The organism is Niastella sp. sgz303648, assembly GCF_059587045.1.
Map to the genome: position 1 here is coordinate 1 of NZ_JCAPSW010000027.1, position 57,671 is coordinate 57,671.

The following is a 57,671-nucleotide window of genomic DNA, read 5'->3' on the forward strand; positions in this document are numbered from 1 at the left end:
GTCAATTCCGTTTAACGCAAACGACTTTGCATTAAATGAAAAGGCAATTCCGTTTAATCCAAAACACTTTTCGTTAAACGCAAAGTCAATTCCGTTTAATGCAAACGACTTTGCATTAAATGAAAAGGCAAATCCGTTTAATTGTTATGCCAATTAGCTGATCCGGCCAACTTTATCTTTTTATCTGTATCTCTTCAATTACGTAGGCAACGGCGTCTTTGTCGTAATAACTGTAGTATTGTGCAGTACCAATGGCAAACTGGTTAGTGGCTTTTGCCCTGGAATCTGCATTTTGAATATAACTTTCTATTTGCTTTGGAACTGAAGGCGGCACAGTTCCTTTTGCATATTTATAATTGCTGCCATCCAGCAAAAGTTTAAAGTTGGTGCTGTTATAATTGGCGTTGCTAACTGTGGTGAAGGATGAAGATCCGGGGCGATAGTACATATGTGGGTTGTAAGTCATAACGCCGCTATAGGTGGCTCCATGATTGGTTATACCTGGCGTTACTGCCATGGAAGAAGTCTGGTAGCCACCAACATAACCACCGCTACTACCGCCGCTTGACGTGCGTATGAGGTCATGTGTTCCGATGGTAACTATATACTGGCCTTTTTCATTTTGACTAACTATTATCGCTTCTGCCCCATGGCTGAGGTCGGCAATCGCGTTTATTACATGCTTTAATTCCTTTTCATTTGCCAGCTTTCCGTAATGGCCTTCCTCCTTTGGAGGTTCTGCAAACAAGCTTTTATCGGTTTCTTTCGTGATCTCTTGTTTTGCCAGCAGTTCACCCGTGGCTATATTATGAATTGCTACCTGAATGGTCTTATTAGCTGAATTACTATTTATGATAAGCGTAAACAACTGGTTGTCTTTTTTAAAGGAATTAACCTTTAACCGTTCTTTTTCTTCTTTTTGAAAATTTTGCAACTCAATAAGGCGCTCTTTAGCGCTAAAGTCGGGTAGCTGAACGGTAAATACATGAACCGGTTTCTGTATTTGGTTTACTACAAATGTGAGATCATGAGGTGAACTGAATAACTTGGCATGTGTAGCGGCGTTGCCAAGATCGGGTTCTTCACTGCTTTTAAAGATATGCAGTTCTGAAAAATATTCGGTGATCTTGCGGCGGCTTCCGTTAACTTCCGGTACTGTAAAACCGAGATGTTTTTGCTGTACAAGGCCGGCTTCGTTTACAACGTAGAAAACAAGCTCGCTGGCTTTATTATCGGCAGTGATCGTATAAAAAGTATTGTTGTCGGAAAATGAGGCGATCACTGATTCTGTTTTAGGGATCTCAAAAAGAGAACGCTGCGTTACTTTTTTGGTATCGAAATTCACTGATTCCAATAGGAAATTGGTAACGTTTTTCTTTTCTTTTTCCTCATAAATGAAGTTGAATACCCGGCCGTTTGCCGTGCCGCCACGATAATCTGTAATATCTTCTTTAAATACAGTGCCGTCAATATCAAGGTCTATTTTGGATACTATGGCGAGGTTCTTATCAAGCTGAATGTATTCAGCTTTAACATTGTCTTTTAAAACGATCGATGCGATCGAATTAGCCTGATTGTCGAGAAAATACGCATCATAGGCGGATTTTTTCTTTTCAAACTCAAAGGGAATACTTAATATTTTTTTTTGTGCGGTTACAACAAACGGAACCAGGGAGAAGGCCAAACCGGCAAAGATTTTCATAACAGGAATCAATTGTTAAGGGGTATTCAATTGATTAAAAATAAGGATAATAATAATATTATTAATTCTACTTTGTCACATTTAGCTCTTTGATTTTATTAGGGCCTTTTAAATGTTAAAAAAACACTAATATTGGTAAATTTGTATATTTAGCCCCTTAAAGTGATGCCATTTGTATGCTTGCCGTTGCTATGAGATATTTTGCCTTTTGTTGCCTGTTCTTCTTCCTTGTATGCAAGCAAGTCGTTGGTTATCCTTTTCCCATCCGGCACCTGGGCATTGACCAGGGGCTTTCGAATAATTCGGTACGATGCATTTACCAGGATCATAATGGTTTTATCTGGATTGGAACTTTTGACGGATTGAACCGGTATGATGGTTATGATTTTAAAGTGTTTCGGAAAACAGATACCAATTCTTTACCGCATAATTATGTAACAGCTATTGGTGAAGACCATCAAAGTAATATATGGATTGGTACCAGCCAGGGGGCCGGCTTTTATAATAACCTTACGGGAAATATTTCAAAGGGAACTTTTGTTCCATCCGGCAGCAAACAAAAGCAAAGAATTTCTTTCTATATAAATGATATTAAACCAGATAGCGCCGGCAACCTTTTTCTGGGCTCCAATATTACCGGACTGCTGCTATTACATAATAATAGTACCGTTGCCATTCAGATACCTGGCCCCGGGCAGGGCCCGGGGAATGCAAAAGGCAATGTCAACTACGACGTACTGAGTATTGTTATCGATAGGCAACAAAGGGTTTGGTTGTTTGTACGGGATGTGGGTTTATGCTTTTACAACAGGGCTACCAATTCGGTACAGGTGGTAAACACCAACCTTATAGCTGCTAACTGTATGGAGGCCGACGATCAGGATAATATCTGGATAGGTACAAATACCGGACTGTATAAATATAATATCGCCGGCCATGCATTGAACGAGGTTTCTATAAAGCTTACCTCCGGTGTTGTCAACTGTATGAAGTTCGACCGGCAGCGAAACCTGTGTATTGGAACGGCAGTGGGTGTAAATATTCTTAATACTGCAACAGGAAAGCTTGATTATATTTTATCGGGGGAAAACAAAAACGGATTGACAGGAGATGATGTATACAGCATTTTAGAAGATAATGAATCACGCAAATGGATAGGGATCTCGAAAGGCGGCGTTGATATAATAGATCCACAAAATAACGGTTTTGCAACCATAGCACATGAACCGCTAACTCCCAATAGCCTGGCTTATGATTTTGTTTCTGCTTTTTATGAAGATGAGGAGCAAAACCTGTGGATCGGTACTGATAATGGTAGCATCAGTATTTGGAACCGGGAGCAAAATATGTTCAAAAATTACCGGCAAATACCGGGTATTAATGATTCCGCAAGTAATTATGCTGTTCCATCTTTTGTGAAAGACAGGATGGGTGATTTTTGGATTGCATCTTTTGGAAGCGGCATTTACAAGCTCAACAGATTTACGAAACGATTTGAACATTATAAGTGCATCAACTACAAAACCGGAGCAGAAAATAAAAATGTATGGTTGCTGTATGAAGACAGGGAAGGTAATTTGTGGGCAGCTACCTATCAAAGGGGCCTGCTGTACCTGCTGAACCGGCAAACAAATCGCTTCGAGCCCTATAACCAGGGTATAATCGACATTTTTAGTCTGGCCGAAGACCATACAGGTACTTTATGGGCCGGAACATCCTATGGCCTTTCTGTAGTTGATAAAAAAAACAGAGGATTCTTTTTTTACGAAACAGGAAAGCCGGTAAGGGCTATACTGGAAGATAAAAAAGGCAGGTTATGGTTAGGCACCGAAGGCAATGGTATCCTACTGTTCGACAAGGCAAAAGGTACCATCGCAAAAGGGTTTACCGAACAGGATGGTTTATGCAACAATTCTGTTTTAAATATATTGGAAGATGGTAGTGGCCGGTTATGGCTCAGCACTTTTCATGGCCTTTCAATGTTTAACCCCGAAGAAAAATCGTTTAGAAATTATTATCAGGAAGATGGTTTGCAAAGCAACCAGTTTGCCTATAATGCAGCACGGCGTCTTCGCTCAGGTGAATTGGTTTTTGGTGGTATCAAAGGGTTCAATATTTTCAATCCCGCCGGTTTAAAAACACGAAACTATTTTCCGCCTGTGTTTATTACAGGGTTACGAATCAATAATACACCGGTTGCTGAAGGCAGTAAATACATTACATCTGTTAAAGAAGATAAAATTGAATCGCTTAAAATTCCTTTTTCCGAAGCCGTGCTTTCAGTAGATTTTGCTGCGCTGGAATTTTCGGCTCCCGGTAAAATTTTATATTCCTATTATCTGGAGGGATGGGATAAAGGGTGGAATAACAATGGCACTATAAGAACAATCAATTACACCCGGCTTAGTGAAGGCCGGTATACACTGCATATCAGGGCAACCAACGCCGGGGAAATGTGGAACCCCAGGGAAGTTAGCCTGAATATTGTGGTTTTACCTCCCTGGTACAGAAGCTGGTGGGCTTATACCTTTTACATTATGTTGCTTGCCGGCGCCATTGTGATTTATCAGCGGTACAGGGTTAACCAAACAAAACTGGCATTCGAAATAAAGCTTGCCAAATTAAATGCTGAAAAAGAAAGAGCTGAAAGAGAAACCCAAAAGATGATAAATGATAATGAAAAAGAGATGAATGAAAAAAGACTGACATTCTTCACAAATATCTCCCATGAATTTCGCACACCAATAACATTAATAATAAATCCGATAAAAGATATTTTGAACAGGCAGGCTAAGGAAAATAAGGCCGGCTACGATGAGCTTAACATCGTTTACCGCAATTCGCACCGTTTATTGAGCCTTGTTGACCAGCTTTTGCTTTTTCGAAAAACTGAAACCAATGCCGATCAGCTAAAAATTACAAAATTTAATTTCAGTCGTTTATGTGGTGAGGTTTACCTGGCTTTTGTTCAACAGGCAAAGGCGTTAAAAATTGAATATAAATTTGAATGTGATAATGACGACCTGGAAATATATGGTGACCGCGTGAAAATGGAGATCATTTTATATAACCTGCTTTCCAATGCATTCAAATATACACCCGAAGCCGGCAAAGTGACGATAACTGTAACCTTCAATGAAAATAATATTGATCTGGTGGTTGCCGACAGTGGCTATGGTATACCAAAGGATGTAGGTGATAAATTATTTGAAAGGTTTTACCAGGTGCAGGTGGCAGGGATTCCTTCCAAACCGGGGTTTGGAATTGGTCTTTACCTGGTAAAACATTTTGTTGAGCGTCACAATGCCAACATATCCTATCAAAGTGAACCGGGAAAAGGCACTCGTTTTTTGGTGGAGTTCCAAAAAGGGAAAGTTCATTTCGGCGAACAAATTGTTTTTGATGAGAGCGCGCTCGCGATGGACGAAGAAACAATGCTTTCCCCGGAATTAAGTACACAGGAACCGGAATTTGACAATAACCTGCCTGGCCGTAATGGAGAGCAGGATGTTTTAATAAGCGAAAAAAGCGCTGTTTTATTAGTAGACGACGATAAACAGATGCGGGCTTATCTATACCAGATATTTTCCGACAAATACACCGTTTACCAGGCCGAAAACGGGGAAATGGGCGTGGAGCTTGCCTATAAATATTTGCCTGATATTATTATAAGTGATGTAAAAATGCCTGGTTTAAGTGGTATTGATTTCTGCAAAAAGGTAAAAAATGATCCTTCGATAAGCCATATTCCTGTGATATTATTAACGGCAGAATCTTCGGTTGAAAAAAAGCTCGAGGGAATGGAAGGCGGTGCGGATGATTATATTGTTAAGCCATTTGAGAAAGACCTGTTGATAGCAAAAGTTGCCAGCCTTTTAAAAAACCGTACAAACCTTCAACATTACTTCTACAATGAAATTACCCTTCGTGAAACCCACTATAAAATTTCTGAGGAATACAAGGTGTTTCTGGATAAATGCATCGCTGTAGTTGAAAAGCACCTCGACGACGAAGATTTTGGGGTTAAAACCCTGGCCGAAGAGTTAAGCATAAGTCATTCTAACTTATATAAAAAAGTAAAATCTATTTCAGGACAAACGGTAAATGCCTTTATTCGCTTTATCAGGCTCCGAAAAGCGGCCGAACTCCTCATTAATACCAACGTAAATGTAAACGAAGCAGCTTCCCGGGTTGGTTTTGCCAGTCCAAAATATTTCAGGGAACAGTTTGCAAAGCTGTTTGGAATGAACCCATCGGAATACATCAGAAAATTCAGGAAACCTTTTGGAAAGAGCTACCATGTTGATTAATGTCTTTTTTACATTTTTACGAAAATCCGTCCCTTTTGTATGATTTCAGGGACCATTCATTTTCCTCTGTCTGAGTATTTTGCATACGGTAAGCAACGATTGGCTTATCGGTAATAAGGCCAACCTTCAGGCTTAAAAATTACACTCCTAACCGAACTAATTTGCGTATGAAAAAAAATTGTACACTGAAAAACAGTGCAAAGCGACTTATTGTCCCGCTTTTTCTACTCTTCCTCTCATTTAATGCGTTTTCCCAAAAAAATGAAATTACTGTAACCGGTAAAGTAAGTTCCGACTCTGCCGTTTTGCAAGGCGCTAACGTGCAGTTAAGAGGGGATGGTAAAATAGCCGTAAGTACCGACCGAAACGGTAATTACACCATTAAGGTACCTGCCAGCGGCATCCTTGTATTCTCGATGATGAGCTACGAACAGCAGGAAGTGCCCATTAATGGCCGCAGTACGGTGAATGTGCTGATGAAATCAGCCAGCAGTCTGCTGAACGATGTGGTGGTTATTGGTTTTGGCGGCACACAAAAGAAAGCCAGCGCAGTAAGCTCCATCACTACCATTAATGTGAAAGAGCTGAAAGGGCCAACCGGCAACCTCACCAACGCACTGGCCGGCCGCATACCCGGTATGATATCATTTCAGCGAAGCGGCGAACCGGGTTTGGGTTCTGATAATTCTGCCTTTTACATCAGGGGCTTAAGTACATTCGGCTCGGGCAAGCAGGACCCGCTAATACTTATAGATGGCGTTGAATCATCTAACACTGATCTGGCCCGGTTACAGCCCGATGATATATCCGACTTTTCGGTGCTGAAAGACGCGGCCGCCGCTTCGGTATACGGCGCCCGTGGAGCCAACGGTGTGGTATTGGTAAATACCCGTACCGGCAAAGAGGGCCCGGCAAAATTTTATTTCAGGGCCGAAAACAGGGTTTCTACCAATACCAAAAATTTTAAACTGGCTGATAATATTACTTACATGACCCTGGCGAATGAAGCCGCGCTCACCCGTTCGCCACTCGCTGTTCAGCCTTACTCGCAAAATAAAATTGAACATACCAGGGCCGGCGACGATCCTTACCTGTATCCCAACAACAACTGGATAGACCAGTTGATAAAAAAGTACACGAATAACCAGAGCTATAATATGAATATTACCGGTGGTACCAATCGTGCCCGGTACTATGTAGCGGGAACGTACAACCAGGATAATGGGGTACTAAAGGTGGATCCCATTAATAATTTCAACAGCAATATCAAGCTGAAGAACTATTCCATTCGAACAAATATCAATCTAAACCTTACCAATACAACCGAACTGATTATAAGAATGTATGGCCAGTTCGATGATTATAATGGTCCTGTTGGGGGAGGTTACAAAACCTTTAATAATGCATTATGGAGTAACCCGGTTATGTTCCCCGCCGTTTACCCGCAATCACAACTCCCGTATATTACGCATCCCCTGTTTGGTTCAGGTCAAATGATGTATTCAGGCGGACTTTCCAGCACTCTTTATTTAAACCCGTATGCCGAAATGGTAAAAGGATATACGGTGTACAAAACGTCGAATGTTCAACCCCAGATCGAGTTCAAACAAAACCTGAATTTCATTACACCCGGTTTGAATTTTCGTACCATGGGTTACCTGAGAAGGTATTCTTTTTATACTGTTGACAGAAGTTATAACCCGTTTTACTATACAGCCAACATCGATCCATCTACCAAAGCATACAGCCTGCAGGCATTGAACGATGGCGGACCAACTTCTATTGGAACTACAGGTACCGAATACCTGGGATATTCAGAAGGCACCAAAGTGGTAGACTCCCGTTTTTGGCTCGAAGGCTCAATGACGTATAATCATAATTTTTACAGGCATACGGTTGGCGGATCATTGATAGCTGTTGTATCAAACTACGAAACCGGTAATGGCGGTAGTGTTACGGCTTCGCTGCCACAGCGTAACCAAACTTTTTCGGGAAGGTTTACCTACGGGTACGACAACCGTTACCTTGCCGAATTTAATTTTGGCTATAACGGCTCTGAACGTTTTGCCAAAAACAACCGTTTTGGATTCTTCCCGTCGGCCGGTATCGGATATCGCATTTCAAATGAAAGATTCTTTGAGCCGCTGAGAAAATACATAGACGACCTGAAATTCAGGGCTACCTACGGACTTGTAGGTAATGATCAAATTGGTAATATCAACGACCGGTTCTTTTACCTGTCGAATGTAAACCTCAATGACGGTGCATACGGAACTTCATTTGGGCGTAATGATGGTGTTTCGACCTATTACCGGAATGGGGTTTCTATTTCGCGATATGCCAACAATGATATTACCTGGGAACAATCCCGATCACTGAACCTGGGTATGGACCTGAAAATGTTACGGGATTTTAGTCTTACAGTAGATGTATATAAGCAATGGAGGTCAAAAATACTACAGGCCAAATCAGCTATTGGAACTACGGTAGGTTTTTCGGGAAATCCTGCTTCCAACTATGGAAAAGCAGAAACACAGGGCATAGACCTGGCTGTAAACTATCAGCATACAATTTCCAAAAATGCCTGGATAAACATGCGCGGTACATTTACCTATGCTACCAGTAAAGTAAAGGTTACAGATGAAATACAATATCCTGCCGGCATTGCATATTTGTCGAAGGTAAACCACTCTATCAATCAGGCATGGGGGTTGGTTGCAGAACGCCTGTTTGTTGATCAGAAAGAAGTAAACTACTCGCCTGTACAATATGGCGATAATACCCTGATGGCAGGTGATATCAAATACAAGGATGTAAACGGTGATGGTGTAATAAACGACGATGATATGGTGCCGATCGGCTATCCAACGCAACCTGAGATCATTTTTGGTTTTGGCGCGTCGATGGGTTATAAGCGTTTCGACTTCAGCTTTTATTTTCAGGGAGCGGCCCGTTCTTCATTCTTTATCAATCCTTACAACATACAACCATTTTATATCAACGGCTCCTATCAGAATAACCTGCTGCAGGCAATTGCCAATAATCACTGGTCAGAAGATAACCAGAATTTGTACGCTTTATGGCCCCGGCTCAGTACCGGAAGGGTTAACTCAAACAATGTATCCAGTACCTGGTGGATGCGCAGCGGCGATTTCCTGCGACTGAAAAGTGTTGATATGGGATATACCATTCCCAATATAAATGCGCTGCGATTAAGGGGTACCCGTTTTTACATTTCTGCTACCAACCTTTTTATTATCAGCAGCTTCAAATTATGGGATGTTGAAATGGGAGGTAACGGCCTCAATTATCCTGTTCAGTCTGTGTACAGCGTAGGAGCACAGCTTAATTTCTGATTATTCTCTAATTTTTTAACGATCGCTCATACAAATGAACAATTCAATAAAAAAATTGCAAAATAGCAGCTTTAACCTCGTTATACTGCTATTGGTATTGGCAGGGTGCTTACACTCCTGCAAAAAATACCTCGATGTAGTGCCCGATAATGTATCTACCATTGATAATGTTTTCAAACTGCGTATTGAAGCAGAAAAATACCTGTTCACCTGCTATTCATACCTGCCTAAAAACGGAGATGGATGGTATAATGCATCTCTTACTGCAGCTGATGAAATCTGGTACCCGCAAAACGATCAAACGCACTGGCACCCTGCTTTCAGAATAGCATTGGGACAGCAAACCGTTTCCGACCCTTATTTTAACGAATGGCAGGGTAATCTCAAAGGCAACAGCGGCACCTACAATTACCTGAAAATATGGAATGCTGTTAGTAGTTGTAATATTCTGCTTGAAAATCTGAACGACCCCACGAAAGTGCCCGACATTTCATCAACAGAACGATCACGCTGGATAGGGGAAGGATTGTTTTTGAAAGCCTTTTATCACTATTATATGCTGCGTATGTACGGTCCGATACCGATTATGAATGAAAACATACCGGTAAACGCCGACCTCACCAGTTCTTATGTAAAAAGGGCGCCTGTTGATGACTGTGTAAATGCAATTGCCGGCTGGCTCGACAGCGCTGTAACGTTGCTGCCTGAACGTATTGTTAATCAAAATACCGAACTGGGACGTGCCACCAAATCCATTGCTTTAGCCATTAAGGCAAAATTATTGGTAATGGCTGCCAGTCCGCTATTCAATGGCAATAGTGATTTTGCAAATTTCAGAGATAAAGATGGTGTGGCGCTTTTTAATTCCCAGTTCGATCAAAACAAATGGGTGAAAGCAAGAGATGCTGTTAAAGCAGCCATTGAATCGGCTGAATCGAATGGATTTTCTTTATATAAGTATACAAATGATGTATTAGGACTGAGCGATGTTACTAAAACGCAATTGAATATCCGAAATGCAATAACACAGCGCTGGGGGCCTGAATGTATTTGGGGAAATGCCCAATCTTACTTTGTAAATGAAAGTTTGTGTATGCCTCCCACCGAAAGAGGTACCAATACGAATCATGGCGCCCAGTTGCAGGGCGTTTGGGCGCCACCGATGAAAATGGTTAAGATGTTCTATACCTCCAATGGTGTTCCCATCGATGAAGATAAAACTTTAAGCTTTAACAGTTACGATCAGTTGCGAACTGCTACCACTGCCGAACAGTATAATATAGAACCAGGTTTTGTAACCGCCCGTATCAATTACGACCGCGAGCCCCGCTTTTATGCCGACCTGGGCTTCGATGGCAGCATTTGGTATATGAAAGATGGAAATGCCACCGGAAGTGATGTTGGCACATTTTACCTGAAGGCCAAGAATGGCCAGAGTGCCGGTTTTGGAGATTTCAGAAACTGGAGCGAAACCGGATATTTTGTAAAAAAACTGGTGAGCTGGGAATCTACCACACGAGGCACATCGGCGCCCGTATGGCGTCAGTTTCCCTGGCCCGAAGTACGCCTGGCCGATCTGTATTTGCTATACGCCGAAGCCGAAAATGAAGTGAATGGAGGTTCTTTATTGGCCATCAGCTACCTCGATAAAATAAGAGATCGTGCAGGTCTTAAAGGCGTTGTTGAATCCTGGACCAATTATTCCAACAACCCTTCAAAATATACCACCAAAGCAGGCCTGCGCACAATCATTCACCGGGAACGCACAATCGAAATGATGTTTGAAGGGCAACGGTTGTGGGATCTGAAACGCTGGAAGGAAGCTGCCGATGAATTGAATAAAGATATCAGCGGCTGGAGCATAACGGGTTCAACAGATAATACCTACTACAAGGAACGGTTTATCTATAACCAGAAATTTATTGCCCCAAGAGATTATTTCTGGCCTATCGGAAACTACGAAACCCGCCGCAATCCTAGCCTGGTCGAAAACCAGGGCTGGTAATTCTAATTTATAATGATGTAAACGCCATATAATGAAACCTGTTTTAAAATTATTTGTGCTGTTAATTATTGCCGTACTTATTGATGTTTCGTGCAATAAAAAACTGGAATCACACCAGCCTGTGAGCGATGATCCTACTGTACCGCCGCCCGTAACCAATATAACAGTTGTGAACGGCAATGGTAATGCAACCATCAGCTATGCCGTACCAAAAGATTCCATTCTGTCGTATGTGAAAGCTGTATTTACGATTACTACCGGAACGCAATATGAAACAAAAGCCTCCTACTATAATAATTCGCTGTTGGTAGATGGTTTTGCCGACACGCTGGAGCATGAAGTGAAATTGTATTCCGTAAGCAGGTCAGAGGTAATGTCGGAACCCGTGATTGTAAAAATCAAACCACTGATTGCACCCATCTGGCAGGCATACCGCAGCTTGCAGGTAATAAATGCATTCGGAGGTTACAACCTTACTGCAAAAAATGCATCCAAAGCCAATATCTCTATCATTGTAACAAAAAAGAATGTATTCGGCGAGTACGAAGCCGACAATGATAAAAGTGTTTTTACAAATGCAGACAGCATATTAAGTAAAGTGCGCGGCCTCGACACAATGGAATACCGTTTTGGCTTTTTCGTAAAAGACCACTGGGGTAATAAAACCGATACCATATACAAACTGGTTAAGCCGATATACGAAACAGAGCTGCCCAATACAAACTTTTCTGAATTTACATTGCCCGGAGATGCTCCGCAATGGAACAACAACGAAACAGCTGTGCGTTATACCTGGGATGCAAAGTATGGCTGGCCCTGGACCAGTTTCACCAGCCAAACAGCCGGTGGGTCGGGCCCTCACATGATTACATTTAATACAGGAATGCTTGCCAGGGTAAGCAGGGTGTGGATTCGCCCTTACCCTGAGGGAACCCGTTATTATTATCTCACTACTATGAAACGCTTTGAAATTTATGGCGCTGCCAATCCATCGCTCAGCGGGGCATTGGATAATACCTGGACGCTGCTGGGATCTTATACAGTAACAAAACCTTCGGGCCTTCCTTATGGCACAGATGATGCCACCGACCAGGCAACTGCAATCGCCGGATTTAGCTGGGAGGCAGATGTAACAGCGCCTAAAGTAAAGTACATCCGCATCCGTTGCCTCGAAAACTTCGCGGGTGGCACTGCCCAAAGCATCAATGAATTGAAAGTATACGGAGATCCCCGTTAACCCCAAAATGATAGCATATGAAAAAAATAAATATCGTTTTAATCCTGTTTGTGATAGCTGTAACAACTGTGTGTTGTTCCAAATGGGATGACTATAAAAAATATACAGCCGGTGGCGAAACGACCTATACCGGCAAAATGGATTCGGTTAAAATATATCCCGGCAGATTACGGGTGAAGTTGACCGGGTTGTTGCCGGCCGATCCTAACATAACCAGGTGTAAAATAACCTGGAACGGAGGCAATGATTCCATTGAATACAGCATCAGCAAAAGCACAGGTGTTGATTCATTTAATAAAATAATTAATGTACCTGAAGGCGTAAACAGTTTCACCATTCAAACCTTTGATGCAAGAGGTAATGGTTCATTGATTACAAACGCTGTAGGTACCGCTTACGGTCCTAAATATGAAAGCGGACTTACCAACCGGCCTGTTGCCCGTGCTGAACTGCTCACCACCGGAAATGCTGAAATAACCTGGGATAATTTTGACACAACATCCGGAGCGAAAAATACGGTGATCACCTATACAACTAATAGCAATACTACTGCTACGGTATTGGTACCGTTTAGTCAGTCAGTAACTTCGCTGCCAAATTTTAAAGGCGGCACTTCTGTCAGCCTTGTTACAAAATATTTACCGGTTCCAACTGCCATCGACACATTCTACAGCGCAGCGCAAACAGTAGGGGTGATGTATGATGTAACGTCGCTTTATATAAATAATGCCGGAATCAACTTTACGAACTCCGATGGTGGTACAGGCAGATGGCGTACTCCGGCCATATGGACTACTACAGCTGATGTAAGGAACGGCGGTAACGATATCGGTGGGCTGGATGCAGGAGGGTGGCTGCCTTCTATTGCACTTTCTATTGAAGCATGGTGGGGAATGACAGCGATACCCAATGGAAAAATTTATCAAACCATTACATTGCCTGCCGGAAAATATACATTTATCGCTACTGCAGGCGATTGTTCATCGGGCGGTACCAAATACGTAACAGTAGCAGCGGGCAGTATGTTGCCCGATATTGGAAATGTGCCGGCTAACGCCATTGTTTATAAAACCATTGAAAAGTATACTGATAATAAACTCAACTTTACATTAGCGAGCCCTACCCAGGTTGCTGTTGGCATACAGGCGGGCATGGCTGCCGAAGGAAACTATATGAAAGTATTCAAGGTCAGGTTGTATGGAACTCCGTGATCACTGAATAAACAAACAATCTCAATAAATAAAGGATCGCTTAAACGCGGTCCTTTGTGCTTTTATAACAGCAATCAAATCTCAAATACTATTCACCGATTGGTGCTGTTTGCGATAGCCATCGGGTGTTAAACCGAGATTCGTTGAAGAAAAAAATGCACCGTTTGCGGGAAGTTTGGCAGTTAAAAATAAATGTGTAATTTACATATATCATTTTTGGGCCGCTTTGATTAACCGCGAATTTGCCTTTATGGATTACGGACTGCTTGCCGATGACGTATTGCTTAAGCTTTTGAAAATAAGTGACGAACTTGCTTATAAAGAAATTTATTTACGTTATTGGAGAAGATTGTATCGTTCTGCCGTAAGCAAAACAAATAGTAAAGAAGTTGCTGAAGATATTATTCAAAGTGTATTTGCCGACCTCTGGGAAAGGAGAGAGCGTCACCAGATTAACAGTATCACGGCTTATCTTGAAACTGCAGTGAAATACCAGATTATCAATTACATTAAAACAGCAATTTCCAAACGGGCTCAATATTCAGGTTTCAGTGAGTTGCAAAAAACAGAGGAAAATCCGGCTGACATGCCGTTGTTGGTTCAGGAGCTTAATATGGCTATTGATAAAGCGATTAGCCAATTACCACAAAAAACACAAACGATTTTCCGCTTAAGTCGTTTTGAAAAACAATCCAATAAAGACATTTCCCGGATCATGGATCTGTCGGAGAAAACTGTTGAATATCATATTACACAATCCTTGAAATCACTGCGCTTTTTCCTGAAAGACTTTATTCTCGTTGATTTTATACTCTTATTGTTTGAAAAATTCCATAATTGATGCCGCAGCCGGCTTAATAAAACGTTTTGCCTGGTGATTTTTACTGTTCCCCGATTGATTAAATGGCAAAAAATGGTTTAACTAATACAACCTGATTGCAGACTTGTTGTAAAGAATTTCCTGAAAATTTTATTATTGGTTTAGGGTAAAGTGGGTTTGTGTTGACTATTATATTATAAGTGCCTCAAATTGTTCAAATGATGAACCATAAAGCATTCCGTCAGTTACTTAAAAGGTACCTGGATAATTCCTGTACAGATGATGAAAGAAAAATTATTGATCAATGGTATGAACTGTTGGACAGTGGAAATGTGGACTTATCTGAGAGGGAGATGAATGAAGTTGAAAACCGTCTTTGGAATAAATTACAATCCACTGCGAGTGAAAAAGTTACCGTATTATCTGTTGTGAAGCGGAAAAAATTTTCATGGAAATATGCCGCTGCTGCATGTTTCCTGGGATTGGTTTTGCTAACTGGTATTTTATGGTTCAGGAGTAATGGAAAAGCGCCGGCTACCAATGCATTGGTTGCCGCAAAGGCGACCGGGGGATTTTTGGAACAATCCAATACCGGCAATGCCCCCAAAAGCCTGCAATTGGAAGATGGCAGTTCTGTTATTATTTATCCTGGTTCCAAACTGGCTTTCCCAAAACATTTTGCTGCCGGTAAAAGGGAAGTTTATCTCGAAGGAGAAGCCTTTTTTAAAGTCAGCAAAAACCCTAACCGCCCCTTTTTTGTTTATAATAATAATATAGTTACGCAGGTGCTGGGCACCAGTTTTAACATTCGTGGAAAGAATGGACAGGTGGAAGTGGCGGTAAAAACAGGCAGGGTAGCTGTGTATGAAAATAAAGAGCAGCTTACGCCTGATGAAGTGCAGCAAAAATCGAACGGAGTTATTATTACCCCCAATCAGAAAGTTACCTATTACCAGCAGGAAAGACATTTTGTTACTTCAATAGTAGATCAGCCGGTTCCTGTTCCTAAAGAATCCAAAAATAAGGAGGCTCGTTTTATATATAATGAAACACCGCTTTATAAGGTGTTGAACGATCTTGAAAACACGTATGAACTGGAGATCGTTCTTGAGAACGATAAAATCAGGAATTGCCTTTTTACGGGTGACCTCACCGGACAAACCCTGTTCAATAAACTGGAAGGTATTTGCCTTGTTTTTAACGCAACTTATGAGATCAGGGGCACCAAGATCTTATTAAAAGCGGCAAAAGAATGCCCTTAAAAATGATTGCTTATTAATAACCTCAAAAAAAACTGCCATATGAGAAAGAATCCAACATAAAAATCTACAAAAAATAAAAGCCGGCAATATTCGGAGTATTGCCAGCCTTCAACATCCGCGCCAAAGGCGACGAATGGGTTTTGCCCGCTCAGATTATTCACGTCCAAAACCATCACAATTTATGGAAAATAAGTTACTTATTGCTTTAACCCGGTTGGCAATGAGATTAATGATTATTCAAATACTAATTGCTTTTACTGTTTTTTCATCTTACGCTACTCCTGCAAACGGGCAGGATGCGCTCAATAGAAAAATTTCCATTGCTGTTAACAATTCCGAATTAAAAGCGGTATTGGAGAAAGTACAAACAGCAGTGGATGCAAAGTTTGTATTTAGCTCAACCATCATAAACGTAAAAAGAAAATTGAGTTTTTCAGTTCAGGATAAAACGCTGGCTGAATTTCTACAAACGATCATAGCGCCTTTGGGCATCAAATATAGAGCCGTTGGCAATCTGATCATTTTGTATGATGCAAGAGAAAAGGAACAGGATAATAATAGTGTAGCCGTTAATAGTACTTCTGCAACTGAAGAAAAAAAGCCGGTAAACCGGGATATTTCGGGAGTGGTATTGAGTGAAAAACAAGAACCGGTACCAGGGGCTTCTGTATTCATTCAGGGTACTTCCATCGGTACAGTTACCGACATGAGTGGAAAATTTCATTTATCAGTTCCTGATAATGAAACTGTGATCCTGGAAATTTCTTCAGTAGGTTTCCAAACCCAAACGGTGGAAGTTAACGCGAATACATCCGCTGTGAATGTTACCATGAGTACCAGTGCAGGAAGCATGAACGAGGTAATTGTAATAGGGTACGGTACCCAGAAAAGGGGCGATGTTACCAGTTCTGTGGCGTCGGTAAAAGCGCAAAATTTTATAAAGGGTTCTGTAAGAGATGCCGGTCAGTTAATTCAGGGAAAAGTGGCAGGGTTAACGGTTATAAACCCAAGCGGCGATCCTACCGGTTCTTCACAGATCATATTAAGAGGCCAGTCTACATTAATGGGGGTGAATCAAAATCCGTTGGTATTGATAGATGGTGTTCCCGGAGATCTGCGAATGATAACTCCGCAGGATATTGAATCCATTGATGTGTTAAAAGACGGTTCTGCAGCCGCTATTTACGGTACCCGTGGTACGAACGGTGTTATATTTATCACAACAAAAAGAGCAAACGCGAATAATAGAACATCGGTCGATTACGGCACGTTTGCCAGCGTTCAAACCATTGCACGAAAGCTGGATATGTCTACCGCAGGCGATATGCGGGCACAAATAGCTGCGGGGCAGCGTCAAAACCAGTTGATCGATCAGGGCGCCAGCACAGATTGGCTGAAAGAAATTACAAGAACGCCGTTTTCGCAGGATCACAATCTCACCATTCGCGGCGGTAATGCTACCACCAATTACCTGGCGAGCCTGAACTATGACAATGCACAAGGCTTGTTCTTAAAATCATACAACCAGATATTTTCAGGGCGGTTCGATATGAACCATAGCATGTTCAACAACCGGCTCAAAGTAAACGTAAATGCCTTTAGCTCTTCCCGGAAATTAAATGGATTTAATACCGGCGAATATTTGCAGGCCCTGCGGCAAAACCCCACAGCACCTGTGAAGAACCCTGACGGTACGTGGTTCCAGGAATTAAGCAAATTTGAATACCAAAGCCCTGTTTCGGATCTCATGGAAAGTGATGGGCAAACCAATGAAGTACTTACCAGGTTTAACGGTTCGTTGGCCTACACACTTGTTAAGGGATTAAAATTATCTGCCTTGTTCTCGTACTCAAAATGGATGCAGGAATATGGCTATGCCGAAACCAAACAACACGCCTCAACACTGCGGGATAACAGGAATGGATATGCCAGGGAAGGCGGCGCCGAATCAATTGACCGTTTAACTGAAATAACCGCTGAATATTCAAAGTCTTTATCAAGCCACAATTTCTCTTTATTGGGTGGGTATAGTTACCAGGAGAATGATTACAACAATCATTATATGGAGAACTGGGATTTCCCTACAGATATATTCAGCTGGCACAACATAGCACTGGGAAGGGCCATCAGCAGTGGTGATTATGTAAATCTTGCCCGGAACTATCAGTCCGAAACCAATCTGATCGGTCTCTTTGGAAGGCTTACTTATAACTATGATCAGAAGTATTTGTTTATGGCAAGCTTTCGCAGGGAAGAAGCCAGCCAGCTTTGGGGTACCAATAATAAATGGGGAACATTCCCGGCGGTATCTGCCGGCTGGCGGATAAGCCGCGAATCATTTATGAATGGTCAAAGTATCATCAATGACCTGAAATTAAGAGCAGGGTATGGTGTTACCGGTTCTCAGCCATCTGACTTATTCCGTGGGGTTGCCTTGCTCGGTTATAGCGGTTATGTTTTATCAAATGGTACCTGGGTACAAACCCTGGTGCCTACGCAAAATGCCAATCCTGATCTGAAATGGGAAGAAAAGCGTGAAACGAATATTGGTCTCGACTTCAGCTTATTGAACAACAGGATCAGCGGTAGTGTTGATCTATACGATCGTCAGATCCATAACCTGCTTTACCTGTTCGAAGTGCCCAGTCCGCCAAATTTATACAACCGAACACTTGCAAACGTTGGTACACTGGAAAATAAGGGATTGGAAGTATCGCTGAATTTTGTTCCCGTATCAAAAAGAGATTTCCAATGGAACTCCACGCTTAATTTCTCTACCAACTCCAATAAGCTGAAAAGTCTTTCCAACGACCTGTATAAAACGTCAACTGATTATATCCGGGTGGGAGCAATATTTCCTCCCATTCAAACCTTCTCGCATCTGTTAAAAGTTGGCGGACCGGTTGGTGATTTTTATGGCTACAAAGTGGTGGATATTGGTAATGATCCATCAGATTTAGCCAACTATGGTCAATGGATCTATGAAGGAAAGGATGGCAAGCCGGTGAATTATTCTTCATTTAGTCACTCATTTGAAGACAAAAAAGTAATTGGGAATGGTTTGCCCAAATACTACCTGTCGTGGAATAATAACTTTCAGTATAAGAACTGGGATCTGGCAATTACGCAAAGAGGCGCTTTCAAATTTCAGGTGGCAAACCTGCAGCGGATGATGTTTGAGAATCCAACACAGGCGCAATACAATCTTTTAAAGAATGCGTTTGATCCGGTATACGGAAAAACCCAGCTGAAATCGCCTGTGGAATTCAATAGTTATTATATTGAAAAAGGTGATTTCTGGAAGATCGACAACATAACACTGGGTTATAATTTAAAAAGTACCGGTTTAAAATATATTAAGTCTGCAAGAGTCTATATAGCCACTCTCAATACATTTATTATTACAGGTTACAAGGGTATAGATCCCGAGGTTAGTTTACGCAATGGAACTTCTACTGCCCAATCGGGTGTAGTACAGGTTCCCACTTCAGGTCTTGATCCCGGAATGGATTCACCGTTCAAATATCCAACCACCCGTTCCTTTAGCGTTGGACTTAACGTAACGTTCTAACCTTTAATTAATTCAGCAATGAAAAAGACAAATCATTATATAGTGGCTGGCATATTAATGCTGATCGTTGGTTCGATGTTGTTTTCTGCCTGCACAAAATTGAAAAATACCTCTTCTAACCAGATCATTTCAAGTGAATTTGTGCCTTCGGCCTCCGATTTGCCGGCATTAGCAGGTGCTGCCTACGTTGACTGGCGTGGCCTTCTGTTGCAATGGAATACGGTTTACCGGGCACAGGAAGTTTCAGGTGATGAAATGCTTACCCCTGCACGCCCGAATGGGTGGGTAGATGGTGGTGTTTACCGGCGTATCCATGAACATAAATGGACATCGGACGACGATATTGTGATCAATATCTGGACAAGGGCTTACCAGGGAATCACCAATTGCAACCGTATCATTTACCAGGTTCAATCAGGAGCAATACCTGTTGCTGCAAAGGATACCGCTGCATTGGTTTCAGAAATGAAATTGTTGCGGGCCTCTTACTATTGGGTATTATGCGACATCTATGGTAATGTTCCTATTGTTGACAGGTTCGATGTGCCCGCAGGTTATTTACCTAATCAAAATACAAGGAAGGAAGTATATGACTTTATTGTAAATGATCTTGTTGCCAACATTCCAAAAGTGACCGCTGATGTAAGCACAAGCACATATGGCAAGTTCAATAAATGGGCCGGGTTGGCGCTGTTGGCGAAGATGTATTTGAATGCAGAAGTTTACACGGGTACGTCACAATGGGACAAGTGCAAAGCTGTTTGTGATACCATCATCAACTTTGCAACAAGTACTGGTAAGATTGCTCTGGAAGCCAGCCAAAAAAGTGTGTTTGTAACAAATAACGAAAATTCGAAAGAGATCATTTTTGCATTGCCTTTCGATTCAAAATATGTAAATGATTGGAATTCCTTTGATATCCATATGCAAACCCTGGAGCCGGAGAATCAAAAAACATACAATCTGCAATTTTCTCCCTGGGGTGGTGTATGCGCAGTGCCCCAGTTTATAAACACCTTTGATCCGGAAGACAGTCGCTTGCTGGATAATTATATCAGGGGACAACAATTCACGGCAACAGGCGATAGTATTTTTGGAACTATGGGCGCTTATGTAGGAAAGCCGCTGGCCTATCGCAATTATTTACCGGGGGTTGATGTATCGGATGAAGTGGATGGTTTCAGGCTGGGAAAATTTGAAATAGCTATGTCAGCTACCAATCGCCTGAGCAACGACTGGCCTCTGTTCAGGTATGCTGATATTTTAATGATGAAAGCGGAGAGTTTGTTAAGATTGGGAAGCGCTGATGCGGCTGCAACCATAGTAACGCAGGTGCGCACACGCGCTTTTAAATTAAATCCGGCGAAGGCTGTTGTAACAGGCGCGCAATTATCAGGAGGAAGCAGTTATGATTATGGCCTTCGAAATCATTTGATGTCAACTTCCGAAGGTGGCGCTGATATTAAATATGGCAGGTTCCTCGACGAATTGGGTTGGGAGTTTAATCAGGAAGCCCGCAGAAGAACAGATATGATCAGATTTAACGTGTTTACCAAAAAATCATGGTTATCTCATTCTCCAAATGGTGATTACAGAGCCTTATATCCTATTCCGAAAACGGAGATGGATAAGAATGGAAATTTGCACCCGAATCCCGGGTATTAAATCAATCACAAGACAGTAATCTAAAATTTAAAACCCATTTCGATGGGTTTTAAATTTTACCTGAATAAAACTATTCGCCAATGAGGAATTGTTAGTAAAATTATCTAAGTATTTATTCTTAGTGAATGGTATAAGAGAACTGGTTAACAGAATAATAGAAGAAGATGAGAAAAACAGGCGTATTTATTAAATGTATAAATACGAGTGTAGAATTGACTTTTATAGTGGTTAAAATAATTTTCATGATAAAAGTTTATCAAAAAAAGCAATTACAAAACGTAAAGCGTTTCCACCTATCATTGTAAACGAGTGCTTGACTTAAATCTAAATTTTTAAAAAATTATTGATATGAATATTTCAGGCACCATGTTTGTTAAGAAACCGTGACATACTCTTTTTGAAAAACGAAATATCCCTATGATGAGCACCACTCTATTGAAATTCCTCCGGAATGCGCTAATTGCAACCGGAGCCTGGTTAAAGGCCCGACAAGGAGCCCCAAAAAAAGAAATCCGTGCCTTCACAGTAAAACGAGCGCTGAAACACTCTTTCGCGCTATCAGGAAATATCCATCTACACAGTCCGCAAATAGTCAAATCCCGCTACATCGGCAGACGTTTAAGGATTTATCATTCACCAACAGAAGAATTTTGGACCTAATTACGACGTGAAAAATTGATCTTCATTTTTCACCGGAAAGACATTTTTCAATCTCAACCAATATTGCAGCTTTTTTAAAAGTATGCAATGGAGGCTGCAGATGTGAGATGGTTGTTTTTTGCACCATAATCAAAAAGAGTATCAGAATGGAATGCATGGACAAAAGAAGGGAAGACGAATTAATGTCAGCGTAAACGAAGCAGTCGTAACCTTATGGAAGAACCTTACCTACAGCGTTAGCTATTTTCCTCATTCGGCCGTTTATCCTATGTAAGATGCTTTTCCGGCTAACCGGAAAAGACGGAGACCATACTATATCACGCGCAGTAACAATTGTGCCTGTTAGTTAGTGTTTCGCCCGCGCGAAATCACTGGTAAAAGCTGCATTAGTTTGTGGCGTGGGAGAAGTATGCACCACTCATAAAAGGTAAACTGAAAAAGTTAAAAGTGCCTTTGTGGTTAACGTATCGCAGGTTTTAAAACATACCTGTGGTGCGAACAGGAAAGCCCTATGCATGAACGATAGTGACCCGACCACTTAAAAACTGTATTTAAATTTTAATTAATAACCTCAAATGAAAACATCAATGCGTAAAACAGGTAATTTCTTTCGTAAAAACCAGCGTGTGCTGGCCGTGGCCCTTGTGTTAGCTTCACTAAGTGCTTGTAGAAAAGAGAAAAGTGTTGATCCGAACGTTGATCAGAATGAATTGAACGCTTCAGTTTCAACCCAGGCAATTGGTAATCTTTTGTATCATGAAACTGCTGATGGCACTTTAAGTACCTATCCATCATATCAGGCAGCAGCTTCCTATTCAATCACAGCTTCAACAAATCAGTTTTACAACGGTACCAAATCGATGCGTTTTGAATTAAGGGATACTGATCCTGAGGTGTCGAACGGTACAAGAGCTGAGTTATCTTTTCCGGTAACTACAAACAAAAACCGCTGGTATTCTTATGCTTTGTATATTCCGGCTGCTCAGTATAAAGACGATCCTCAGGATGAAGTGATCAGCCAGTGGCATCAGGGCGGTGGCGCTACTCCGGCTCTTTGTTTGCGTACAAAATCAGGCCACATTTATCTGAGAATCCTGGGAACTATATGGATCGATCTGGGTGCTATTGATAAAGACCACTGGCATGCATATGTAATGCATGTGATCCATTCATCAGGATCTGATGGATTGGTTCAGATATGGCGTGATGGGCAAAAACTTGTTGATCGTCAGGGCCCCTGCGCTTATGATATGTCGACTGGTACTTATCATATGCCATTCTGGAAAATGGGTGTTTACAAGTCTGACTGGAATGGTACCAGCACTACAACCACCAACCTGCGCGTGCTTTATTTCGATGACATAAAGATGGGTAACGAAAACGCTACCTATAATGATATGGTGCCTGTGCCAAGTGGTAGTGTAACTCCAACTCCTACACCGACACCTACACCTACACCAACGCCGACTCCAACACCCACTCCCACAACTTCAGGGCAGAGTATTGCGAGCTTTACTTTGGTTAACTCGGCCACAGAAAAAGATGTGCTGACTATTGCTAATGGACAAACCATTAGCCTGAGTGCACTGGGTCTTACTAAAATGAACATCCGCGCAAATACCAGTCCTTCAACAGTGGGAAGCGTAAAGTTTGAATTAAGCGGACCTCAAAGCAAATCTACTTTTGATAACAAGGCGCCTTATGCGTTGATGGGCGATGATGGAAATGGTAATTACTTTTATGGTATCTGGGGTCCTCCGGCTGTGGGCATCTATACGCTGAAAGCTACACCTTACACATTGGCTGATGTAACCGGTACAGCGGGTACTTCAAAAACCATCACTTTTACTGTAGCAAAATAGAGCGATTTAATGTTAATGGAAATAAAAAAGGCGATCCTGCTATTTGCAGGACCGCCTTTTTGCATACAACCCGTTTAAATATTTGGTATCTTTATAATTGAAATCCCTCAAAGTGATTCCAAACAAGCAAACAATACTATTGTTAGTGTTATTATCAGGAACAATGCTATACAGTCGTAAAGAAATGGTTCCGAATACACATATTTTATACCAGGTAGATTTTGAAGAGAGTAATCCCTTTCCATCATTTTTAAGCACACAAACAGCAACTCCCTATGGCTTGCAAATAGTAGAGAAACCGGTTTATGAGGGAAAGAAGGCCGCGCGTTTTGAGTTAAGAGACAGTGATCCTGAAATTAACAACGGAACAAGAGCCGAAATATCATTTCCCGATCTGAATAATACAACCAACCCCGAACGATGGTATGCATTTGCCATATTTTTCCCCAACGAAGATTATGATATCGATAGCAGCGATGAGGTGATCACCCAATGGCACCAGGGAGGGAAGGCTACGCCTTCATTATGTATCAGAACAAAGGCTAATCGCATTAGTCTGCGTATAAAACCCGACATCGACAAAAAGGAAAAGATAGATCTGGGACCAATTGAAAGAAATGTATGGCACTATTATGTGATTCATATAAAACATGCTTCCACAGCCGATGGCCTGATTGAGCTATGGCGCGATGGTGTGCAATTGGTTAATCATTCAGGCGCCAATATGTATGATATCAGTTCCGGTGTTTTCCATACACCAAACTGGAAACTGGGTATTTATAAATCGGTATGGAACGGTTCATCAGTTACGAATACCCAAAAAAGAGTTTTATATTTTGATGACGTGAAAATGGGTGATGAGCATGCTGCCTATGCCGACATGAAATAAGTCAGTAAAGTCAAACTTTCTGACTTCCAAACTTTTCTATGGCCTTACAAATTACAGGGTCATCTGCCTGAAAATAAATACTTCTTCTTTCTTTATTAACTGCAGCTTCTATTATACTATTTAAAAAAGAAGGTAACCGGTTCTTTGCTTTAGCATTACAATAGAAACTTTGCAATACAATCGTATTATCGGTTACCGGCGTGTTATTCACTTCTGATGCAAAAGTATCCGGAATGCTGAGCCAGGCACAGCACAACAACCGGCCGGCTTCGCTCCATGTAAAACAATGTTGTTTATTATCAAAACGGCGCATGGCATCAGCCAGGAACTGCCATCTTGTTAAGCCGGTTTCTTTGCCGGGTTTATATTGCAGTAAATCATTAAGATTGTTCTGGTGAAGTGCTGTTTTTTCACCTAATTGTATAGTGCATGTTTGAATTAAATAAAGTTGTTGCTTTCTTTTTTTCTGCAGGTGTTTTGCCAGTTGTTTTAGTACCCGCTTTATATTCAGGTGCCGTGCCTGATAGAGGTACTTTTTAAGTGTAAGCTCTGCCGACATAGGTCTGATACCTGCAGCAATGAGGCGGCCATGTATCCATTTTTTTATTTGCCTTTTTATACGGAACGGCACTTTGTTGCTGATCACCAGCTCATTTACTTCATCGTGCCCGTTGGCCAGTTCTTCTTTGTAAGAATCGTACCCCGGCGTGAGATCGAAATATTGAACGCCTTCTTCGGCCAGCTGTTTAAATAATAATATAAAGTGCATAAAACCCGGTGAATAGTATCTTGAGTTAAACGGCGCATGGCAGTTGATTCCTGCCAGATATACCCAACCATTTTTTCCTGTTACCGCAATTACTGCTGCCATTATTTTTTCATCAACTTTCAACACGGTTGTATGGAGCACATTCAGGCGAAATAATTCAAGCAGAAAGGCTTTTTTTGCCGGATCATCCCTGAAGTGGCTTTTGTTAAACAGGGCGCCTTGCCTGAAATCAAACATAACGGCCATTTCATTCAAACTGCTTTCAAAAGTTTCCCGATCGCTGATACTTTCAAAACGAATCTGCCCTAATCTTTTCAAGCGGTTCAGCTTGTATTTGAAATGTTTTCTCTGAAATAATTTTTCATGTTCAGGATCGCTGAAATTTATAAATGGCCTGGTATAAGATTGCATTATACAGCATCTGCGCCACTTTGTATCAGTCTTTATCCAATTCAAAGGAGTTCCGGGCGGAAGAAACCGGAACGATATGGGATGCCCCGGAAATTGTTTCATAAGTTCGCCCAATGCGTTCTTAATGAAAATATCCCCATATGAAGGCGCCGCCAGCCATGTTTGGTATTGTGCATCATAATGTCCTGCTCCTGTAATTTTGCCACCTTTACTGCCATTTAATAAAACCATCGGCAGCATTCCTTTAAGCTGTCCTTTTTCAACAGCCCTGATAATTATGGGAAGATGTTGGTCGCGGTGAACCTGATACCAGGCAGCAATAAATTGCCGGCTTTGAAAGATGGTAGCCCATGGGCAGGATTCAAAAAGTGTATCCCAGCTTTTCTGAAATGCAGAATCGTTGAAAAGAAGTTCAATTACCTGTTCACCGGCTATCAACTCAATTAAGTAGTCATTGGGCCTGGTTTCGAAATCGGGTGTTGTTTTATTTTTTAATTCCGAAACGGGGTCAGCATATAAATTGTTTTCCGGGTTAACTGCGATATTCATAAAGTATTTTTAAATTATTTTTCTTTAAGATTTCTCTCTTTTTGGTCCTGCAAAGCGGGACCTCTTTTTAGCTAAGAGTGTATAGGAGTAAAAAGAGAAAAAAAAGAGAACCTTGTTTTTTAAATCAAATGTTAATACAGGCAGTCGACAATTTAAAATAATATGAACCCTCTTTTTTCTCTTTTGCTCTTTTAGCTCTTAGTGCAACTGCAGCCGGGCGCTTGCGCCCTTTAAGGAGTCGCCGATTCAATCAGGGTGAAACCTGCTTTTTCAAAGGCGCTGTAATCATCAAAGTCGGTAACTATATATAATCTGCTATGGTTGATGGCAAGGGCCATTGCTACCGCTACTGATTGTAAAAAAACGGAGAATTGTTTCCTCACTTTTGGATGACAGTAAAGCCCCGACATCGAAATAATCCACCCTTCTGTTTTAAGGTTTGTTACCCATGCACAGCCCAATAACAAATCATCTTCGGCCCAGCTATAACAATGCGCGCCTTCTTCGAACCGTTGCATGGCATCTGCCAGAAATTCCTGTTGACTATACCTGATATCCCGCCGGTCAAAATCAAGCAGGTTGTTTAAATTATCTTTTTGAATATTTAATAAACCGGAAGCTGAACCTGTAAAAGCTTTATGAACGACCCAGCATTTCGTTGGTTTTTTTCGCCATTTTAATTTGTCAATAAAAAAGGCAAACAATGAGTTGAATCCCTGCCCGGTAACACGCACTAATTTTTCCCTGCGCAGTGTGAAATTCCGTTTGAGTTTTTTTAGGTGATCAGGTTTTATACCTGCAATGGTTGCTGCTTTTTTGAAATAATCGTTACACCCGGTTTTTAAATGGTTGGAAAGGCTGTGAAAATTATTGCCAATACTGAGTGTATAGGCTACCGCGTGATCAGTTGCAAGCGTTTCTTTATAGGCATCAGCTCCGGGGGTAAGATCAAAAACATCCACCCCTTCTTCTGCCATCAATTTTCCAAGCATTAAAAAATGAATAATGCCGGGCGAATACCTGGCGTATGCCGCAGCAAAGGAGTTGATGCCCTGCAGGTGAAGCTGGTTGTTTCCCTGGATACTAACGTTGCAGGCAATTATGTCGTTGTTGAGTTTTAAAACAGTTGCATGTATTTTGTTTTGCTCAAACAAAGCCAGTAAAAATTTTTTTCGTAAGGGATCGGTTTTAAAAACTACTTTATTATACATGGCTCCTTTTCTGAAATCGCTCTGAGCCGCCAGCTCATCAAATACCGAAGCGAATTGTTTGTAGTCGATGATGCGATCAAATTTCAATGTGCCCAATCTTTTGAGCCGGTTGATTTTTTCTTTCCTGTTTTTCTTTTTGAGTTCGCTCGTGAGATGCGAATCGTCAACGATCATTACCGGTTGCGGATGTGTTTTTATAAAGCAGCGGTTATGCCATACCGGATCTTTTTTTGCGAAGTTTAATGGAGTGCCGGTGGGTATATATTTGAGCAGGATCTTATTTCGCGGGAAAAACCGGTGAATTATGGCCAATGCACGCCTGATAAATGACTCATCATTTTCATTTGCCGTAAGCCATACCTGGTATTCGGCCTGGTTTGCTCCGGCCCCGGTGATCAGGCCATTTTTGTCTTTTGTAAGTGTAAGCAGTGCTGTAAGTTTACCTGCATTTTCGGTTTTGATCAAAACCGGAAGAAACGTAGCTCCGTAAATACGGTACCATGTAGCTACAAAAGAAGGACTCTGAAAAACAGTAGCCCGGGAGCAGTTTTTGTACAGATGATTCCACCCGTTCATAAATTGGGTATTTTCAAGCAGGTTTAATACTGCTTCACCTGTGAGCAGTTCTGTTGAACCGTGACCCGGTGAAAAAAACGGTGCGACTGTTTTTGTTTTTTCGGCTGAAGCTATCATTAACTTATGTAATTGTTTGTTTTCAGTTCGGTGTATTAGTTTCTCGCAAAGGCGCTAAGTCGCAAATATGATCGCTTATCAGGCTTAAATCGTCACAAAACAGGACATTAAAATATCTTAATCAGAACAAGAACGCAAAGAGTCGCTTCGCGCCTTAGCGCCTTTGCGCGACAAATTCCTGTGCTTCGATTAACTCAGATGTATAGGTAGCTTTAATCAACGCATTGGCAATTTGCTGCAGATCAGAATGAGTCAGTTCCTGGTGAACCGGTATGCCAATGACCCGCTCCCGTAATGCCATACTCAGGGGAAAGTCCTGAACAGGTAAAGAGGGGTGAGGGTTACGCCAGAAAAGTAGTCCTTCAACACCATAGCGACGCAATTTTGTAAGCACTTCCTGTGCATTGTTTACTTCTATAGGAAAACAAAAAGGGCAGGCCCCTTCGGGCAGCGATAAAAAAGGACGGGGTACCAGGTCCCGGAAATGGCTCAATAGAAATTTGTAATTTTCTCTTCGCCGTTCAGCAGTTGTTTTATCTGCTATTCTCGAAAGCAGGCGCATCGTCATAGCCGATGGGGGAGAAGATGGGTCGCCCATTTCAAACTCTTTATACGGGTCATGATTTTTTTTCTTCTTCTTCAACAACTTCATCAGGGGTTTTATAAAAAGATGAATTGAACCTATAGCAGCCCAACGTTGGGCTAACCAGTTAACATGACGCTTAAAAACACGCCATCTGCCCGATTGAATCACAGATGCCGGAGGTTCGACAGGCGCTATCGAAATCAAAGCGCCGCCGTCGGGAATGCCGTAAGTTTTATACAAACAAAAAACGCCTGCATGGCCAAATGATCCAACAGGCCTGTTATTAATTTCAGCAGGAAATGCCTGGGCGGCATCTTCAAAAAGCAACAGACCCCGTTCGTCGCACCATTGCCGCCAGCGTAATGCATCCTGGGGAAATCCGAGATAATGAATAAGGTACAGTACGCGTACGTTCGGCGTGAGCAGCGATTGCAAACTTGCAGCATCAGGTTCAAGCATTTCGGTAAGTTCATAATAACTGATTTGAACACCTGCCTGAAGTATTGCTTCTATCTCGCTGCCGTGATGAAAAGCCGGTACCAGCATTACATCATTATTTCCCAGCCCCAGTTTACGACAGGCATTATAAATTGCATGTCGTGCTTTGGAAAATACACGACACCCGGCTTCACTCAGCGGATAAGGAAGCTGTGGTGATTTACTTCGGAAATAAACGTTGAGCGGTAATGTTGGCCAGATAGCAAAACGACGTGCCCACATAAATGATAAATGAAAAATGAAGAATGAGAAATGAAGAATGAAAAATGAAAAAGTCAGGGATTTCGACTTTCTTATTTTTCATTTTTAATTTATAATTTCTAATTTTCGATGTTGTTTTTCTTTTGCCTCTTCATCAAATTGCGGCAGGTACGCCCAATACCAGCCTGCTGATTTTATCAGGCCATTCCGCAATGAATAACGTGGCTCATAGCCCAGTAGCTCCTTTGCTTTTTCGGCAAATGCAACTGAAGGCGGCATGTGTACAGCATGATCCTCCGGGGAAATTTCTATGCCTGCAATGCGTTCGTCAAATACAGTAAGAAATTCTTTCAGGTACTCTGCTAACTGATGTAAAGAAGTTGTTTCATCAACAGCTATATTATATACCTGGTTTATTGCCTCGTGGTTTGTTGTAAGAACAGCTAAAATATTTGCCTGTACTACATTTTCAACATAATTGAAATCGTAGAAATATTCGCCCTCTCCGTTAATCACCGGCGATTCGTGCCTGACCATCTGCATCACAAATTGTGGAATAACCGCTGCAAATTCGCTTTGCGGGTCCTGCCGCTGACCAAACACATTGAAGCACCGCAGGCCGATGGTTTCCATACCATAGAGCTTTGTAAACACATCGGCATACAGCTCATCAATATATTTGGTAACAGTATAAGGCGATACATTTTTTTCTGCTTTAGGCAGCTGGTTGTTTTCTGTGTAAATGGGGGCGCCCGAAGCATAAACAAAGCGCTTTACGTTGGCTTCATGGGCAACTACCAGCATGTTTAAAAAGCCGGTTGCATTAACGCTGTTGGTGATCAGGGGATCTTTTATTGATGCAGGAACTGATCCTAAAGCGGCCTGGTGAAACACATAATCCATTCCCTGGCAGGCTGCTTTACAAACGTCTACATCGCGTATGTCGCCATTTATAAATTCAAACCTGGGATGATTGGCAAATGGTGCTACATTGCGAAAATGGCCTGTTGACAGGTTGTCCAATACGCGCACTTTGCGGGCGCCGGCATTCAATAAAAATTCAGCTATATGCGATCCTATAAAACCGGCCCCTCCTGTGATCAGAAATGTGGCGTTGGAAATAATTTCAATTTGCGGGGTTGTTAATTGCATAAAAAACATATTTATAAGTTTCGTGCAAAGGCAAAGCAGTTTATAGTTTGTAGTTTGTGGTTCGTTCGGTAAATCCTGCCGTGCAATTTTGATCCTCTTAAACAGTTAATGTGTTTGATTTTAATAATGAAACTCCAAAGCGCGGCAGCAACCACAAACTTCAAACCTCAAACCCCGTCCGACCGGGTCATCCGGGCGGGCACAAACAAACATATTACCCTTTACATCTTTAATATTTTCAGTATTTGTGTTTGTCCGCCCGCCTGAATATTTACGTGGTAGAGCCCTTTGGGCAGATGGGAGCCGTCGATACTAACAGCATTGTGTATCCCGGCTTCGGCCCATCCCTGTTTGAGTACTTTGAGCTTTCTTCCCAAATTATCATATAGTGTAACACTATACCGGCCAGGGTGGGAAAGGCTAAAATCTACCGTAGTGTTGGTCGTAAACGGATTTGGGCGAACAAGCCATTTGCCTTTGTCGCTGTTCTCTATAATCGGATGTTGCAACGGATCGCCCAGCAAAGTGGTGGATGTTGAGGCCCTTGCAAGCAATGGATTCGACGCCGCATCAGTGGCCAATATACCCAATGCTTTCAGGGGGCTAACGCTTTCATTCGTTGCCAAAATCACGATGGCCGGACTGTATGGTTGATGTGTGCTGACGGTGTATTCAATGCTATAGTTTCCGTTTCCGCTGAATAACGTTACCGGAGGACCGAACGAAATGGCAGCCGTGGAAGATTCCCTGTATAGTATATCTCCGCTGCGGGTGCCATTGAAATTGTCGACGTGAGTTGAATACATCACCTTTATTTTACCTGCTGTTTCATTCAGTACAACAATCGGCCTGTTTCCTTCCTTTGATGATGTAACAGGGTAAAGATCATCCCAGGTATTATTCGGGCGGCGTACCAATAAAGCGAGGGTAGGCAGGCCTGATTTATCATAACCTGTTTTTACCGCACAGTACAGGGTTCCATCGCTGGCTGCCAGCACATTCAGGTAATTATCAGCCATTCCGTGACCTGCATTCAGGGCCGATTGTGACGCAGGCACCTCGTCGGCCGTCCATACTGTGGGATTGGCGCCATCATTATGCGTTTTAAAGCCATACCGCTGAGCGTTCTGATTTCCCCAAAATACCCCAATCTTTCCGGGTAAAGCAGTGATCGCACAGATGTCTTCGGCTATAGCCCCTGATGCAAGAGTTATTGGTGAACTCCAGGTTGAGTAAGGAGGATCACTCCAGCGCACCAGCATATTGCCGGAACTGTTGGATGCTATCCAGATCCTTCCTGTACCATCATTAGCCAGCGTAGCAGTAACGGTTCCCGCTTCAAAAACGATGTTTACATTCGATGTTCTTTGAGTCCAGCGTTTATAGGTATTTAATGCAGGGTCATATTCCAGGGAAGCGAAATAGGAAGTACTCGAAGCTCCCCTGAACAGCAGTATATGCACCAGGTTACCCACCACTCTGCAATCGGCCCTCGAATTGGTAGCAGTGGCGATGGTCAATACATCCGTCCATGTGGTATTATCCAAACGTAAAATTTTTGTGCCTGCCGAAGTAGGTAGTACCGCCCACCATTTGCCGGCATAGTTCCATACTTTAGCCTGTGGTATTTCCCTGGTTTGACTTGATATTGATATCGGGTCAAGATCCAGAAAAGAATTAAAGCCCTGTGATAGGTTAGCATTAATGGTATAGGTTTGGCCATTGGTAAATCCTCCGCTAAGTGCATGTCCGCCTGCGTCGGTAATGCCTGTATTGTTGTCTTTAACGTCTAACCGAAGCACACCGCTTCCGGCTATAGCCCTGACCGTAACATCATAGGTGGAGCTGTCGGTACCATTAACTTTTACTGCATCAGTAAGCGACGCAGATGCCGCCGCCTGCGCTATTTTAGTCAGCGTGCCCCTGACATTGCCACCCGAGGTGGTGATGATGAAATCTGCTGCATCTACTCCTCTCACTTTTTTTGAAAAAGTAACCCGGAAAGTTACCGCAGTGGTATCTGTGTTTTGGGTGGCCGGCAATTGCCGGTTAATGCTCTCTACTACCGGTGCCGCCTGCTGCTGTTGAATAATATAGGTGTCGCCATTGGTAAAGCCGGTGTTGATAGCATTGCCGGGGGTATCTGTGATGCCGGTTCCGCTACCGTTCAGGTCTAATCGCAATGTTCCGTTGCCCTCTACAGCGCTTACCGTTACATCATAAGTAGTACCATTAGTGCCAACCGGAACAACAGCCCCGGTTGCCAGTACGCCATCGACGTTTCCGGAAACAGTGGTCACAGTAAAATCAGCACTATCAACCCCTGTTACATTCTCTGAAAAAGTAGTTCTGAATGTCAGGGATGAAGCGTTGGTTTGCTGGGACGCCGGGGATTGCCGCAGAATGCTTACTGCAAACGGCAACGTGTAATCGGTAATATAGGTATCGCCATTGGTAAAGCCGCCGCTGATGGCATTGCCGGCGGTATCTGTGATGCCGGTTCCGCTACTGTTCAGGTCCAGGCGCAATGTTCCGTCGCCCTGTACAGCGCTTACCGTTACATCATACATACTGCTATCGGTGTCAACAGGAGCTACAGCTCCATTTGCCAGTACGCCGCTTGCCGTTCCGGAAACCGTTGTTACCGTAAAATCAGTATTATCCACACCAGTTACTTTCTTCGAAAAAGTGGTTCTGAATATTAAGTTTGATGCATTGGTTAACTGGGTTGCAGGGAGCTGCCGTTGGATAGCCGTCGCTACCGGCGGTGACACCTGCTGAATAATATAGGTATCGCCATTGGTAAAACCGCCGCTGATGGCATTGCCGGCGGTATCTGTGATGCCGGTTCCGCTACTGTTCAGGTCTAATCGCAACGTACCGTCACCCTGTACAGTGCTTACCGTTACATCGTAAGTAGTGCCATTTGCGTCAACCGGAACAACAGCCCCGGTGGCCAGCACGCCATTGGCTGTTCCGGAAACCGTTGTCACCGTGAAATCAGCATTATCAACCCCTGTTACTTTCTCAGAAAACGTAGTTCTGAACGTTAAGGTTGAAGCGTTGGTTTGCTGTGAAGCCGGGGATTGCCGCAGAATGCTTACTGCAAACGGTGGCGTGTGATCGATAATATAGGTATCGCCATTGGTAAAACCGCCGCTGATGGCATTGCCGGCGGTATCTGTGATGCCGGTTCCGCCGGCGTTCAGGTCCAGGCGCAATGTTCCGTCGCCCTGTACAGTACTTACCGTTACATCATAAGTAGTGCCATTAGCGCCAACCGGAACAACTGCCCCCGTTGCCAGTACGCCGCTTGCCGTTCCGGAAACCGTTGTTACTGTAAAATCAGCATTGTCAACTCCCGTTACTTTCTCCGAAAAAGTAATTCTGAATGTTACGGACGAAGCGTTGGTCAGCTGGGTAGCGGGCGATTGCCGGTTGATGCTTACAACAAATGGTGGCGCCTGATCGATAATATAGGTTGCACCATTGGTAAAACCAGTGCTGATGGCATTGCCGGCAGTATCTGTGATGCCGGTTCCGCTACCGTTCAGGTCTAATCGCAACGTGCCGTTACTCTGTACATTAGTGACTGTTACATCATAAGTAACGCTATCGGTACCAACCGCAGCTACAGCCCCGGTCGCCAGCATGCCGCTTGCCGTTCCTGAAACCGTGGTGAGGGTGAAATCGGCTTTATCTACTCCTCTTACTTTTTCCGAAAAGGTGGTTCTGAATATTACGGTTGAAGCATTGGTCAATTGTGTAGCGGGCGATTGCCGCAGGATGCTTACTGCAAATGGCGGGGTTTGATCTGTTGGGACTAAAGTCCCTGCCAGTTGCATATCAAAAGCCATATCTGCATTGGTGGCAGATTTCTGATGAATTTCTACGGCGATTACATTATTGCCGGTCACAAAAGCTGATTTATTAATAGTAAAAGCCTGGGTAACCGTACCATCATCATCGGCGTTGGAGGCCAGGGTCTGATAGTTTATGGTGCCGGATTTCATTTTGTTACGGTAAACTTCCACTCCATTGACGTACACCACCACACCATCATCTCTTAATACTCCGGCTGAAAAAGAGGAGAAGTCAGAGAGGTTTGACAGAAAGATAGATTTTCTGAAGTAAGAGGTAATGTATCTTTGATTGGTACCGGGATAGGGACCATAGCTGATCAGGGTTGTGATGCCGCTGACCCCATAACCGAATTTACCATTCCCGGTTTTCCAGGAATTATCATTGAAAGATGGCGATCGCCAGGCTGTACCCTGATCAGAACCGTTATCGAGATAGGTCCAGCCTGAACCATAGGCAAATAGTGAGGTTTGTGCACTTAATTCATTTCCGGCCAGCAATAAGCATAACCAGAACCAGAATAGGGCCGTTTTTTTCATGGCAAATAGTATTAATGAAGATCAAAAAGCTGTTTTATGAACTTTTGAACTGAATATGGTAAGGTGAATGATTTTAATGTCGAGCCAGAATGACCAGTTTTCTATGTACCAGAGGTCGTGCATGGTGCGCTGTCTTTTTTGCTCTTCTGTATCAGTGGGGCCTCGCCAGCCATTCACCTGCGCCCATCCGGTGATGCCGGGTTTTACATATTGCCTGAGCATGTAATGGTAAACATTCTCCTGTAACTGACGATTCAGGTATCGCCTGTGAGGCCGTGGCCCCACAACGCTCATATTACCCAACAATACATTTATAAACTGGGGCAATTCATCGAGACTGTATTTTCTCAAAATTTTTCCGATGGGGGTGATCCTGGGATCATTGAATTGTGTAGACCGAATACCATCTGCAGAATTATCGTTTTCCTTCATGCTTCTGAACTTAAACAATCTGAAAGGCTTTCCTCCTTTTCCGATCCTGATCGCATTATAAAAAACAGGGCCGGGTGATTCTAATTTAATTAAAGCGGCAATAACCAGGAATACCGGCAATAAGAACACCAATGCTGCCACTGCAAATATTTTATCAAAGCAATTTTTAAAAAAGCCCGCATATCTATCGTCAATGGGCAATTGCCGGATGTTTACAGCATCAACCTGCCCGAACCGGGTGATTTTATAATGATTGCCAAACAGCTCATGGTAGTCCAATACATATTTCACCCGAATGCCATGGTAATCGGCAACAGTTAAAATTTTTTGTATATTCTTTATTTGATTATCAGGTAAAGCGATAACAATTTCATCAATGGGATTGGTTTGCAGGTATTGATTAATGTTATCAAGATCAGTCAGCACTTTTTGATTTTCAATCATGCAGTCTTCCTGATTGTCACAGCTGATAAAACCTTTAAGCTGGTAACCGTGCTGGTGGCTTGTTAAAACCTGGTCTTCAATTTTTTTGGCTTTATTTCCCGTACCTGCGACAATAATATATTTCGGGTTCGCAGTGTCTCTGCTAATTATATCACTGACCACGAAATTGATTACAAAATCCAGTGCGAAAATCCCGGATGTAAAGGTGATCACCTGATGCCAGAAAATTACCGGAACGGGTATAAATACAAGAACAACGAACTCGAGTATAATAAGGCTAACATACGTAGTTATATGATTTGAAATCCGTTTCTGAAATTTTTGGGAAAAATCGTAATAACGGTGTTTTCGAAGGTATTCCACCAGGCACCACAGGATAATCAAAACGGATAGTGTAATCCAATCTTTTTTTGAAAAACTGAAATCCCTGAAAAAATAAAGTGCAGTGAGAAAGATTAAAATGAGGGGAACCAAATCTACCGCCAGGGAAGGGATCCCTCGTTTCTGTTTTTGACCAGACATATGCCCTCTTGTTTTAGAAGTTAAGAAATTCAATCTACGGCCGGTTTTATTTCTGCATCGTTACTTTAAAAAAGCTTTTCGTGAGATAAGAAGCGAAGTAATTACCCATTACCAACCTGCCGGGCCTTCCCAGCTGGTTAGGTGAAAGCCATTTCACTATTGGATTTCTAAAACCGGCTTGCTTAAGTAATGATATCCAGGTGCCGGGTTTCTGATGTTTATGCCATTCAATAGTTGGGACTAATATGTTTTTTACGCCCACATCGTTAAAAAAATTACTGCAGGAAGCGTCGATCGCAATTAAAACACCGCCTTTTTTCATTATCCGGTACACATTTTTAAAAATGGTTAAATATTCTCTGTAACTGGCCTCGTTTTTCAGCAAATGGATGCATGCTTCTTCATTGAGATGGTTTATTGAATTATGCATGATAACCACATCGTATGTTCCGGAATTTGCCTGTTGCATGTATTCCTGTAGTGTAAGAGGAAACAATTCAACGGGCAGCGTTTCAGGAAATTCCTTCCGCAAATCATGAAAACCTTTTGTCATACCATTTCTGGAACCATCTTTTTCCGGTTCAAGACATACTGCTTTTCGGGCGCCATTAACTGCTGCAAAAAACGACAGGAGACCTTTGCCTCCTCCGACGTCGAGAACATCTTTTTGCCCCAGTTCAATATCTTCAAACAGCATGTTGAGGTAAAATTTAAGATTTGCTTTACCGGAATACATTTTACGCCTGACCATGAGGTCGAAAAAATCGCTTGCGTTTTCTTGTGTCATTGTAATAGATTTACTGCTTAACGCCACATCATGCCTTCACCAATGCTAAACGCTGAACGCTGAACGCTTAATGCTTAACGCGTAACGCTTAATGATTAACGCTTAATGCGTAACGCATTTCCGAATTATACCTCTGTTTCATAAATATGCATTTAGCGTTCTGCGTTCTGCATTTAGCTTTTTGCGTTCAGCGTTTAGCGTTCTGCGTTCTACGTTTTGCATTCTGCGTTTAGCATTTTACCAGCAGATACCTTCATAATTGGGCAATTCTTCAAGGTCATGTATTCTGACCAGATCTATTATTGCGGTTTTTTCTTTCAGCAAATGACGGTAGCTTTTTGCATCAAAATTCCGGTGGCTTATGATCACCACATCATTTTCGGCAATCGCATTTTCGAGGTTGTTGCTTATATGCTCTGATAAATGGGGTAAACGCTCATTGATATACGCTTTATTGGCGCCGATTAATTTCGACAGGCAAACGTATTCATCATAAATGGTTACATGATATCCTTTGCCGATGAGCGTTTCGGCCAGTTCAACGAAAGGACTGTATCGCAAATCATCAGTACCTTCTTTAAAACTCAGCCCTACGAGGCAAATGTTTTTCTTCCCGGTTTCGCTTATTAACTCAAAGGCTTTTTTCTTGTGCTGCTCATTGGAGGAATCGATCATTGATAGCACGGGCGTGTCGAGATAATTATCGTGGCCAAGCGTTACCAGTCCTTTAAGGTCCTTGGGCAAACAGGATCCGCCGTAAACGAATCCGGGTTTTAAGTAAGCCGTTGAAATATTCAGCCGCGTGTCTTTGCAAAATAGCTCCATTACTTTGAACGGATCAATGTGCAGCGCCTTACAGATATTTCCCACTTCATTCGAAAATGCAATTTTCAGGGCATGAAATGAATTGCTCACATATTTAATGATCTCGGCTACCTTAATATCCGTTATTTCAATGGGGGCATCGAGGCAACGATATAAAGAAGCCACTTTTTCCATGGCGTATGTATGATCGCCGCCTACCACGGTAATCGATGGATGATAATAATCATGGACCGCCGATCCTTCGCGTAAAAATTCAGGATTTGATACCACTGAAAAATGTTCGCCTCTTTTTTTACCGGAATGTTCTTCAATGATTTCACCATAACGCCGGTTGGTTCCCGGTATTACCGTGCTACGGATAACCACTATATGAAAACTTTCTTTTGTTTTCAGTGCTTTTCCAATCTGTTCTGCCGTTTTGAAAATGTAGCAAAGATTCAAATGCCCGTTTGAAGAAGGCGGCGTGCCAACACAAATGATGCTTATATCTGTGTTGTGAACTGCTTCTTCGGCGCAGGTGGTGGCTGAAATACTGCCTTTTGAAAACCCTTCGCTGATGATGTTATTGATGTCTTTTTCCTGTATGGTCGGGTGACCGTTGTTGATGAGATCAACTTTGAAATTGCTTACATCGATTCCGATCACTTCGTGCCCGTTTTTTGCCAGGCATCCAAGACTAACGCATCCTACATATCCTAATCCAAAAATTGAAATTTTCATGGTAACCTACAGTTTATAATGATTGATCTGCTCTTTCATGAATGCCGTCATATCATCCCATTGTTCAAGCAGTTTGTTTCTGGTGGCTGTTTGTTTTTCCTGATCAAAATTTTTCGCAATGACCGTATTTATAAAAGGCAATGCATAAGCGCCCGGCAAATGTTCAAGTATTCCCAGCTGCATCAGCAATTCGTTGGCCTTCATTTTTCTGATTCCGCAGTATACGCCCGGTACGCCCAGCATGGCGCCTTCCCGTGCCATGCTGTCGCCCGATGAGATGACCAGTTTGGAATAGTAAATAAGGGAGTGTATGTCTTCAACCGGCTCCTGTAAAATGGTCCAGTGAGCGGGATACCGGTGCGCACTACTTTTATCTTCCAGTGATAAAACAACTTTTGTATCTGAACTTATTTTGCCGGCGAATAAACTGATAATGCCATCCTGCTGGTTATAATAATTAAACGATTTATTACTCACTTCCCTCACGAAAACATATTCATGCGGCTCCAGTGCATACTGCCGAAGTGGTTTTTCATCGGGCTGAAATCGTTTAGGGCTCAAGTAGCTCCACTCTTTCAGGCAATTAAAAATTGATACTTTATGATTCTTTTGAACGATGGGTGGAAAAAACAATTGGGTCGACAGGCTGGCATTTATGTGATTGATCCGGTTTCTTTCGGGATCGTCATAAAACTGTATAACGGGTATGCCTGAAATTTTGCAGGCCAATGCCAATGGTATACTGCTGGCAGCTACACAAATGTTGTATTTGTCATTTCGGATAAGGTCAAGAAAAGCAAGCGTACGTTTGATATTTCCGTCCCAGAGTATCGACCACCTGGTGCCACGGCTGCTTCCTACTGCAATTGTATTAAATCCCGCGTATTCCGATTTAATAATGTTAGGCAGTTTGCCTCTTTTCAGATAACAAATAGTTACTTCCCAGTTTTCGGCGCGCAGCTCATTGGTTAGCCCTTTAAAAAGATTGAGTTGGGCGGGGTGCTTGATGTCGAAGAGAATTTTCATGTGTTTAGCTTCCTGCTAAGGCACTAAGAAGAACGTTTGAAACTATATGATTTCAATAAAAATGCATATCAGCATTAACCGAAACGAATTCAATGCGGTAAGAACCCGCTTTGCGATTCGGCCGGGGCGATACACCTTTGCGCGATATTTCCTCATAATCGGTTGCCATATGCCTGTCATGCGGCAAATGTTTTCTGCTAACGAAGCGCCTTCTAAAAAACCGAATCTTGGTAATGTAAAACTATCTTTCAGCAATTCAGGGGTCAGGTATTTAGGTTGCGTTGAAAAAGCAAGCCGGTAATTCAACGTCTTTAGTATATGTACTTCACGCCCGCCAAATTCACCATTCGGGTAAGAAAAATATACTACTTCCTTTCCTGTCCACGCTTCCAGCTTCTGACGCGATAATTTTAATTCTTCATAAACCTGCATCTCATTGCAATTGATAAGAATCGGATGTGTTTGGGTGTGAGATCCGATTGTAATGTAGGGCGACCCCGAAGCAGCAATAACCTGCTCAACCGTCATCGCGTCTCTGCGGGGGGAAATTTTCTTTTTTATTTCCTGCAGAATGCCAAGCCGTATTTCTTCCGGCATTTTTTTCAAAGCTTTTTTGGAATATGGTATTAAACCCCGCTTTTTTGCCTGTTGTACATACGACCACCAATACACGCCTTCTTCAGCCGGCGTTGTAGCAACAAAAATGGTTACAGGCACTTTATACCTGTTTGCCACTTCTACCACATTGGATATATTCGATTGCCATCCATCATCTACCGAGAGTAATACGGCTCCTTTAGGAAACGGTATTTCCTCATTTATTATCCTTTCGATATCATGTGGACTTAAAAACAAGTATCCCCTTTTTTTCAGCCACCGGATACAACTTTCAAACTCAGATTTTGTGGGTCTGTGAAAATAAAGTGAAAGAATACATTTTGTATTCAAAGACCTTTTCGTTGCATACCATACAAAGCCTGTCAGTATAAATGTATTTGCTGCCAGCCAGGCAAGCATGTTTCTAAAACTCAGCTGCATAAAACTGTTCTCCGATTTAAAAATTTTTCTTTATTGCCCCGTTGTTCCTGATTAAACTGGTTTTACCGGGGTGGAGGTTGCGAGTATTTGTATACCTGTATGATGTGGAAAGCGATTTTTTATACACTGTAATAATCCGCTTGGCAACCGTATCCATGTCGAGGCCAAGACTTTTAACGCGTTGTCTTCCATTGGTTCTGCCATTAGCCTGCGAATATTTTATTGCCAGTTTTATTTTTTCTGCAAAATCTTCCGGATCAAATGAAGCTATATAGCATCCCTGGGTATTTCCGATAACCCATCTTACATCACCCACATCTGTTGATACAATAGGGCAATTACAGGCCATCGCTTCTTTAATCACATTGGGAGAACCTTCCATGAAAGAAGGAAAAACCAAAACAGCTGCTTCGTTCAAATAGCGTGGCACATCATTATGAAACACAGGATAGGGACTAACCAGTTCAACATCCTGCAATTCCAGATGCTGAATGGCTGCCTGTACCAGCGGAAAGTTTTTTCCGGGTTTGGTCTTATTTCCGAGGAACAATACTTTCTTTTTGCCGTTTGCCAGTGAAGGGGTATTATCTGTTTTCAGAAGGGTGGGCCTGAATTTTTGCATATTCACCCCATTGGGAATGATGAACGATTTACCCTTCATGTATACGGATTTTTCAATGTTGACTGATTTGGAAATGATGGCTTTCACAAAAGGCTGTATTAACCTGGTAAGAAAGGATGAAATTCTGCTGCCTGGGATCACCTTGTTTTCGCCTTTATATTCTCCATTGGCATCGCTGCCCATTAACGACAATACAACGGGTATTTTTCTTCCTGCTCCTATTAGTGCAGTGTAACCTGAATAGGTAAAGTGTGCATGAATCAGATCGTAGTGTTTTTTTTGCAACAATTTGCGAAGGCCGAATCCGGCTTTTATGTAGCCTGCCAGGCCTTTCCCCACAACCGTAAAATAATCCACTTCAATTCCTTCATTTTTCAACGACTCTCCCTGTTCTTTAATGAAGGGAGCAATTTCAAAATCTTTGCTGTTACCGCTGCTTACGAATAGTACTCTCATATGATTGCTGATTTTTAGATTTTGGGATTCTGAGGTTTCTTTTACTGTGACAACCGAATAAATCACAAGATCTCTAAATCCCGAAACCCCGAAATTTCCTGGTAGGTTTGCTCAAATGCTTTACCCATTTTGTTGAGTGAAAATGATTCTTCAATGATTTTGCGCCCGGCTTTTCCAAAGGCTGCACATTTTTGCGGAGTATCGATCAGGCTCGTGATCAGTGCGATAATTTCTTTTTCTGTTTGATTTGTGACAAGATATCCATTCACGTTGTGATGCACTATTTCTTTAGTGCCACCTGCATCGTTCGCAATAACCGGCTTGCCAAGGCCCATATATTCTACAATGGCATTTGAAATGCCTTCACCATGTACTGCTATATTGGAAAAAAGTACACCGAGGGTGCAGCTGTTAACCACCGCTTCCACATCCTGTATTCTTCCGGTAAGTATTATTCTCCGGTTCCGGCTCACCTGTTTCTTATACTGTTCAACTTCCGGACCAGCTATGCAATTATCGCCTACTGCAATAAATGTGATGTCGTTTCTTTCGCTGGTAATTTGTTGTGCAATTTTGAAAAATAAAGAGTAATCCTTGTTGGGCGAAAAGGTGGCTACCATTACCACCGCGTACGGTGTTGTAATCCCGTATTTTGATTTCACCTGTTCGGGTGCGGGCAGGTTTTCGAAGCGATTAAAGTTTACTCCATTATAAATAATATTTACTTTCTGGAGTGGAGGTTTATAAGCATCTATGCCTGCACGTGAATTTGAAAGGATAACGGTTGAAAAATTAAAATTGATGCGATCAATTATCCTTTTAAACGACCATCTTGCTGCATGGGGCGGGGCAGAGGTAATTTGTCCGTTCACCAACGGAATTCTCTGGCCAATAACGGCCGGCAGTGCATAGAACGATTGTATTCGACCCCATGTATGAATAAGGTGTGGCTTGAATTTTTTGCAGATCTTATAAAACCTGTAAAAAACGGTGATATCATTTTTTTCCCATTTCTTCGAAAGAACCTCGTAAATAATCTTCAGATCATAAAAAGCTGAATAGTCGACTACGGGGTTAGTTACCACCACCATTAATTCATAGCGGCATGTGCCGGTGAGATAAGAAAGCAGTTCGACCAGTCGCCGTTCTTTTCCTCCTCCTTTAAAACTGCCGATAAAAAAAAGAATACGAATTTTTTGGTTATTTGCTATCATATTCCGGAAATTATCTTAGCGTAACCTGATCGGTCATGGGCTGCAGGCGGCTATTACCGTCTGATATAATGTTATCGATTGCTGAAAGATACCTGAGCAAATGCGCGGCCAGCAACCTGTAACCATGATGATTTTCTACATACTCTCTTGCGTTATGCGACATCAGCTGATAGTGCTCGGGTGTTACTGCAGCGTATTGTTTGCACAGATCAAATACATCATTATAAATTATTCCAATATCGTATTTCGAGATAATTGAATCAGGGTTAACATGAACGGCCGATATAACAGGAGTGCCAACCGTCCATGCCTCAAGAAAGGTATTGCTGAAGCCTTCATAATACGAAGTGTTCAACAAAAACCTGGCATTCGCTAAAAATGGCAGCACCTGTGTGCGATCCACAAAACCGTGAAATTTTACATTTGGCAACTGTCTTAATTTTTCAAGGTATTCACTGGTTTCCTGATCGCAATTTGCTCCTTCTTTCCCGGCAATTACAAATTGTTCCTTTTTTAAAAGGCAGGCAATCTGGTATAGTTGTTTTAAATTTTTTTGATACCGGTAAATGCCCAGCCAGGCTATATAGCCTCTTGAACGAAAGTCAGCGTCAGGCTCCTGATTTTTTAAATAGATCGGGTTGGCTATTTTTGTCGCTGCTTTGCCGGGGAATTTTTTCCTGACAATCTGTAACTGAAAATCATTCTGACATAAAATATGACGGGATAATCTGACCCCTGCATTCAAAAAAAACAGATGAGCTGCAGTATGGTCTTTGAGGTACCGGAAATCTAACTGGTTATCGTTAGACATCCGCTGAATTACCCTGATCTTTAACGGGCGGCAGATGATCCCGAGAAAAAATGATGTCCATCCGGGAATACTCAGGTACAGATAATCGGGTTTTATCGCTTTTATTTTTTTATAAGTGTATGGCAAACGGTAATAAAACCACCGAAGCCAGCGAATACCCTTTTTATTATTGTACATGGGGACCAGGTTAATATGGCGGCATTCTTCTTTTAGCAGATTGTCCCGCCCTGGCGGGACATCGGTCATAACATATACTTCCTGTCCTTCTTCCATGAGGCCCCTGATCCATCCATAGGTTTGAACGGCCGAGCCGCCGCATGGCTTTTCATTTTGCAGCATCAGGTTGATGAGCTTATCGTCGAAAAATAAAAATCTCGCCATTTTTATAAGATTTTTTTTATTGCATTTAACAGATTCTGTTTTGATCCATTGCTGCCTTCGCCGGGCCGGCTTCGGGGTTGTCATCGATTTTTTTCAGCAGTTCTTTTATTATACCAACATTTTCCTTTACGGGTTGTGTGCCATTTATTCTTACTATTAAAACCCCTGCGCTCTTTAATTTTTCGAGGATGTTCTTCTGTGCATACTGCCATCTTTCTATATCTTTCTGTAAGTCCTCATCATTTTTGCCAATGTGTGAAGCGATGATCTTTTCGCGGCCACGCAGCCGTTTTATGATCTCTTTGATATCAGGTGTGTCGATATAAATTATTGCATAAGGCAATTGTATCAGTAGCAGATATTCGTTCTGCATTTCATTTATTAACGAATCATCATCTTCACTTACAAAAAAGCTCTTTTGTAAAAACCCTTCCTGAATAATACAGGGTTTTGAAGGCGCTTTTTCAATGATCGCCTGATAAATGCCAAAGGTTGTGAATAAGAAATGGGCCGATCTGAAACGGTTGTTGATTTCTTCGTCTTTGCTGAATTGTATATCGGCCAGATATTTCCAGCAAAAATTTGCCAGTTTCTGATGCTGCCCGGCAAATCGAAATGCGTAATCTACCGGAACGGTTTTTGTTAACTTTTTGTGCAACAGCATGTGAAGTTTATATGTCAGCCATTTTCTGAATGAAAAAATACCGGGCCTTGATGTCATCAGCACATCGGGGTATATCCAATTGGAACGGGGCTTCCATGTTTTGCACAGCGATTGGTAAATAGTTGATTTACCAACTCCGGGTGGACCGATTATTTCAATGATCTTTGTCTTCATTGGTGTTTTTTGGTCCCGCTTCGCGGGACGAATTTTTTAGCTAAGAGCTATAAGAGAAGAAAGAGGAAAAAGAGCTATTTTAAAAAATCAGTGTCTATGCATTCCGTCCGCATTTTAAATATTGAAAAAAAATCTCTTTGTCTCCTTTTCTCTTTTGTGCTCTTAGCGCCACTGTCCCGCAAAGCGGGAGGCGCTGGAGCCCTTAAATATTTTCCCAGATTTTTCTTTTTAAGTCGAACAACACCTGCTCATAAGGTTTTCCTGCATCCACATCAACAACTTTTGCATTCCCGAATGATAGACCGGAAAGATTATTACACTTTTGCTCAATTAATTTATAATCGTGTTCGGGTTTGCGACGGGCGGCAATTTCAGGTGATACATTCAGGCGGAAAACAACATCGGCTTCGGTTCTGCAAAGCTTTCTGAACAATTTCATTTCGAGCCGGAAGAACCAGGTGTTTTTTTTGAAATGCAACTTCGGACCGTCATAATAACCATTTATATCTTTTTGAGGAAAACGATCGCAGATCACAACGCTGTTTTTTTGGCTTAGCCGTTTGCCAAGTTGAAGCATTTTTATTTTTTTACGTATCAGCAGGATATAAAAAAAATTACCTGCCAGCTTTCTGAAGTATTTTGATATAACAGCGTTGTTGAACAGAAAACCCGTTTTGGAAAAAAACAGCTGATTATAACTCTTAATAAAAGGTCGTTTGCCTAAGTAAAAATAATGGGCGTCTATTTTGAATGTTAGCCATTTGATCAAATCATTGCATAATGTGCTTTTTCCTGCGCCATCGCTGCCTACCAAAGCAATGATTTTACCGCCTTCAGATATGGTTTTTTTTAATTGAACAGGCCCGGTTAACCGGCCTGCATACCGGTTGGTTTTGAGAAAATATTTATAATAAAAAGTTTTTAGTGTAGCCATGGGCCTGGTTGTTTTTACACAACCCGAAAGCTGGTTATAAAATAACGAGGAAAGATGAATCATGGCCGGCACGCTATGGTCCTGAACGATCCTGTTTATTTCAATGTGCAGATTATCGGGCACTTTCAATTGCAATTCCCGGCAAACATCTCTGAAGCGCTGAACCGGGGTTTGACTTAAAAGTTCCCGCAGTTCCTCTTGTTTTGGCGCCGGTATCTCCCGTTTATGATGAAGCATATTAGCATGCATGCGTATAAGCAAAACGATGGCTTCCATTCCGGGTATTGGGATAGGCCATCCGGTTAGCTCATCAATTTTCATATGCCGGAAAAATTGTTCCAGCCAGGGCAAATGCAAATACTTTCCATAAGTGATTCCGGTGGCCAGATCATAGTGGGTATGCAAATGCAACAGGTTGCCGGTGTCAATATCAAAGCCGAGCCAGTCTTCGATAAGCGGATATGAATTCCATGGCCGGGAATTCAGCTTTTTATAAAAACGGTTCTTTAATATGGTTTCAAACTGCCGGCGGTCATTGGGATGCACCAGTATTTCAATATCGGTTTTTCCTTCGAGCGAGGCAAGCAGGTGCGTGTTCCCTTTCCAATGAGCAAACCGAATCTGTGCGTGCTGAAGTTCGTCGAGCAGTTCGGCCGATTCACGGGTTATGTGGCAACGTGGCACTTCGGCCTGGCCGTCAAAAACTGAAAAAGGTTTTTTTGCTACAATCATACTACCAGTTTATAATCTTCTTTGGGTTCTGTGATTTGTTCCTCAGGGTAAATCTCGTTTTTACATTTTGCCACGGGCAACATAGCTACCACAAATATCAACAGGCTTGCGGCTATTTCGGTGTACCGGCCGGTAACCGTATAAACAAGGAATGCCGAACCACAAAAAAATACTATCATTTTATCCTGATATGGTTTGGCTGCACTGAGTGCCTGCCAGAATGCGGATGCCGTCATTAAGAAATAAAGTAACAAGCCTATAAATCCGCTTGAATGCAGAATGTTGGGTATATCGCCATGGAGGCTTCTGTCTTTTAAAATTCCCTTGCCATAGTTTCCTGCGCTGTTGAACAAACCAAATCCAACCCACGGACTATAAGCGTGGTAAACAAACATGTCTTTATAAAGAAGCGAATACTCCATGAAGCGTTTTTCTTCGGCCAGCGCCCGGTCATCGAGCTTCCGTAGCTCCACTCTTTCCTGGAACTCATGCATAAAATCGGTATTCTTATAAATCAGGTATCCGGTTACCGCTATCACGCCCATAATCGGAAATATCATTTTGGCTTTTTGCTGCGAAAGCATGGTTAACAGGCCTATTGCAACTCCAAAAGCGCTTAGCGCCAAAACTGTACGTCGTAAAGTGAGCATGATGAAGAAAAATGAAACAACGGAAACTAAAATATACACCAGATTTCGTTCGCTAACCCCTTTTCTAAAAACAATGAACAGCGCTAACGGCAGGGTATTGAATGCCGCCGCCCACAGGTTGCCAAATAAAATGCCTGAGCTTATGCCGTACATGTCCATGGGCGAGTACTTGTATACGGTTGAAGCGAAGGCATTCAGAATAAACAGCACCAGTATCAGCAAGCAGGCATTGCTTAATTCTTCCAATACCTCTTCCCGGGAAAATTTACTATAAACACCGGGTATCAGCGGTATCAGCAGAAACAACCAGTTCGTGGAAAATGCGTATGGTCTTATCAGTTCAAGGTTGGCAGACCGGTTCAATAATATAAGAAAATATACAGCTAACAACAGCCCCCAAATGTTTTTACTATAATACAACCCGTTTTTTAGTATAAGCAATAAAACCATCACACACATGAATGCATAAACCAGGAAGGCCGGAGTGGGCGCGCCAACAATTTTATCAACAAAAAGTAAGGTGGGTAAATAAAGGAGCGACAGCTCATTTTTTTTGAGCAGGCAATAAATAGAAAGGCCGTAGAAGAATATAATTTGTATGATTAATAGAAAAGTTGTCATATAGTTGATCGGTTGATCAGTTGACGAGTTGATCAGTTGACTTGTTAACTTATCAACTGGTCAACCTGTTAACTATGGGGTGATTGAAAAGCGTTCTCGGATCAGATGAGAAAATTTTGAATAAAAAATATCGGCCGATAAATTTTCCCGGGCATATTGCAGCGACCGCTGCCGCATGTGATTTAGTTTGTGATAATCCGAAATAATTGTTTCCAGCGAAGTGGTAAGCTCATCGAGGCTGTCGGATTTAATAATAAACCCGTTATCTCCGTTCGTGATATTGCATTTAGTTCCGCAGGTATCTGTGCAAATAACAGGCAGTCCGTAGCCCATTGCTTCGTTCACCGATACTGCGTATGGTTCGTTAATGGCAGGCAGCACAAAAATGTGATGCGAAGCATACAACGCTGCCATTTTGTTATAAGGAACATTCTGTTTAAATTCAATCAGGCCGGCCAGGTTCAGGTTATTCGCTTCATGCCTGATTACCTTAAAATTGAGGTGTTGCAATTCTGTTACGCATTCGCCGGCAATAGTTGCTGTAAACCGGTACCGGTTTTTCAATTTGTTCAGCGCCTGTAGAAAAAGCAGGTGTTTCTTTCTATCCTGATGATACTTTCCGATCATTAGTATTTTGGGGCCTTCGCCTGAAATGTCGTCGCTGTGTTGATCTTCAGGAGTAACAGTAACAGGTAATGGAATATGATACATATATCGTAACCCACCGTTGTTTTCGGGCAAATGGCTGCTTTTTAGGGGTGTCATCCAGGCAGCTTTAAAAAAGCGAATGGTTAATTTTTGTTTTAGTAGCGTTTTCAGTGATCTGGATCTGTATATATCTTCCTGCGTATAAAAAACAATCTTTGCTTTTGTAAACAGTGCATAAAAGGCCGCCATCAAAGAAAACAATTTATAGGGATCGCGAATAACAACAATTTCGGGCTTCAGTTGCCTGAAAACTTTCCAGTAACTGACCAGCTGAGGAAAATAATATCTTCTGTTTACACCTCCTTTTCCAAATGTTTTTTCGATTAATACCGATAGCCTGCTTTGCTTAAATTGTAAAGGAGTAATCAGGCTATGATCTTCGGTTGGCCCTATACAGGCGACATGAAATAAAATTTCATGTTTTTTTTCCAACAGCTTTTTTATTAACTGAAACTGGTTGGTATGAAAACGGGGGGCCACAAAAAGGATTCTCATATATTCAATTCTTAACCTTTCTATAGAAAGTAGAAATGAAAAATGAAGAATAAAAAAACTTTTTCATTTAACATTCTTCATTTTTAATTTTTCATTTAATTTTTGCTGAAGCTTTTATCCGATTTAAAATACTTTATCGAGAATATAATGTGCTGCAATTCATGCCTGTTTTTTGGGCTCAATCCGAAAAAGAAAAAAACGAATAAAGAGATGATAAAGGCGGCAGGCGCAAAAACTATCAATTGATATAATCCAAGTGAATCGGTTTTTGTGGCCAGCCATACGGCCATTCCCAGCATTAATATACAGGTGAAAAAAGCACGATAATCGAAATGGAATGCGGCCCCTGGTCCGGTTTTCATTATAGCGGCCAGTATTTTTCGTTGTCCGATAAATAAAAATAATCTGCTTATCATAAAACTGATGCAAAGCCCTGCGATTCCCCATTTGCTGATAAGCAAAACGCCTAAGCCTGCAAACAATGCGCCCGAAATGAGGGTAAGAAAAACTTTTTTCTTAATATCAAGTGTGGCGCTGATGATACAGGCGTCATTTTTTACGAAGGTGTCCTGAATGGTCGTGATCATGATCAGCACATTGGCAGTATGGCCTGCAAAATGTTCATTTCCTACCCAGGCACTTAAAAAGGAATGATTGAAAATAATAATGGTCACTCCGAATGCTGTTGTCAGCAGCAAGGTCATGCTGTTTATATTTTTTCTTACCTTGTTTATTTTATCGTACTCCTTTAAGCCAAGCAGCTTTCCTACTCCGGGCATAATTCCCAGTATCAGCCTGTTTATAACGCCCTGTAACGCTACAGGTATAAATTTCGTCAGCGTGTAATAAGCTACCGTAACCGGCCCGGCAACAATACCCAGTAAAAGCTTATCACTATTGCTATTTACTACATAGGCGCCTGCATCTGCCAGGTACCATGCGCTTAATTTGCCGAATCGTAAAATATTCGAGCGGTTTGGTTTGCGAATGCCGAACCATGCTATATTTTTTTTTACAACTACATAAAAGGAGATGCCGATCAGCAAACTATCTACCAGTTGAACAACGGCAAGCCCTGCAAGGCCATAGCCCAATGTTAACGCCAGAATTTTTAATCCACCTCCTGCTATTACGATAATTGCGCGCAGTCCCATCCGTTTGAAAGTAAGGTTCATTCCCCTCAGGATCGATTCAAATAATTCGAACAATTTGAAAACAAGTATTGAAAAAACCAGCAGAGAGCAGGTGATCCTGATTAAGGTATAATGTGCTTTATCGGCATGGGTTATATAGGGGGCATACCAGGAAATAATACTGCCGGCAATTAAAATAACAGGCACCACACACAGCAATACTATAAAAGCTGCGCCCGTATCGCTTTGTAATTCTTCGGCAGTGGCTACGTCTTTTTTTTGTGCAACTGTCCATTTCAGCACCTGCGACGAACGCGTATCGGCAATATTAACGTACCCGGTTAACTGACCAAGCATTTGCCATATGCCAAATAATGTAGTGCCTAATCCGGAAATGATAAATGGATTTACCAGCAAACCGGCAAGCCGGTTTGCTGCGTAATCCATTATGCTGGATACAATGTTCAGGTAAGCGCGTTGCTTCAGGTTTTCCTTTTTTGCCGCCCCGTTTACTTTACCTTTAATATCTTCAAAGGGATTATTTATTGTCGGTTTTTCAATCATTTTTTTTAGTCTTTACATTGCCTTGTTCATATGGCTCATTTCAAACTGCCCAACAGCATAAAATTCTTTGAACCATGTAATGAATTTATTTAAACCGGTTTGAATGGTAGTAGCCGGCCTGTAGTAAAAGTTAGTCGCCAGTTCATTTATATCTGCCCAGGTAGTTAACACATCACTCCGTTCTTCACCAGCCATTTGTATTTTCGCTTTTTTGCCGCAATTATTTTCTATCTCTCTTATAAAATCCATTAACTCAACCGGATTATCATTTCCGATATTATAAATGCGATAAGGTGCTGTTGAGCAGGATGGATCAGGACTCAGTGCGTTCCATGTTAATGCCGGTTTTGCCGGTTCATCCAGTACATGTATAAAGCCCTCTACAATATCATCTATGTAAGTGAAATCACGTTTCATTTTACCCTCGTTGTATACGGTAATGGGCTGTTCTTTCAGAATGGCATCTGTAAAAACAAAATAAGCCATATCGGGTCTGCCCCAGGGGCCGTAAACTGTGAAAAAGCGCAAGCCGGTTGTGGGCAAACCAAATAAATAGCTGTAAACATGCGCCATTAATTCATTTGATTTTTTGGTAGCAGCGTATAGCGAAACCGGGTGATTGGTGCAATGGGTAACTGAAAACGGCATCTGTTCATTTAATCCATACACACTTGAAGAGCTTGCATAAGCGAGGTGTTGTACTTTGTTATGACGGCAGGCTTCTAAAATATTGAAGAACCCTGTAATGTTGCTTTGAATATAAACATCGGGATTGCTTATGGAATATCTTACACCTGCCTGGGCGGCGAGGTGTGCCACCATATCGAATTTTTCTTTTTTGAAAAGCTGCTGTATCTCTCTTTTATCTTCGAGGTTCAGTTTAATAAACCGGTAGTTCGCGAACTTATTACTCTTTACTTCTTTATTCCATTTAATGCTGAGCCTGGCAATTCCATTTTCAGCCAAACGGGCATACTTTAAATTCACGTCGTAATATTCATTGATATTATCGAGGCCCACCACCTCGTGGCCCCGCTCCAGTAGTTTTTTAGTAAGAAAGAAACCAATGAAGCCTGCGCTTCCTGTAACCAGAATTTTCATATGGAAACTTTAAATTCTTTGCAATTTTGATTTTTTGCTTTGCTTTTCGCGATACACGTTTTCGTAACCATAGCCATAACTGTAACCATACATGCCTTTCATATAGCCCCTTGGCCTGATGCCATTGAATACGATGTGAGGATTTTTCAGTGCCTTGAACTTATTATTGTTGTCGAGTATTTGCACCATCGCTTTGGGCGTTCGGCCATGCCGCATAATGAATAAGGTAATATCGCAGAATTCAGAGAATATATAGGAGTCTGAAACCGGATCGATGGGCGAAGCATCCAATATGATGTAATCGAACTTAGTGTTGAGGTAGGCCAGCAGATTATTTAACCGGCCGCTTAATATCAATTCCCTCGAATTATCTTTTCTGCCTCCGGCCCCTATAACAAATAAATTTTCGTCCATGGTTTGTTCAATGATTTCTTCCGGTTTTTTTGATCCTTCGAGAAATTCACTTATTCCTGGTTTATCGGCAACACCCATGATAGAAGATGTTTTAGGGATACGTATATCGAGGTCAACCAGCACCACTTTATTACCCGCCAGCGCCAGGCTTCGGGCCAGGTTGGTGCTTATGTATGTTTTTCCTTCTGAAGATATGCTTGAAGTGATCAGTATCTTTTTAACCTTGAAATTTTTTTGCCGGCCAACTAAACCAAATGCCCCGCGCAGTTGCCTGAATTGCTCGGCAACAACCGATACTTTGGAGCCGGTCCGTAACAAAGATTCATTGTCTTTGTTGGCCGAAATTTCTGCAATAACCGGTACGCTGGTGAGTGATTCTATTTCTGATCTGAATAAGATCTTTTTGTTCAGCATTTCTTTGGCCCACACCAACCCTACACCCAAAGCAATTGAAAAAGCAAACGCCGCACAATAAATAAGCAACTTTCTGGGGCTCACCGGCAATTGAGTAGCTGTGCCCATATCAACGATCTTGCTGTCTGAAACGGCCGATGAATTGGCCAGTGCAGTTTGCTCCCGTTTTTCGAGCAGAAAATCATAGATGTTTTTCTTTATGAGCTGCTCGCGGCTGATATTCATCAGCTCCTTTTCTTTTTGGGGAATGGTGCGCAACATCGAATTGTAACCACCGCTTATGTTTTCGAGGTCTTTTTTGCTGGCTTCGAGATTGATGCGGTAATTATGTAGTTTTTCCAGAATTAACGGACGCAACCCTTCAATTTCTTTTGCCACCTCCGTTGCATAAGGATTGTTTTCGGCAGTGGTTTTCAACAGCTTTTCATATTCAATCCTGGCAGTGTTCAACTTTTGCATCAGGTCGTTGAGCACCGGATCAACAATGCCCATGGTAGAAGGTACAATGTCGGCCTTATTTTCTTTTGATTTAACATAGCGTTCCATTTCGTCCAAAGCAGCCAGCTGCATACTTAAATCAGTTATTTTGTGATCATTGGTCGATACGTTATCCAGATACATTTTGCCCTGTTCGGTGAGGTCAACTACGCCTTTATCGGTCCTGAACGTTTGTATTTTTTGTTCTATTGAGTCCAGTTCTATTTTAACGCTTGCCAGTCGGTTTTCAATAAACTGCAGGGAGCTGATGGCCGTTTCTTTTTTTTCATCGATCGACTGATCGGTATAGTTTGCCAATAATCTGTTCATAATTTCTTCGCCACGCATAGGCACTTCGTCGCGAAGTGAGAGGTAAATTGTCGACGACAGCTTATTGGCTGATGTTACGGTGAAGTTAAGCAGCATGAAAGCCGCTAAATTTTTCGGTTTGGTTAAATGAAAGTACAAAGAACCTATAGCCGAATCTGATTTGTGGGCGTTTGGTATAAATTGAAGTACGCCATATGGTGTAGCGCACCATTTATTCAGCGGGTAAGTTTTATTATCAATGACTACTCCCTTCATTTTTGCTTTGTCCTGATTGGCAGCAGCTGCAGAATCGATATAAACAGCTGAAATAGCTACATCTGTATCGTTTGTTTCCTTCAACTGATCGGGGTCACGGGCTATAATAGTAAATGGCGAAGTTTTGTAAGCCGAAGTGGATCTGAATTTGAAAGATGTGAAATCGGGCGCTTCATAAATCGGGGCATACAGGTTCAATTGATCAATCGTTTTTTTCATGAGGCTTCGCGAATGAAGCACCTCCATTTCATTTTCAGCGATATTTTTGGTGGGGAAAGCCTCCAATGCTTCCATCGTTCCTGATTCATTAACGCCTTTTTTATCGTCTTTTACCATTATAGTGGCATCGATTTCATAAGCGGGAACAGCAATGAGGCTTATATAAATAAACGCGCCTGCCATACAAACTACTATTATTATAAGAAACATAGGCCAGTATGGCAAAAGCCAGTTGAGCACAACTGAAACGATATTCATTTCGTTGCCTGTTTTTTTATTTGTTTGCATAATTACCTGGTTAAACGATCAATAATAACGAATGATAATAGCGGCTAATGAAAGACCGCTTAAGATAGTAGGCAGCCAGCTGCGGGTATTGCTTGCCGCCTGAACTTTCGTTTTATTGGGTTCTACATAAAGAATATCAGCCGACCTGAGGTAATAATAAGGCGAGGCGAGCAGCGTTTCTGAATTCAGGTCGAGCCGTTTTACCATTCTCTTTCCATTCTCTTCGCGAATCAGTGTAACGTTATCTCTGCGGGCATATATGGTCATATCGCCTGCAAAACCTATCGCTTCGAGTATATTTATTTTTTCATCGGGCACATTGATTACCATGGGATGCGCTACTTCGCCCAGCACAGTAACTTTAAAATTCAGGTAGCGAACGTTGACCGTTGGGAATAACAGGTATTTGCCTTCAACAAGGGCCTTTATTATATTTTCTTTCAGATCTTTTTTCGTAAGTCCGGCAGCTTTTATATGGCCGAGCATAGGCAAATCAATAAAGCCGTCCTGATCAACAAGGTAACCCGATGCCTGTGTTAAAGCATAACTTATTTGCTGGGTCGAAACGGCCATGGTGGTATTGAAAAGCTGGCTTGCCTGTGCATTCGGGCTGCTGATCGTTATACTTAACAAATCATTTCTTTGAATAACAGGGTCAATATTATCGAGGGCATTATTAAATTCCCGGTCGCCCATGCCATTCAGGTAGGTTACCTTTTTCATATTGGTACAGGAGCACAATAAAATGCCGGATACCAGTACGGTATATAAAATCCGGGTTAAGTTTTGATACAATGGTTTCACGGTAATAAATTTTATTTGACTTATTTAACTGATTGACTTGTTTGGCTGGTTAACAACTTCTACATGTGATTTAGATATTTCGGCCAGCATTACATAGCCGAGAGAAGGCAATGAAACCCTGAGCGTTTTACCCAGCACTTCTATTACTTTGCCTTCCTGCTCCATAAATAATCCGCATTTTACGCGTACGGTATCATTTACGTCAACTTCTATTTTTTCCAATCTTACGGTACGATGTTCCATCAGAAAATTTTTAATCGCTTCAATTTCTGCGTCACGTATCACGGCAGGCTTGCCCTGCCAGCTTACATAATTAAGAACTCCATCTGTTTGCAACACGCTCAAATGCTCTCCTTCACTTATTCTTGCAAAAACATAACAGGTAAACAAGGGCTCATAAACAATTTTTTTGCGGTCGCTCCATTGCCGTTGTACTCTGTTCAGGGGGCAATAATTTTCAATGTTTTTACGGGTTAATAAGGCAGCTACTTTTTTTTCCCATTTGGCATGCGTATACAAAGCATACCACCTTTTCATCGTTTTCATGAAAGACATTTATCGGTTTACAATCAGGGTTTATTAATTCTTAATCCGGTGCAGATAAAAGGCTCCGCCAATCATAATCCCATTCAACGGGGATTTTGATTCAGATAAAAAGGCTACACTGTTAATGGTAATAATGGATAGAGGAAAAATACCGCGAATTGTGGATAGTGGATAGAGAAGGAATAGCGTGAATAATGGATAATGGATAGGGATCAGAACAAAAGAAGAAGGGCACTGAGAAATGAGTATTATTTAGTTATTAAGGTGAGCTTTTTTTTCTTTCATCAACTTTTCACTGGTACATGAACGATAAAGGGCTCCGCCAATCATAATCCCACAATAACCGGATTTAGATAAAAAAATTTGACCCTATTACCGGAAATTGGATGATGAAAGAATTAGCAAGAATAATGGATAGAGAAAGAATTAGTACGAATGCCGGGATAATGGATAGCTACAAGAGGTGTAGGTGGTATTATGCATTCAAGTAGTAATACCTCGCCTGAAATTCTATTATAAAATTAAAGTTATTTATTCGATAAAAACAAAAAAAATAAGTGTAAGTTTCTGCATTCAGAAAAATAATTACATTAAAATGGTGGACTAAATATTTTCCATTACCCAATTTAGATTGGAATATAATGCAGCATTTTGAAGTAATGGTTGCAATACCTGTTGGTTTACTTTTTATGATCATGGACTTAACGAAAAGCCGGCTGAATGAAAGTATATCATGTAAGGGCATTCTATATAATATACAGGAGCAATTTTGTTTTATATAAAATATGCTTATCCGGTTTGTTTGCTTTCGCCGGGTATGCAAATTGAACTGATGCTACGAACAAACCGGCCGGTTTGATAATTGTCAATTTGTTTGTTTGCGTGTGGGGCTACGCAAACAAGGTGCATAAAATATGTTGTGCCGGTTATTAAAAAGGGTATAACAGAATTATGAGCAGAAATTTATTTTGACTAAAATTGTGGTGAAAACCCCTTCCTCCAACGACTTCTTCAAATTCCTTATTCAATTTTTAAACTTAGTAGCACGCTGTATCAGGATGCAGCGGAATGAAATTGCCTGACTTGCTCATGAATGCGACACCAGACAACCAGACATTCATCAATTTTCAGCGTGGAGATGAAAATGCTTTTCGCCAGATATTTGAACAGTATTACCCCGCTTTGTTCCTGTTCGCAAAAAAATTAACCGGCAGCCATGAGGAGGCCGAAGACATTACGTTATATACTTTTCAGAAGCTTTTTAATATCTGTAATCAATTTAATACAGAAATCAACATCAAGGCGTTCCTGTATATAACGGTGCGTAACAACAGTTTAAATTACCTGAAAGCCCAAAAACGGCACCAGCAGAAACAAAAGCAATTTGCAGAAAGAATGAAGGACGACATTTTGCTGCAATATGAATATGAAATAAAAGACGAACTGCTGGATACTATTCACCAGGCTATTGAAAGTTTACCAGAAGAATGCCGCAAAATATTCAAGCTGCTGTACTATAATGATATGAAGCCGGCAGAAATTGCAGAGATGCTGCGGATTTCGGTGAGTACCGTATATAACCAAAAGAGCCGGGCCATACAAACGCTGCGCTTTCTTTTGCAGGACCATTCCATGGCAATCGCCTGGCTTTTATATACTATCGCTTATCTGCAAAGCGATGTACTTTCCCAAACCCATACCTTGTCGGCCTGACCAATATTTTTCATTTTTTTCAACCTGTTGTAGAGATTCCGCACGCGTTGTTTGTTTTAATATTAAGAAAACGTTTCCTCTGAGTTATTAAATTATTACTCTTCGGAGCATTCGTTCATTTACGCCGATTGAATGGA

37 protein-coding genes (1 of these 37 running past the window's edge) are annotated in these 57,671 nt (G+C 41.8%); 13 read left to right on the top strand and 24 right to left on the bottom strand.

What is annotated here, in order from left to right:
• Window positions 1-172: 172 nt before the first annotated feature.
• Window positions 173-1,702, bottom strand: a complete 1,530-nt coding sequence (locus AC59IL_RS37230) for a hypothetical protein (protein WP_496557335.1) — start codon at window positions 1,700-1,702, stop codon at window positions 173-175.
• 176 nt (window positions 1,703-1,878) lie between these two features.
• Between AC59IL_RS37230 and AC59IL_RS37235 the strand changes: the two genes are divergently transcribed.
• The 9 genes from AC59IL_RS37235 (at window position 1,879) to AC59IL_RS37275 (ending at window position 21,139) form a co-directional block, all read left to right on the top strand.
• Window positions 1,879-6,012 carry a two-component regulator propeller domain-containing protein gene (locus AC59IL_RS37235; RefSeq protein WP_496557336.1) on the top strand — a complete coding sequence of 1,378 codons (4,134 nt, stop codon included), beginning with the start codon at window positions 1,879-1,881 and terminating at the stop codon, window positions 6,010-6,012.
• Between the two features lie 167 nt (window positions 6,013-6,179).
• Window positions 6,180-9,368: a SusC/RagA family TonB-linked outer membrane protein gene (locus AC59IL_RS37240; protein ID WP_496557337.1), complete on the top strand. Its 3,189-nt coding sequence runs from the start codon at window positions 6,180-6,182 to the stop codon at window positions 9,366-9,368.
• 34 nt (window positions 9,369-9,402) lie between these two features.
• A complete protein-coding gene (locus AC59IL_RS37245) occupies window positions 9,403-11,373 on the top strand; it encodes a RagB/SusD family nutrient uptake outer membrane protein (protein ID WP_496557338.1) in 1,971 nt (656 codons plus the stop codon).
• A gap of 31 nt (window positions 11,374-11,404) precedes the next feature.
• Entirely contained in the window at window positions 11,405-12,610 is a 1,206-nt protein-coding gene (locus AC59IL_RS37250; RefSeq protein WP_496557339.1) for a DUF4959 domain-containing protein, read from the top strand.
• 17 nt (window positions 12,611-12,627) lie between these two features.
• A complete protein-coding gene (locus AC59IL_RS37255; RefSeq protein WP_496557340.1) occupies window positions 12,628-13,821 on the top strand; it encodes a DUF4998 domain-containing protein in 1,194 nt (397 codons plus the stop codon).
• 250 nt (window positions 13,822-14,071) lie between these two features.
• Window positions 14,072-14,662 (top strand): RNA polymerase sigma-70 factor, encoded by a 591-nt coding sequence (locus AC59IL_RS37260; protein WP_496557341.1) that lies wholly within the window; start codon window positions 14,072-14,074, stop codon window positions 14,660-14,662.
• A gap of 197 nt (window positions 14,663-14,859) precedes the next feature.
• Window positions 14,860-15,903 carry a FecR family protein gene (locus AC59IL_RS37265; protein ID WP_496557342.1) on the top strand — a complete coding sequence of 348 codons (1,044 nt, stop codon included), beginning with the start codon at window positions 14,860-14,862 and terminating at the stop codon, window positions 15,901-15,903.
• Window positions 15,904-16,123: 220 nt separating this feature from the next.
• Window positions 16,124-19,474, top strand: a complete 3,351-nt coding sequence (locus tag AC59IL_RS37270; protein WP_496557343.1) for a SusC/RagA family TonB-linked outer membrane protein — start codon at window positions 16,124-16,126, stop codon at window positions 19,472-19,474.
• An 18-nt stretch (window positions 19,475-19,492) separates the two neighbouring features.
• The gene (locus AC59IL_RS37275; RefSeq protein WP_496557344.1) at window positions 19,493-21,139 is read left to right on the top strand and encodes a RagB/SusD family nutrient uptake outer membrane protein; all 1,647 of its coding nucleotides are present in this window, start codon (window positions 19,493-19,495) and stop codon (window positions 21,137-21,139) included.
• Window positions 21,140-21,257: 118 nt separating this feature from the next.
• Here the strand turns inward: AC59IL_RS37275 and AC59IL_RS37280 are convergent, their stop codons facing one another.
• Window positions 21,258-21,383 (bottom strand): hypothetical protein, encoded by a 126-nt coding sequence (locus AC59IL_RS37280; RefSeq protein ID WP_496557345.1) that lies wholly within the window; start codon window positions 21,381-21,383, stop codon window positions 21,258-21,260.
• 991 nt (window positions 21,384-22,374) lie between these two features.
• Here AC59IL_RS37280 and AC59IL_RS37285 point away from each other — a divergent pair.
• Both AC59IL_RS37285 and AC59IL_RS37290 read left to right on the top strand, forming a co-directional pair.
• The gene (locus AC59IL_RS37285; protein ID WP_496557346.1) at window positions 22,375-23,661 is read left to right on the top strand and encodes a polysaccharide lyase family 20 protein; all 1,287 of its coding nucleotides are present in this window, start codon (window positions 22,375-22,377) and stop codon (window positions 23,659-23,661) included.
• 163 nt (window positions 23,662-23,824) lie between these two features.
• On the top strand, window positions 23,825-24,550 hold the full coding sequence (locus tag AC59IL_RS37290; protein ID WP_496557347.1) for a polysaccharide lyase family 20 protein: 726 nt from the start codon (window positions 23,825-23,827) through the stop codon (window positions 24,548-24,550).
• A 10-nt stretch (window positions 24,551-24,560) separates the two neighbouring features.
• Here the strand turns inward: AC59IL_RS37290 and AC59IL_RS37295 are convergent, their stop codons facing one another.
• The 22 genes from AC59IL_RS37295 to AC59IL_RS37400 form a co-directional block, all read right to left on the bottom strand.
• Window positions 24,561-26,279 carry a GNAT family N-acetyltransferase gene (locus AC59IL_RS37295; RefSeq protein WP_496557348.1) on the bottom strand — a complete coding sequence of 573 codons (1,719 nt, stop codon included), beginning with the start codon at window positions 26,277-26,279 and terminating at the stop codon, window positions 24,561-24,563.
• 230 nt (window positions 26,280-26,509) lie between these two features.
• Window positions 26,510-28,183: a GNAT family N-acetyltransferase gene (locus tag AC59IL_RS37300; RefSeq protein ID WP_496557349.1), complete on the bottom strand. Its 1,674-nt coding sequence runs from the start codon at window positions 28,181-28,183 to the stop codon at window positions 26,510-26,512.
• Between the two features lie 154 nt (window positions 28,184-28,337).
• Window positions 28,338-29,489, bottom strand: coding sequence for a DegT/DnrJ/EryC1/StrS family aminotransferase (locus AC59IL_RS37305; RefSeq protein ID WP_496557350.1), 1,152 nt, complete (start codon window positions 29,487-29,489; stop codon window positions 28,338-28,340).
• An 84-nt stretch (window positions 29,490-29,573) separates the two neighbouring features.
• Window positions 29,574-30,620, bottom strand: a complete 1,047-nt coding sequence (locus AC59IL_RS37310; RefSeq protein ID WP_496557351.1) for an NAD-dependent epimerase/dehydratase family protein — start codon at window positions 30,618-30,620, stop codon at window positions 29,574-29,576.
• Window positions 30,621-30,841: 221 nt separating this feature from the next.
• Window positions 30,842-35,020, bottom strand: a complete 4,179-nt coding sequence (locus AC59IL_RS37315; RefSeq protein ID WP_496557352.1) for a T9SS type A sorting domain-containing protein — start codon at window positions 35,018-35,020, stop codon at window positions 30,842-30,844.
• Window positions 35,021-35,041: 21 nt separating this feature from the next.
• A complete protein-coding gene (locus AC59IL_RS37320; protein ID WP_496557353.1) occupies window positions 35,042-36,418 on the bottom strand; it encodes an undecaprenyl-phosphate glucose phosphotransferase in 1,377 nt (458 codons plus the stop codon).
• A 46-nt stretch (window positions 36,419-36,464) separates the two neighbouring features.
• A complete protein-coding gene (locus tag AC59IL_RS37325) occupies window positions 36,465-37,205 on the bottom strand; it encodes a class I SAM-dependent methyltransferase (protein WP_496557354.1) in 741 nt (246 codons plus the stop codon).
• 237 nt (window positions 37,206-37,442) lie between these two features.
• A complete protein-coding gene (locus AC59IL_RS37330) occupies window positions 37,443-38,750 on the bottom strand; it encodes a nucleotide sugar dehydrogenase (RefSeq protein ID WP_496557355.1) in 1,308 nt (435 codons plus the stop codon).
• Window positions 38,751-38,756: 6 nt separating this feature from the next.
• Window positions 38,757-39,776, bottom strand: coding sequence for a DUF354 domain-containing protein (locus AC59IL_RS37335; protein ID WP_496557356.1), 1,020 nt, complete (start codon window positions 39,774-39,776; stop codon window positions 38,757-38,759).
• A gap of 42 nt (window positions 39,777-39,818) precedes the next feature.
• Entirely contained in the window at window positions 39,819-40,631 is an 813-nt protein-coding gene (locus AC59IL_RS37340; protein ID WP_496557357.1) for a polysaccharide deacetylase family protein, read from the bottom strand.
• 199 nt (window positions 40,632-40,830) lie between these two features.
• Window positions 40,831-41,892 carry a glycosyltransferase family 4 protein gene (locus AC59IL_RS37345; RefSeq protein WP_496557358.1) on the bottom strand — a complete coding sequence of 354 codons (1,062 nt, stop codon included), beginning with the start codon at window positions 41,890-41,892 and terminating at the stop codon, window positions 40,831-40,833.
• A gap of 62 nt (window positions 41,893-41,954) precedes the next feature.
• Window positions 41,955-43,106: a glycosyltransferase family 4 protein gene (locus tag AC59IL_RS37350; RefSeq protein WP_496557359.1), complete on the bottom strand. Its 1,152-nt coding sequence runs from the start codon at window positions 43,104-43,106 to the stop codon at window positions 41,955-41,957.
• A gap of 10 nt (window positions 43,107-43,116) precedes the next feature.
• Window positions 43,117-44,298, bottom strand: coding sequence for a glycosyltransferase family 4 protein (locus AC59IL_RS37355; protein ID WP_496557360.1), 1,182 nt, complete (start codon window positions 44,296-44,298; stop codon window positions 43,117-43,119).
• A 25-nt stretch (window positions 44,299-44,323) separates the two neighbouring features.
• The gene (locus tag AC59IL_RS37360) at window positions 44,324-45,136 is read right to left on the bottom strand and encodes a hypothetical protein (RefSeq protein ID WP_496557361.1); all 813 of its coding nucleotides are present in this window, start codon (window positions 45,134-45,136) and stop codon (window positions 44,324-44,326) included.
• A gap of 202 nt (window positions 45,137-45,338) precedes the next feature.
• On the bottom strand, window positions 45,339-46,802 hold the full coding sequence (locus AC59IL_RS37365) for a nucleoside/nucleotide kinase family protein (RefSeq protein ID WP_496557362.1): 1,464 nt from the start codon (window positions 46,800-46,802) through the stop codon (window positions 45,339-45,341).
• Window positions 46,799-48,073 carry an O-antigen ligase family protein gene (locus tag AC59IL_RS37370; protein WP_496557363.1) on the bottom strand — a complete coding sequence of 425 codons (1,275 nt, stop codon included), beginning with the start codon at window positions 48,071-48,073 and terminating at the stop codon, window positions 46,799-46,801. The genes AC59IL_RS37365 and AC59IL_RS37370 overlap by 4 nt, the downstream gene beginning before the upstream one ends.
• 72 nt (window positions 48,074-48,145) lie before the next feature.
• Window positions 48,146-49,276 carry a glycosyltransferase family 4 protein gene (locus tag AC59IL_RS37375; protein ID WP_496557364.1) on the bottom strand — a complete coding sequence of 377 codons (1,131 nt, stop codon included), beginning with the start codon at window positions 49,274-49,276 and terminating at the stop codon, window positions 48,146-48,148.
• Between the two features lie 95 nt (window positions 49,277-49,371).
• Window positions 49,372-50,973, bottom strand: a complete 1,602-nt coding sequence (locus AC59IL_RS37380; RefSeq protein ID WP_496557365.1) for a lipopolysaccharide biosynthesis protein — start codon at window positions 50,971-50,973, stop codon at window positions 49,372-49,374.
• A 12-nt stretch (window positions 50,974-50,985) separates the two neighbouring features.
• Complete coding sequence (locus AC59IL_RS37385) at window positions 50,986-52,074, bottom strand: NAD-dependent epimerase (RefSeq protein WP_496557366.1); 1,089 nt, start codon at window positions 52,072-52,074, stop codon at window positions 50,986-50,988.
• Window positions 52,075-52,083: 9 nt separating this feature from the next.
• Window positions 52,084-54,471 carry a GumC family protein gene (locus AC59IL_RS37390; RefSeq protein ID WP_496557367.1) on the bottom strand — a complete coding sequence of 796 codons (2,388 nt, stop codon included), beginning with the start codon at window positions 54,469-54,471 and terminating at the stop codon, window positions 52,084-52,086.
• An 18-nt stretch (window positions 54,472-54,489) separates the two neighbouring features.
• Window positions 54,490-55,275 carry a polysaccharide biosynthesis/export family protein gene (locus AC59IL_RS37395; RefSeq protein WP_496557368.1) on the bottom strand — a complete coding sequence of 262 codons (786 nt, stop codon included), beginning with the start codon at window positions 55,273-55,275 and terminating at the stop codon, window positions 54,490-54,492.
• Between the two features lie 24 nt (window positions 55,276-55,299).
• Complete coding sequence (locus AC59IL_RS37400; RefSeq protein WP_496557369.1) at window positions 55,300-55,821, bottom strand: UpxY family transcription antiterminator; 522 nt, start codon at window positions 55,819-55,821, stop codon at window positions 55,300-55,302.
• Window positions 55,822-56,910: 1,089 nt separating this feature from the next.
• Between AC59IL_RS37400 and AC59IL_RS37405 the strand changes: the two genes are divergently transcribed.
• Window positions 56,911-57,534 carry an RNA polymerase sigma factor gene (locus AC59IL_RS37405; RefSeq protein WP_496557370.1) on the top strand — a complete coding sequence of 208 codons (624 nt, stop codon included), beginning with the start codon at window positions 56,911-56,913 and terminating at the stop codon, window positions 57,532-57,534.
• Between the two features lie 132 nt (window positions 57,535-57,666).
• Window positions 57,667-57,671, top strand: the beginning of a protein-coding gene (locus tag AC59IL_RS37410) for a FecR family protein (protein WP_496557371.1). The gene runs 1,246 nt beyond the window's last position; 5 of the gene's 1,251 nt are visible here — the first part of the coding sequence; the start codon lies at window positions 57,667-57,669; the stop codon falls past the right edge of the window.

Bases quoted from the DNA above. Each gene is read 5' to 3' on its own strand.
- AC59IL_RS37230 (WP_496557335.1), bottom strand. From the start codon at position 1,702: ATGAAAATCTTTGCCGGTTTGGCCTTCTCCCTGGTTCCGTTTGTTGTA.
- AC59IL_RS37235 (WP_496557336.1), top strand. From the start codon at position 1,879: ATGCTTGCCGTTGCTATGAGATATTTTGCCTTTTGTTGCCTGTTCTTC.
- AC59IL_RS37240 (WP_496557337.1), top strand. From the start codon at position 6,180: ATGAAAAAAAATTGTACACTGAAAAACAGTGCAAAGCGACTTATTGTC.
- AC59IL_RS37245 (WP_496557338.1), top strand. From the start codon at position 9,403: ATGAACAATTCAATAAAAAAATTGCAAAATAGCAGCTTTAACCTCGTT.
- AC59IL_RS37250 (WP_496557339.1), top strand. From the start codon at position 11,405: ATGAAACCTGTTTTAAAATTATTTGTGCTGTTAATTATTGCCGTACTT.
- AC59IL_RS37255 (WP_496557340.1), top strand. From the start codon at position 12,628: ATGAAAAAAATAAATATCGTTTTAATCCTGTTTGTGATAGCTGTAACA.
- AC59IL_RS37260 (WP_496557341.1), top strand. From the start codon at position 14,072: ATGGATTACGGACTGCTTGCCGATGACGTATTGCTTAAGCTTTTGAAA.
- AC59IL_RS37265 (WP_496557342.1), top strand. From the start codon at position 14,860: ATGATGAACCATAAAGCATTCCGTCAGTTACTTAAAAGGTACCTGGAT.
- AC59IL_RS37270 (WP_496557343.1), top strand. From the start codon at position 16,124: ATGAGATTAATGATTATTCAAATACTAATTGCTTTTACTGTTTTTTCA.
- AC59IL_RS37275 (WP_496557344.1), top strand. From the start codon at position 19,493: ATGAAAAAGACAAATCATTATATAGTGGCTGGCATATTAATGCTGATC.
- AC59IL_RS37280 (WP_496557345.1), bottom strand. From the start codon at position 21,383: ATGAAAATTATTTTAACCACTATAAAAGTCAATTCTACACTCGTATTT.
- AC59IL_RS37285 (WP_496557346.1), top strand. From the start codon at position 22,375: ATGAAAACATCAATGCGTAAAACAGGTAATTTCTTTCGTAAAAACCAG.
- AC59IL_RS37290 (WP_496557347.1), top strand. From the start codon at position 23,825: ATGCTATACAGTCGTAAAGAAATGGTTCCGAATACACATATTTTATAC.
- AC59IL_RS37295 (WP_496557348.1), bottom strand. From the start codon at position 26,279: ATGAATATCGCAGTTAACCCGGAAAACAATTTATATGCTGACCCCGTT.
- AC59IL_RS37300 (WP_496557349.1), bottom strand. From the start codon at position 28,183: ATGATAGCTTCAGCCGAAAAAACAAAAACAGTCGCACCGTTTTTTTCA.
- AC59IL_RS37305 (WP_496557350.1), bottom strand. From the start codon at position 29,489: ATGTGGGCACGTCGTTTTGCTATCTGGCCAACATTACCGCTCAACGTT.
- AC59IL_RS37310 (WP_496557351.1), bottom strand. From the start codon at position 30,620: ATGCAATTAACAACCCCGCAAATTGAAATTATTTCCAACGCCACATTT.
- AC59IL_RS37315 (WP_496557352.1), bottom strand. From the start codon at position 35,020: ATGAAAAAAACGGCCCTATTCTGGTTCTGGTTATGCTTATTGCTGGCC.
- AC59IL_RS37320 (WP_496557353.1), bottom strand. From the start codon at position 36,418: ATGTCTGGTCAAAAACAGAAACGAGGGATCCCTTCCCTGGCGGTAGAT.
- AC59IL_RS37325 (WP_496557354.1), bottom strand. From the start codon at position 37,205: ATGACACAAGAAAACGCAAGCGATTTTTTCGACCTCATGGTCAGGCGT.
- AC59IL_RS37330 (WP_496557355.1), bottom strand. From the start codon at position 38,750: ATGAAAATTTCAATTTTTGGATTAGGATATGTAGGATGCGTTAGTCTT.
- AC59IL_RS37335 (WP_496557356.1), bottom strand. From the start codon at position 39,776: ATGAAAATTCTCTTCGACATCAAGCACCCCGCCCAACTCAATCTTTTT.
- AC59IL_RS37345 (WP_496557358.1), bottom strand. From the start codon at position 41,892: ATGAGAGTACTATTCGTAAGCAGCGGTAACAGCAAAGATTTTGAAATT.
- AC59IL_RS37350 (WP_496557359.1), bottom strand. From the start codon at position 43,106: ATGATAGCAAATAACCAAAAAATTCGTATTCTTTTTTTTATCGGCAGT.
- AC59IL_RS37355 (WP_496557360.1), bottom strand. From the start codon at position 44,298: ATGGCGAGATTTTTATTTTTCGACGATAAGCTCATCAACCTGATGCTG.
- AC59IL_RS37360 (WP_496557361.1), bottom strand. From the start codon at position 45,136: ATGAAGACAAAGATCATTGAAATAATCGGTCCACCCGGAGTTGGTAAA.
- AC59IL_RS37365 (WP_496557362.1), bottom strand. From the start codon at position 46,802: ATGATTGTAGCAAAAAAACCTTTTTCAGTTTTTGACGGCCAGGCCGAA.
- AC59IL_RS37370 (WP_496557363.1), bottom strand. From the start codon at position 48,073: ATGACAACTTTTCTATTAATCATACAAATTATATTCTTCTACGGCCTT.
- AC59IL_RS37375 (WP_496557364.1), bottom strand. From the start codon at position 49,276: ATGAGAATCCTTTTTGTGGCCCCCCGTTTTCATACCAACCAGTTTCAG.
- AC59IL_RS37380 (WP_496557365.1), bottom strand. From the start codon at position 50,973: ATGATTGAAAAACCGACAATAAATAATCCCTTTGAAGATATTAAAGGT.
- AC59IL_RS37385 (WP_496557366.1), bottom strand. From the start codon at position 52,074: ATGAAAATTCTGGTTACAGGAAGCGCAGGCTTCATTGGTTTCTTTCTT.
- AC59IL_RS37390 (WP_496557367.1), bottom strand. From the start codon at position 54,471: ATGCAAACAAATAAAAAAACAGGCAACGAAATGAATATCGTTTCAGTT.
- AC59IL_RS37400 (WP_496557369.1), bottom strand. From the start codon at position 55,821: ATGAAAACGATGAAAAGGTGGTATGCTTTGTATACGCATGCCAAATGG.
- AC59IL_RS37405 (WP_496557370.1), top strand. From the start codon at position 56,911: ATGAATGCGACACCAGACAACCAGACATTCATCAATTTTCAGCGTGGA.